Annotated in this window: 50 protein-coding genes (1 of these 50 running past the window's edge); 20 read left to right on the forward strand and 30 right to left on the reverse strand. The window is 72.4% G+C overall.

The annotated features are described in order from the left end of the window. Positions 1–105: 105 nt before the first annotated feature. Positions 106–780, reverse strand: coding sequence for a histidine phosphatase family protein (locus D1648_RS01525; protein ID WP_122939057.1), 675 nt, complete (start codon positions 778–780; stop codon positions 106–108). A gap of 271 nt (positions 781–1,051) precedes the next feature. On the opposite strand from D1648_RS01525, the gene D1648_RS01530 reads away from it, so the two are divergent. After that, positions 1,052–2,194: a 3,4-dioxygenase subunit beta gene (locus D1648_RS01530; protein ID WP_122939058.1), complete on the forward strand. Its 1,143-nt coding sequence runs from the start codon at positions 1,052–1,054 to the stop codon at positions 2,192–2,194. Positions 2,195–2,313: 119 nt separating this feature from the next. Here the strand turns inward: D1648_RS01530 and D1648_RS01535 are convergent, their stop codons facing one another. Then, positions 2,314–2,772: a DUF3592 domain-containing protein gene (locus D1648_RS01535; RefSeq protein ID WP_122939059.1), complete on the reverse strand. Its 459-nt coding sequence runs from the start codon at positions 2,770–2,772 to the stop codon at positions 2,314–2,316. A 131-nt stretch (positions 2,773–2,903) separates the two neighbouring features. Here D1648_RS01535 and D1648_RS01540 point away from each other — a divergent pair, with 131 nt between their 5' ends. From D1648_RS01540 to D1648_RS01550, 3 genes are all read left to right on the forward strand, one after another. Further along, the gene (locus D1648_RS01540) at positions 2,904–3,902 is read left to right on the forward strand and encodes a dihydroxyacetone kinase subunit DhaK (protein WP_122939060.1); all 999 of its coding nucleotides are present in this window, start codon (positions 2,904–2,906) and stop codon (positions 3,900–3,902) included. Positions 3,903–3,913: 11 nt separating this feature from the next. Then, positions 3,914–4,600 carry a dihydroxyacetone kinase subunit DhaL gene (gene dhaL / locus D1648_RS01545; RefSeq protein ID WP_122939061.1) on the forward strand — a complete coding sequence of 229 codons (687 nt, stop codon included), beginning with the start codon at positions 3,914–3,916 and terminating at the stop codon, positions 4,598–4,600. A gap of 109 nt (positions 4,601–4,709) precedes the next feature. Next, complete coding sequence (locus tag D1648_RS01550) at positions 4,710–5,540, forward strand: sulfite exporter TauE/SafE family protein (RefSeq protein ID WP_122939062.1); 831 nt, start codon at positions 4,710–4,712, stop codon at positions 5,538–5,540. 9 nt (positions 5,541–5,549) lie between these two features. Here the strand turns inward: D1648_RS01550 and D1648_RS01555 are convergent, their stop codons facing one another. Beyond that, positions 5,550–6,503, reverse strand: coding sequence for a YafY family protein (locus D1648_RS01555; protein ID WP_122939063.1), 954 nt, complete (start codon positions 6,501–6,503; stop codon positions 5,550–5,552). Between the two features lie 147 nt (positions 6,504–6,650). Between D1648_RS01555 and D1648_RS01560 the strand changes: the two genes are divergently transcribed. The 3 genes from D1648_RS01560 to D1648_RS01570 all read left to right on the forward strand — a co-directional run bounded on the left by D1648_RS01560 (position 6,651) and on the right by D1648_RS01570 (position 9,702). After that, complete coding sequence (locus D1648_RS01560; RefSeq protein WP_122939064.1) at positions 6,651–7,226, forward strand: DUF664 domain-containing protein; 576 nt, start codon at positions 6,651–6,653, stop codon at positions 7,224–7,226. A 60-nt stretch (positions 7,227–7,286) separates the two neighbouring features. Beyond that, entirely contained in the window at positions 7,287–8,966 is a 1,680-nt protein-coding gene (locus D1648_RS01565; protein ID WP_122939065.1) for an AarF/ABC1/UbiB kinase family protein, read from the forward strand. A 94-nt stretch (positions 8,967–9,060) separates the two neighbouring features. Continuing rightward, complete coding sequence (locus D1648_RS01570) at positions 9,061–9,702, forward strand: DinB family protein (RefSeq protein WP_122939066.1); 642 nt, start codon at positions 9,061–9,063, stop codon at positions 9,700–9,702. On the opposite strand, the gene D1648_RS01575 is transcribed toward D1648_RS01570, so the two are convergent. After that, positions 9,644–10,939: an MFS transporter gene (locus D1648_RS01575; protein WP_122939067.1), complete on the reverse strand. Its 1,296-nt coding sequence runs from the start codon at positions 10,937–10,939 to the stop codon at positions 9,644–9,646. The two genes, D1648_RS01570 and D1648_RS01575, sit on opposite strands and share 59 nt — an antisense overlap. A gap of 75 nt (positions 10,940–11,014) precedes the next feature. Here D1648_RS01575 and D1648_RS01580 point away from each other — a divergent pair, with 75 nt between their 5' ends. The 3 genes from D1648_RS01580 to D1648_RS01590 all read left to right on the forward strand — a co-directional run bounded on the left by D1648_RS01580 (position 11,015) and on the right by D1648_RS01590 (position 13,644). Continuing rightward, on the forward strand, positions 11,015–12,292 hold the full coding sequence (locus tag D1648_RS01580) for an MFS transporter (RefSeq protein ID WP_370239739.1): 1,278 nt from the start codon (positions 11,015–11,017) through the stop codon (positions 12,290–12,292). Between the two features lie 59 nt (positions 12,293–12,351). Continuing rightward, positions 12,352–13,047 carry a hypothetical protein gene (locus tag D1648_RS01585; RefSeq protein ID WP_122939069.1) on the forward strand — a complete coding sequence of 232 codons (696 nt, stop codon included), beginning with the start codon at positions 12,352–12,354 and terminating at the stop codon, positions 13,045–13,047. Positions 13,048–13,134: 87 nt separating this feature from the next. Further along, positions 13,135–13,644: an SRPBCC domain-containing protein gene (locus D1648_RS01590; protein WP_122939070.1), complete on the forward strand. Its 510-nt coding sequence runs from the start codon at positions 13,135–13,137 to the stop codon at positions 13,642–13,644. 13 nt (positions 13,645–13,657) lie between these two features. Here the strand turns inward: D1648_RS01590 and D1648_RS01595 are convergent, their stop codons facing one another. Then, positions 13,658–14,398, reverse strand: a complete 741-nt coding sequence (locus D1648_RS01595) for a sulfite exporter TauE/SafE family protein (RefSeq protein ID WP_122939350.1) — start codon at positions 14,396–14,398, stop codon at positions 13,658–13,660. 61 nt (positions 14,399–14,459) lie between these two features. Between D1648_RS01595 and mgtE the strand changes: the two genes are divergently transcribed. Further along, positions 14,460–15,815: a magnesium transporter gene (gene mgtE, locus D1648_RS01600; RefSeq protein WP_122939071.1), complete on the forward strand. Its 1,356-nt coding sequence runs from the start codon at positions 14,460–14,462 to the stop codon at positions 15,813–15,815. Positions 15,816–15,830: 15 nt separating this feature from the next. Here mgtE and D1648_RS01605 read toward each other — a convergent pair whose 3' ends face one another. After that, positions 15,831–16,628 (reverse strand): IclR family transcriptional regulator, encoded by a 798-nt coding sequence (locus D1648_RS01605; protein ID WP_122939072.1) that lies wholly within the window; start codon positions 16,626–16,628, stop codon positions 15,831–15,833. Between the two features lie 209 nt (positions 16,629–16,837). On the opposite strand from D1648_RS01605, the gene D1648_RS01610 reads away from it, so the two are divergent. From D1648_RS01610 to D1648_RS18350, 3 genes are all read left to right on the forward strand, one after another. Further along, positions 16,838–18,256 (forward strand): MFS transporter, encoded by a 1,419-nt coding sequence (locus D1648_RS01610; protein WP_122939073.1) that lies wholly within the window; start codon positions 16,838–16,840, stop codon positions 18,254–18,256. A gap of 35 nt (positions 18,257–18,291) precedes the next feature. Further along, on the forward strand, positions 18,292–19,530 hold the full coding sequence (gene manD / locus D1648_RS01615; protein WP_122939074.1) for a D-mannonate dehydratase ManD: 1,239 nt from the start codon (positions 18,292–18,294) through the stop codon (positions 19,528–19,530). A gap of 91 nt (positions 19,531–19,621) precedes the next feature. Further along, positions 19,622–21,379: an aryl-sulfate sulfotransferase gene (locus D1648_RS18350; protein ID WP_122939075.1), complete on the forward strand. Its 1,758-nt coding sequence runs from the start codon at positions 19,622–19,624 to the stop codon at positions 21,377–21,379. Positions 21,380–21,418: 39 nt separating this feature from the next. Here the strand turns inward: D1648_RS18350 and D1648_RS01625 are convergent, their stop codons facing one another. The 6 genes from D1648_RS01625 to D1648_RS01650 all read right to left on the reverse strand — a co-directional run bounded on the left by D1648_RS01625 (position 21,419) and on the right by D1648_RS01650 (position 27,064). After that, entirely contained in the window at positions 21,419–22,384 is a 966-nt protein-coding gene (locus tag D1648_RS01625; protein WP_122939076.1) for a sugar kinase, read from the reverse strand. After that, entirely contained in the window at positions 22,381–23,034 is a 654-nt protein-coding gene (locus tag D1648_RS01630; protein ID WP_122939077.1) for a bifunctional 4-hydroxy-2-oxoglutarate aldolase/2-dehydro-3-deoxy-phosphogluconate aldolase, read from the reverse strand. The genes D1648_RS01625 and D1648_RS01630 overlap by 4 nt, the downstream gene beginning before the upstream one ends. A gap of 39 nt (positions 23,035–23,073) precedes the next feature. Next, positions 23,074–24,078, reverse strand: coding sequence for a zinc-binding dehydrogenase (locus tag D1648_RS01635; protein ID WP_122939078.1), 1,005 nt, complete (start codon positions 24,076–24,078; stop codon positions 23,074–23,076). Beyond that, the gene (locus D1648_RS01640) at positions 24,078–25,601 is read right to left on the reverse strand and encodes a mannitol dehydrogenase family protein (protein ID WP_206424758.1); all 1,524 of its coding nucleotides are present in this window, start codon (positions 25,599–25,601) and stop codon (positions 24,078–24,080) included. Before D1648_RS01640 ends, D1648_RS01635 begins: the two co-directional genes overlap by 1 nt. A gap of 174 nt (positions 25,602–25,775) precedes the next feature. Next, on the reverse strand, positions 25,776–26,126 hold the full coding sequence (locus D1648_RS01645; protein ID WP_122939079.1) for a hypothetical protein: 351 nt from the start codon (positions 26,124–26,126) through the stop codon (positions 25,776–25,778). Next, positions 26,123–27,064 carry an alpha/beta fold hydrolase gene (locus tag D1648_RS01650; RefSeq protein WP_122939080.1) on the reverse strand — a complete coding sequence of 314 codons (942 nt, stop codon included), beginning with the start codon at positions 27,062–27,064 and terminating at the stop codon, positions 26,123–26,125. Before D1648_RS01650 ends, D1648_RS01645 begins: the two co-directional genes overlap by 4 nt. A 96-nt stretch (positions 27,065–27,160) precedes the next feature. Between D1648_RS01650 and D1648_RS01655 the strand changes: the two genes are divergently transcribed. After that, positions 27,161–27,778 (forward strand): TetR/AcrR family transcriptional regulator, encoded by a 618-nt coding sequence (locus tag D1648_RS01655; RefSeq protein ID WP_122939081.1) that lies wholly within the window; start codon positions 27,161–27,163, stop codon positions 27,776–27,778. Here D1648_RS01655 and D1648_RS01660 read toward each other — a convergent pair whose 3' ends face one another. Then, positions 27,779–29,098, reverse strand: a complete 1,320-nt coding sequence (locus D1648_RS01660; RefSeq protein ID WP_122939082.1) for an MFS transporter — start codon at positions 29,096–29,098, stop codon at positions 27,779–27,781. It lies immediately after the preceding gene. 75 nt (positions 29,099–29,173) lie between these two features. Then, positions 29,174–29,686 carry a MarR family winged helix-turn-helix transcriptional regulator gene (locus D1648_RS01665; protein ID WP_122939083.1) on the reverse strand — a complete coding sequence of 171 codons (513 nt, stop codon included), beginning with the start codon at positions 29,684–29,686 and terminating at the stop codon, positions 29,174–29,176. Positions 29,687–29,921: 235 nt separating this feature from the next. On the opposite strand from D1648_RS01665, the gene D1648_RS01670 reads away from it, so the two are divergent. Continuing rightward, on the forward strand, positions 29,922–31,415 hold the full coding sequence (locus D1648_RS01670; protein WP_164518538.1) for an HNH endonuclease signature motif containing protein: 1,494 nt from the start codon (positions 29,922–29,924) through the stop codon (positions 31,413–31,415). A 54-nt stretch (positions 31,416–31,469) separates the two neighbouring features. Here the strand turns inward: D1648_RS01670 and D1648_RS01675 are convergent, their stop codons facing one another. After that, positions 31,470–32,552, reverse strand: a complete 1,083-nt coding sequence (locus tag D1648_RS01675; RefSeq protein WP_122939085.1) for a Gfo/Idh/MocA family protein — start codon at positions 32,550–32,552, stop codon at positions 31,470–31,472. A 388-nt stretch (positions 32,553–32,940) separates the two neighbouring features. On the opposite strand from D1648_RS01675, the gene D1648_RS01680 reads away from it, so the two are divergent. Together D1648_RS01680 and D1648_RS01685 are read left to right on the forward strand one after the other, a co-directional pair. Continuing rightward, positions 32,941–34,512 carry an aspartate:alanine exchanger family transporter gene (locus D1648_RS01680; RefSeq protein ID WP_122939086.1) on the forward strand — a complete coding sequence of 524 codons (1,572 nt, stop codon included), beginning with the start codon at positions 32,941–32,943 and terminating at the stop codon, positions 34,510–34,512. Positions 34,513–34,549: 37 nt separating this feature from the next. Next, on the forward strand, positions 34,550–35,224 hold the full coding sequence (locus D1648_RS01685; protein ID WP_122939087.1) for a maleylpyruvate isomerase N-terminal domain-containing protein: 675 nt from the start codon (positions 34,550–34,552) through the stop codon (positions 35,222–35,224). A 10-nt stretch (positions 35,225–35,234) separates the two neighbouring features. Here D1648_RS01685 and D1648_RS01690 read toward each other — a convergent pair whose 3' ends face one another. The 6 genes from D1648_RS01690 to D1648_RS01715 are packed head-to-tail and all read right to left on the reverse strand — an operon-like array spanning position 35,235 to position 41,461. Continuing rightward, a complete protein-coding gene (locus tag D1648_RS01690; protein WP_122939088.1) occupies positions 35,235–36,323 on the reverse strand; it encodes a Gfo/Idh/MocA family protein in 1,089 nt (362 codons plus the stop codon). Next, complete coding sequence (locus tag D1648_RS01695) at positions 36,320–37,099, reverse strand: ThuA domain-containing protein (RefSeq protein ID WP_122939089.1); 780 nt, start codon at positions 37,097–37,099, stop codon at positions 36,320–36,322. The genes D1648_RS01690 and D1648_RS01695 overlap by 4 nt, the downstream gene beginning before the upstream one ends. Next, a complete protein-coding gene (locus D1648_RS01700) occupies positions 37,096–38,310 on the reverse strand; it encodes a Gfo/Idh/MocA family protein (protein WP_122939090.1) in 1,215 nt (404 codons plus the stop codon). The genes D1648_RS01695 and D1648_RS01700 overlap by 4 nt, the downstream gene beginning before the upstream one ends. Before the next feature lie 28 nt (positions 38,311–38,338). Continuing rightward, on the reverse strand, positions 38,339–39,151 hold the full coding sequence (locus D1648_RS01705; RefSeq protein WP_122939091.1) for a carbohydrate ABC transporter permease: 813 nt from the start codon (positions 39,149–39,151) through the stop codon (positions 38,339–38,341). A 1-nt stretch (position 39,152) separates the two neighbouring features. Then, entirely contained in the window at positions 39,153–40,136 is a 984-nt protein-coding gene (locus tag D1648_RS01710; RefSeq protein WP_122939092.1) for a carbohydrate ABC transporter permease, read from the reverse strand. A 2-nt stretch (positions 40,137–40,138) separates the two neighbouring features. Next, a complete protein-coding gene (locus D1648_RS01715) occupies positions 40,139–41,461 on the reverse strand; it encodes an extracellular solute-binding protein (protein WP_122939093.1) in 1,323 nt (440 codons plus the stop codon). A gap of 301 nt (positions 41,462–41,762) precedes the next feature. Between D1648_RS01715 and D1648_RS01720 the strand changes: the two genes are divergently transcribed. Next, on the forward strand, positions 41,763–42,794 hold the full coding sequence (locus D1648_RS01720) for a LacI family DNA-binding transcriptional regulator (protein ID WP_122939094.1): 1,032 nt from the start codon (positions 41,763–41,765) through the stop codon (positions 42,792–42,794). Between the two features lie 24 nt (positions 42,795–42,818). Here the strand turns inward: D1648_RS01720 and D1648_RS01725 are convergent, their stop codons facing one another. From D1648_RS01725 to D1648_RS01755, 7 genes are all read right to left on the reverse strand, one after another. Beyond that, entirely contained in the window at positions 42,819–43,661 is an 843-nt protein-coding gene (locus tag D1648_RS01725; protein ID WP_122939095.1) for a LacI family DNA-binding transcriptional regulator, read from the reverse strand. A gap of 17 nt (positions 43,662–43,678) precedes the next feature. Then, positions 43,679–46,216 (reverse strand): glycoside hydrolase family 2 protein, encoded by a 2,538-nt coding sequence (locus D1648_RS01730; protein ID WP_122939096.1) that lies wholly within the window; start codon positions 46,214–46,216, stop codon positions 43,679–43,681. Beyond that, positions 46,213–47,073: an ABC transporter ATP-binding protein gene (locus tag D1648_RS01735; protein WP_122939097.1), complete on the reverse strand. Its 861-nt coding sequence runs from the start codon at positions 47,071–47,073 to the stop codon at positions 46,213–46,215. The genes D1648_RS01730 and D1648_RS01735 overlap by 4 nt, the downstream gene beginning before the upstream one ends. Then, positions 47,070–47,990 carry an ABC transporter ATP-binding protein gene (locus D1648_RS01740; RefSeq protein ID WP_122939098.1) on the reverse strand — a complete coding sequence of 307 codons (921 nt, stop codon included), beginning with the start codon at positions 47,988–47,990 and terminating at the stop codon, positions 47,070–47,072. The genes D1648_RS01735 and D1648_RS01740 overlap by 4 nt, the downstream gene beginning before the upstream one ends. Next, complete coding sequence (locus D1648_RS01745; protein ID WP_122939099.1) at positions 47,987–48,916, reverse strand: ABC transporter permease; 930 nt, start codon at positions 48,914–48,916, stop codon at positions 47,987–47,989. The genes D1648_RS01740 and D1648_RS01745 overlap by 4 nt, the downstream gene beginning before the upstream one ends. A 10-nt stretch (positions 48,917–48,926) precedes the next feature. After that, on the reverse strand, positions 48,927–49,913 hold the full coding sequence (locus D1648_RS01750; RefSeq protein WP_122939100.1) for an ABC transporter permease: 987 nt from the start codon (positions 49,911–49,913) through the stop codon (positions 48,927–48,929). A gap of 65 nt (positions 49,914–49,978) precedes the next feature. Beyond that, positions 49,979–51,670, reverse strand: a complete 1,692-nt coding sequence (locus D1648_RS01755) for an ABC transporter substrate-binding protein (RefSeq protein ID WP_122939101.1) — start codon at positions 51,668–51,670, stop codon at positions 49,979–49,981. 230 nt (positions 51,671–51,900) lie between these two features. Here D1648_RS01755 and D1648_RS01760 point away from each other — a divergent pair, with 230 nt between their 5' ends. Further along, positions 51,901–52,965, forward strand: a complete 1,065-nt coding sequence (locus D1648_RS01760; RefSeq protein WP_122939102.1) for a winged helix-turn-helix transcriptional regulator — start codon at positions 51,901–51,903, stop codon at positions 52,963–52,965. Positions 52,966–53,027: 62 nt separating this feature from the next. Here D1648_RS01760 and D1648_RS01765 read toward each other — a convergent pair whose 3' ends face one another. Both D1648_RS01765 and yicI read right to left on the reverse strand, forming a co-directional pair. After that, positions 53,028–55,073, reverse strand: a complete 2,046-nt coding sequence (locus D1648_RS01765; protein ID WP_122939103.1) for a beta-galactosidase — start codon at positions 55,071–55,073, stop codon at positions 53,028–53,030. Next, positions 55,070–56,249, reverse strand: the 3' portion of a protein-coding gene (gene yicI / locus D1648_RS01770) for an alpha-xylosidase (protein WP_122939104.1). The gene runs 875 nt beyond the window's last position; 1,180 of the gene's 2,055 nt are visible here — the last part of the coding sequence; its start codon lies beyond the right edge, outside the window; the stop codon is at positions 55,070–55,072. The genes D1648_RS01765 and yicI overlap by 4 nt, the downstream gene beginning before the upstream one ends.

Here is a 56,249-nt window from a genome sequence, read left to right on the forward strand (position 1 = left end):
CCGAGTACGGGGACGCCCCCTACGAGGGCCCGGACACGCCCCGCCTGGAGTGGCCGACCGCACGGTGAGCAGCGGGCTGCCGGGCCCGGACGCGACGGCCTCGGCTCAGGCCTTCGCCTCGGCGTCGTCGTCGGCCGTGACGTCGTGCGCGGCGCCGCGCAGCAGGTGCTCCCCGCCGACGGGGCTGCTCACCCAGTCCTCGAGGTGCCAGCCTGCTCCCGGGCCGCCGACCAGGGTGACGAGCCCCGTGTTGAACAGCGGTCGGTCGGACAGCGAGGCGGCGCCGAGCCCGGCGACGACCGAGGCGAACACGCGGATCGCGGCGCCGTGGCTGACCACGACCACGTTCGCGTCCTCGGCGTGCTGGGCCGCGATGCGGGCGAGCGCCGCGTTCCAGCGGGCCCAGAACTCCTCGGCGCTCTCCCCGCCGGGCACGCCTGCATCCAGCTCGCCCGCGCTCCAGCGATGGTGCATGTCCTGATACGCCTCGACCGCCTCCGCGTCCTGCCGGCCCTGCAGGTCGCCGGCGCGGATCTCCTCGATCCCCTCGGTCAGGCGTGGGCTGAGCCCGCGGGCGGCCGCGAGCGGGGCGGCGGTCTCGTGGGTGCGCAGCAGGCGCGAGACGTGGATCCCGGCGATGTCCTCGCTCGCGAGCGCGGCCGGGACCGCGGCCGCCTGGGCGCGGCCCAGCGTGGTCAGGCCCGGTCCGGGATAGGCGGCGTCGAGGACCCCCTCGACGTTGGAAGGCGTCTGACCATGGCGGAGGAGGAGAAGTCGCATGCTCCGCACCGTACGAGATCCGCCGGGACCGTGCACCACCGCTCAGCCGACGGCGGCGTGCGTCACACGTCCTCCCGAGCGATCCGTTCCGCCCGGCACCGACGAGAGCGACGGACGCGCAGGTCAGCGAGGTGACGCCCCGACATCTCCCGGTGCAGTTCCCAGGGGGCTCCCGGCTGTCCTCCCGGAAGGTCACGGAAGGGTAACAGCAGCCCCACAGCCTGTGGTTCTACGTTTCCTGCTCCACCCCAGGAGACCGAGAGGATCTGTCATGGACACCACCGACCCCCGCCCCGTCGGCCGCCCCTATCCCGAGGCGCACGAGCATGCCGGCGAGGCGCCCGCGCAGCCCGCGACCTTCGAGGGGCGTACGCTGCACCACCCGGCCGAGGACGTCGAGGACCAGGGCCTCGCCTTCGACGTCGCCACCCTCGTCTCCCGCCGCGGCGCCCTCGGCGTGCTCGGTGCCGGGAGCGTCGCCGCCGTGCTCGCCGCCTGCAGCAGCGGCTCCGCGGGAACCTCCGGCACCACCGCGAGCGACGGGGGAGGGGCGAGCGACGGCGGCGGCACCGCCTCCGAGCTCACCGAGATGCCGGGCGAGACCGCCGGTCCCTACCCGGGCGACGGCTCCAACGGCGCCGACGTGCTCGAGACCAGCGGTGTGGAGCGCTCCGACATCCGCGCCTCCATCGACGCAGGCACCACCGCCGAGGGCGTGCCCCTCGACATCACCATGAACATCATCGACATGGCCGGCGGCGACGTGCCGATGGAGGGCGCGGCCGTGTACCTGTGGCAGTGCGATGCCGCCGGCCGGTACTCGATGTACTCCGAGGGCGTGGAGGAGGAGACCTTCCTGCGCGGTGTGCAGATCACCGACGCGCAGGGCAAGGTCACCTTCACCTCGATCTTCCCCGGCTGCTACGCCGGCCGCTGGCCGCACCTGCACTTCGAGGTGTTCCCCGACGCGGAGTCCATCGTCGACGCGGGCAACGCGATCCTCACCTCGCAGATCGCGATGCCCGAGGCAGAGGCGAACGACGTCTACGAGCAGGGCGAGTACGACGGCAGCGCCGAGAACCTCTCCCAGATCACCCTCGAGACCGACAACGTCTTCTCCGACGGCTACGACCAGCAGCTCGCGAGCCTCTCCGGCGATCTCGATTCCGGCTACGCCTTCTCGATCGACGTCCCGATCGACACCACCACCGAACCCGAGGCCGGCGGCATGGGCGGCGACATGGGCGGCGGCGAGCCCCCGTCGGACGGCGAGGGCGGCCCCGGCGGTGAGGGCGGCCCCGGCGGCGAGGGCGGCCCCGGCGGTGAGGGCGGCACTCCGCCCGAGGGGGCGCCCGGCGAGGGCGGGCCGGCCGATGCGCCGTCCGACGGCGGCGGGGACACCGAGCAGAGCTGAGGCGGGACCTGCAGAAAGGGGCGTCCAGCGGCACGTGCTGGAGCTGAGCGTCCCGCCGGGCCGCCTGGCGCCCCTTTCTGCAGACGGCGGGCGGCGGTGCGCCCGCCCCCGCCGCCCGCTCAGACCAGCACGGCGAGGAACAGCGCCGGGCCGAGGATGAACCCGCCGGTGACCAGCACGCCCACCACCGCGACGACCACCTTGATCAGCGGACCCGTCCGGGAGACGCGCTCGCCGTTCTCCGGGGCGACGAACACCTCCGGCTGGTCGGGATCGAAGATCACCGGCACGGTCATCCCGCTGCGGTCCACCCTCCCGGTGTCGTTCAACGACGGGATCCCGCGCACGGTCCGCCCGTCGGCGACGAACTCGATCGTCTCCACGAGCCGGGAGGAGCGGTTCTCCCCCGTGCCGCTGTGGTGGAGCTTCGAGGAGATCACCCGTCCCTCGGTGCGCCGGCCGCGGGCCTCGAGCTGGGCGCCGCGGCGCATCTCGCGCAGGCCCACGATTCCCAGCACCACCATCACGAGCATGAGGAACGCCGGCACCAGCACCTTCATCAACATCCCGGATCCCATGACCACCCCTCGTCCCGGTCGCCGGCCCCCGCCGACGACCTCCCGTCGCGGCCGAGCCTATCGGCCTCGGCCCGATCGAGACGGTGCGGGTTAGGGTCGAGGCGGAGCATCCGCCCGTCGGAAGGACCGCCATGCGGCGCAGCATCGTCAACGACCCCGACCAGCTGGTCCCCGAGGCGCTCGAGGGCTTCGTCCTCAGCCATCCGGGCCGGCTCGCCCTGGACGCCGAGCACCGCTTCGTGCGCCGGGCCGAACCCGCGAGGGACAAGGTGGGCCTGGTCTCCGGCGGCGGCTCCGGCCATGAGCCGCTGCACGCCGGCTTCGTCGGGCCCGGGATGCTCGACGTCGCGGTCGCCGGGGCCGTCTTCGCCAGCCCCACCGCGCTGCAGGTCCTCGAGGCGACGAAGGCCGCGGATTCCGGCCGCGGCGTGGTCCAGATCGTCAAGAACTACACCGGCGACGTGCTGAACTTCCGCATCGCCGGGGAGATCAGCGGCGACGACGAGGTGGAGACCGAGATCGTGCTGGTCGACGACGACCTCGCCACCGACACGGCCGACGGCGGCGGGCCGGGCCGTCGCGGCACCGCCGCCACCGTGATCGTCGAGAAGATCTGCGGGGCCGCGGCCGAGGAGGGCCAGGACCTCGCCGCGGTCGCGGACCTCGGCCGACGCGTCGCCGCCTCCGCCCGCACCATGAGCCTGGCGCTGGCCGCCGGCACCCACCCCGGCGACGAGGAGCCCCAGTTCAGCCTCGGCGACGACGAGGTCGAGCTCGGCGTGGGCATCCACGGGGAGCGCGCCGCCCGCCGCGTCCCCTTCACCACCGCCGACGGCCTCACCGACCTGCTGCTGGACCCGCTGCTGGAGGAGCTGGACCTCTCCCGCGGCGACGAGCTGCTCGCGATCGTCAACGGCCTGGGCGGCACCTACCCGCTCGAGCTGAACCTCGTCGCCCGCCGCCTCCACCGCCGACTGGCCGACGCGGGCATGAGCGTCGGCCGCAGCCTCGTCGGCTCCTACGTGACCAGCCTGGACATGCACGGCGTCTCGCTCACGCTGATGCCGCTGGACGCGGAACTGACCCGCCTGTGGGACGCCCCCGTCGCCACCCCTGCCCTTTCCTGGTGAGGAGACCCGAGATGACGCGCAGCCCCAGCACCGACACCACCCTTCCCGACGACCTCGGCCCGGCATTCGTCACCGCCCTGCAGGGCGCGCTCGAGGACGCCGCCCCCGCCCTCGGCGACCTCGACCGCCGCGCCGGGGACGGTGACTTCGGCGACAACGTCCGCACCGCCATGAAGAACCTCGCTCGCGAGCTCGAGAGCGCCGAGCCCGAGGACTACCGCGGCTGGGTCACCGCGATGTCCCGCGCCTGGCTGGGCGTGGGTGGCACCTCCGGGCCCCTGTTCGGCATGTTCTACCGCGACCTCGCCAAGGCCGCCGGCGACGGCGAGGCCCCGGACCTCGGCGCGCTCGCCGAGGCGCTCGAGGCCGGGCAGGCCGTGATCCAGAAGTACGGCGAGGCCGAGGTGGGGGACCGCACCATGGTCGACGCGCTCGCCCCGGCCGTCGTCGCGCTGCGCGAGGCGGCGCAGGCCGGGAAGGCCCCGGCCGAGGCGCTCGCCGCCGCGGAGCAGGCCGCGATCGAGGCCGCCCGTGGCACCGCCGAGCTCACCGCCCGTCGCGGCCGCGCCAGCTACGTCGGCGAGACCGCCAAGGGCGTCATGGACCCCGGCGCCTGCGCGATGGGGCTGGTCGTCGGCGCGCTGCGCGTCGCGGTCGAGGCCGACGGGGGAGAGGTCGCGGCCGACTGGATCGAGTGAGCCCGGCGAGCGGCTCGAGTCGTCGAGCCGTCGAGTTCTGAGGTCGGAGCGGAGCCGCCCTCGGACGTTCCCGACGTGAAGCGTCCACCCGCTGATAGGTTCGCTGATCGTGTCCGACCTCGCCGCGCTGCTCCCCGACCTCAGCACCTCCTCCTGGCTGCTGGTGGTGCTGGGAGCGCTGATCGTCGGCTTCTCCAAGACCGCGCTGCCCGGCGCCGGGACCCTCGCCGCGGGCGCGTTCGCGCTGGCCATGCCCGCGAAGGAGTCCACCGCCGCGCTCCTGCTGCTGCTCATCCTCGGCGACATGACCGCGCTGTGGGTCTACCGGCGCGAGCCCGACTGGCGCACCCTGGTGCGCCTGCTGCCCAGCGCCATGGTCGGCGTGCTCCTCGGGGTGTTCTTCTTCGCCGCGGTCGACGACACCACCGTGCGCGTCACGATCGGCGTGATCCTGCTGGTGCTCGTCGCGCTGACCGTCGCGCGCCGGCTCCGCGCCCAGCGCCGCACCGCCGCGGAGGCCGCAGCGCCGGGCGGCGGCACCGATGCCCGCGACGGCGGGGAGGGCGGCAGCCGCAGGGGCGCCGCCGCGACCGCGCAGGGCGTCGGCTACGGGCTGCTCGGCGGCTTCACGACCATGGTCGCCAATGCCGCGGGGCCCGTGATGTCGCTGTACCTGCTGATGATGCGCATGCCGGTGATGACCTTCCTGGGCACCTCCGCGTGGTTCTTCGCGGTGATCAACCTGTTCAAGCTGCCCTTCTCCGCAGGGCTCGGCCTGTTCACGCGCGAGACCCTCGCGATGGACGCGCTGCTCGTGCCCGTCGTGCTCCTGGCCGCCTTCGCGGGCGCGAAGGTCGCCCGACGCATCCCGCAGTCCGTCTTCGACAAGCTCGTCCTCGCCCTGACCGTCCTCGCCGCGATCGGCTTGCTCATCCCCTGATCGCGTGCCTCAGCCCGCCCGGCGCACCCCCGCGGCCCACCGCCCGAGCGCCTCGATCTCCTCGAGCAGCTCGGGCGGGTCGATGACCTCCACGGGCAGGCCCATCCCGGCCAGGTGCACGGCCACCCAGCGCAGCTGATCGGCGCCGGCGCGCAGCACGCAGGCCTCCTCCCCGTCGGCCTCGAGCGTCCCCGTGCGGGCCGAGATCATGGGGGCGACCTGCGCGTACGGCGCCAGGATCCGCACCGTGCAGGCGGCCCGATAGCCGGCCACCGTGATCGACTCCCGCACGGCGTGCTCGATGTCCGGGGTCTCCCGTGCGGCGAAGGTGAAGGTCGAGGGGTGCACCGCGTGCATGCGGTCCAGGCGGAAGGTGCGCCAGTCCTCGCGGTCCAGGTCCCAGGCGAACAGATACCAGCGCCCCTCGACGGACAGCACCCGGTAGGGCTCGATCCGACGCTCGAACCGCTCCCCGTCGGCCCGCTCGTAGTCCAGGCGCACCCGCACCCCGTCCCGCACCGCGGTCGCCAGCGCCATGAGCACCTCGGAGCGGGTCCCGGGCCCGTCGCGCGAGATCACCCCCATCGCGGCGGAGACCGCGCCGACCTCGGCGCGCACGCTCGCGGGCAGGATCCTGTCCAGCGCCGCGAGGGCCCGCAGCGCCTCCTCGTCCAGACCCTCGAGCCCGGAGGCGGCCGCGAGACGGAGCCCGACGGCGACCGCCGCCGCCTCCGTCGAGCTCAGCAGCAGCGGCGGCAGGGCGCGTCCCGCGCCGAGCTGGTAGCCGCCGCCGTGCCCGGCCGAGGTGAGCACCGGATAGCCCATCTGCCGCAGCCTGTCCACGTCCCGCCGCACGGTCCGCGTCGTCACGCCCATCTCGTGCGCGAGCTCCGGACCGGTCCACACCGTCCGCGCCTGCAGCAGCGCCAGCAGCCGCAGCGCCCTCGAGGTCACATCGCTCATGGGGCCTCCTCCCCGTCGGCCTCCAGTGTGCCCTCCTTCGAGGACAGGAACTGTCCTCCCACGGGTCGAAGGTGGTGCTGTTCCTGCGGGAGCGGTCGCATCCTTCGCGACCCGGACCGCCCCACCGCCCTCACCGAGGAGAGCCCCATGCCGTTCCTGACCGCTGAGACCACCGACGAGCGCGACAGCCTCGCCACCTTCTCCCAGCAGCAGATCGACCAGGTCGCCACCGCCCTCCACGGCCTGGACCGCGAGCAGCTCGCCCAGGCCCCGAGCGCCTCCGCGATGAGCCTCGGCGCGCTCGCTCGGCACGTGCTGCTCATCGCGAGCGGCGCGGAGCAGGCCATCAACGCCGCCCCAGACGCTCCTGCCCCGCCGGACCGCAGCGAGGACCAGCTCATGGCCGAGGGCACGATCGCCCCGGAGGCCCTGCGCGCCGAGGACACCGCGGAGATGCTCATCGCGCAGCTGCACCGGGCGGGGGAGCAGCTCGCCGCCGCGATCCGCGCGGCCGACCTCGATGCCCTCGCCCCCGTGCCCGACCAGCCCTGGTTCGAGGGCCGCACCCGCTGGACCCTGCGCTGGTACGCGCTGCACCAGATCGAGGAGCATGCGCGTCACGCAGGCCATGCCGACATCCTTCGCGAGAGCATCGACGGGAAGGGCGCCTACGAGCTGAACGCCCTCGCCGCCGGCCAGGAGTGGCCGCCCGAGGGCTGGTGAGCCGGTGACCGTGCGCCCGCCTCGCGGGCGACGCGGAGGAGGCGTGGCTACGATGCGACCATGGCTGACGACTCCCCGCGGTACCGACGCATCGCCGAGGTCCTGGCCCGCAACGGGCTCGCCGCGGTCGCCGCGCAGATCGGTCTGGGCGAGCACCTGCCGCAGGCGGTGCGCCGGCACCTGCCCGCGATCGAGCGAACCGGCGGGCCCGCGCGGCTGCGGCACGCGCTCGAGGAGCTCGGCCCCACCTTCGTCAAGCTCGGCCAGATGCTGTCCACCCGGAAGGACCTGCTGCCCGCGGAGTACACCGAGGAGCTGCGCCGCCTGCGAGACGACACCGTCACCGTCCCCTTCGCCCAGGTCTCCGCTGTCATCGAACGGGAGCTCGGCGCGGGGCCGCAGGAGCTGTTCGCCCATTTCGACGAGACACCGCTGGCCTCCGCCTCGATCGGCCAGGCGCACCTGGGCCGGCTCCGCGACGGACGGGAGGTGGTGGTCAAGATCCGCAAGCCCGGCGTGAGCGACGTGGTCCTCGCCGACCTCGAGCTGATGCGGGTCCTCGCCGCCGCGGCCGCGCGGGAGTGGGAGACGGCTCGGGACATCGACGTGGTCTCCCTGGTCGCCGGCTTCGACCGCACCATGCGCGCCGAGCTCGACTATCGCAGCGAGGCCGCGCACGCAGCCCGGATGCGGGAGAACCTCGCCGATGATGCGTCCGTGCGGATCCCTGCCGTCCTCGAGGAGCTCACCACCGCGGAGGTGCTCACCGAGGCGCGGGTGACGGGGATGCGGATCGACGACATCCATGCCCTCGACGCGGCCGGGATCGACCGGCCCGCCCTCGCGTCCCGCGCGACCTCCACGCTGGTGCGCATGGTGCTGGTGGACGGGTTCTTCCACGCCGACCCCCATCCCGGGAACATGTTCGTCGGCGAGGACGGCGTCATCACCCTGATCGACTTCGGGATGGTGGGCCGGCTCGGCGAGAGCGTCCGCGAGAACCTGCTGCGTCTCATGTTCGCGCTCACCCATGACGACCACGAGGCCGCCGTCTCCGCGCTGGTGCGGCTCGCCCCGCCGCAGGGGCCGCTGGACCGCCGCCGCCTGACGCGGGACGTCGGGGCTCTGCTCGAGAGCCTCTCCGCCCAGCCGCTCGGCGAGATGTCGATCGCCGCCATCGTCGAACGCCTCACCGGACTGCTGCGGCACCACCATCTCCAGCTCCCCGCCGACGTCTCCACCCTGCTGCGGGTGCTGGTGCTCACCGAGTCCGTCGCGGTGGTCCTCGACCCCGCCTTCTCACTCACCGCCGTGCTCGCGAAGGTGGCGCCGGTGGCGATGGCGGAGCTGCTCAGCCCGGAGGCGCTCGCCCGGCGCGCCCGAGACACGGGGGTGAACGCTCTGCGCCTCGGCAGCGACCTGCCCGATCGCGCCTCGCGGATGCTGGACGACTACGAGGCGCGCGGACTGCCCGTGCGCCTCCACCCCGAGGATCTCGACCGCGCGGTCGAGCGTCTCGAGGGCACCGTCGACCGGCTCATCGTGGGCATGACCATGAGCGCGCTGCTCGTCTCCATCGGCACCGTCCTGGCCGCGCAGCCCGGGCGCGCGCGTCTGCGCGACCCGCTCATGATCGCCTCCGGCGGCGCGACCGCGCTGCTGGGCACCTATCTCGCCGCCGGAGCCGGCCCCGCACGGCGGTTGGGGCGGATGGTGCGACGGGGGATCGTCGGGCGGTGACCGGAGGGCACGACCGCCTCTTCGCGGACAGCTGCTGTCCGCGTGCCGCCGGAGACTGGGGCCCTCGCGAGCACCACGTCCCCAAGGAGGAGCCATGACCGTCCACGAATCCCCGACCGACCGCACTCCCGAGGAGGGCGGCCCCACCCGTCCCCGCGGACGCGACGGCGATCTGCCCACCGTGCTGATCGACCAGATCGAGTTCCACATGCGCGAGTTCATGCGGCCGCGCCTGGAGGGCCTGACCGACGAGGAGTACTTCTTCGATCCCAGCGGTGACGGCGACATCTGGACCGTCCATCGGCGCACACCGGACGGCGAGACCCCGCCGACCTCGATCCAGGGCGGATCGGGGGAGATGGTCATCGACTTCGAGGTCCCCGAGCCCGACCCGGCCCCGCTCACCACGATCGCCTGGCGGCTCGGGCACGTCATCGTGGGCGTGCTCGCCCTGCGCAGCCACTCCCACTTCGGCGGCCCGCCCGCGGACTACATGAGCTGGGACTACGCCGCGACCGCCGAGGAGGCCCTGGCCCAGTTCGATCGCGAGTACGCACGCTGGATCGAGGGCGTGCGCGCGTGGGGCGAGGAGGACCTGCAGGTCGCCGTCGGCGAGGCCGAGGGGCCCTGGGCCGAGCATTCCCGGGCCACGCTCGTCGCGCACATCCACCGCGAGCTCATCCATCACCTCGCCGAGATCGCGCTGCTGCGCGACCTGTGGGCGCATCGGGGGTGAGGCGGGAGGCGCTCGCGACCAGCAGATGCAGCGGGATCGTCAGCGCGAGCACCCCGGCGGCGACCAGCGGCAGCTGGGCAGGGGCGGCGCCGGCGGTCAGCACCAACCCGCCCAGCCCGCCTCCGAGCGCGCTGCCCAGGGAGACCGCGCTGGCGTTCAGCGCCATCACCACCGGCACGGAGGCCGGGGCCATCGCCGCGAGCCGCGCCTGCTGCGGCACCGCGTGCCCGCCGTTGCCGATCCCCGCCACCAGGAACCACACCAGGCTCAGCATCGCGAGCGCCGCCGGGGCGGCCAGGGCCAGGGCGAGCGCGCCGAACAGCGCGTCGGCCAGCAGCAGCGCGAGGATCACGGTCAGCACCCGCACGGGCGAGAACCGGTCCGCGAGGCGGCCGGTCACAGCGTTGCCCGCCATGCTCGCCACCCCGTAGGCGCACATGATCACGATGATCATCCAGCTCGCCAGATGGGACGGGGAGAGGATCAGCACCGCATAGGTGAAGCAGGTGTAGCTCGCGCAGAGCACCCCGGTCGAGACCAGCAGCCCGCCCACCAGGCGCGGCTGGGCGAGCGGCCGGAGGCGCTCGGCGAGCGTGGCGGCGGGATGGCGCAGTCGGGGCAGGCGTCGCGCGATCCCCACCAGCGCCACGAGGCCGACGGCGGAGACCATCAGCAGCGGGAACCGCCAGCTCGACTGCCCCAGGATCAGGCCGACGGGGACGCCGAGCGCGGTCGCCGTCATCCACCCGCCGAGCACGATGGAGAGCGCGCGGCCGCGATGCTGCGGCCCCACCAGATGCACCGCGTACCCGGTGACGGCGGCCCCCAGCAGGCAGCCGCCGAGCGCCGCGACCACGCGGCCGCCCATCGCGAACGCATACGTCGGAGCCAGGGCGTTCAGCAGATTGCCGAGCACGAAGGTCGCCAGCGCCGCGAGGATCGTGCCGCGCTGCTCCCAGCCGCTGGTGGCCGCGCCGAGCAGCGGGCCCGCGAGCGCGGAGGTCAGGGCGAAGACCGCCACGAGCTGCCCGGCCGCAGCGGCGCTGACCTCGAGGTCAGCGGCGATGTCCGGCAGCAGCCCGGCCAGCACGTAGCCGTCGATCCCCGTCGTGAACGTCGCGACGGCGAGCCAGAGCAGGGTGCGGTACGGGACGCCGTCGGGTCGCGAAGCAACCCCTCTCGCCTTGCCCGGTGCGCCCTCCGCGGGCGTGCCGGGTTCGGGGGATGTCGAGGTCATCGGCGGATCACGTGCGCCATGGGCACCCTTCGGACGGTCCTGTCCCGCGTCGGAAAGCGCTCATAGGATGTCATGGTGACCAGCGCTGCGGCGGGCCGACCCGCGACCTCCTCCTCGCCCAGGCGGCGCACGGCCGGAGCCCGCATCACCCTCACTCTCGCCGCGCTCGGCATGCTCGGCCCCTTCACGATCAACACCGTCTTCCCCGCCTTTCCGCAGATCGGCGAGGAGTTCGGCGCCTCCGACGTGGTCCTGCAGCAGCTGATCAGCGTCTACCTCGCCTCCTTCGCCGTGATGAGCGTGTTCCACGGCCCGCTCTCGGACGCCCTGGGCCGCAAGCGGGTGATGCTCACCGGCCTGGCGATCTATGTCATCGCGATGCTCGGTGCGACGCTCGCCACCGGCATGGGGGCGCTCATCGCGCTGCGGGTGCTGCAGGGCGTGAGCGCGGGCGCCGCCACGATCGTCTCCCGCGTGGTGGTGCGCGATCTGTTCTCCGGCGCGGAGGCGCAGCGGCTCATGGCGCGGGTGATGATGATCTTCGCCCTCGCGCCCGTGATCGCGCCGGTGCTCGGCGGCTGGCTGCTGCTGCTCGGGGACTGGCGCTGGGTGTTCGCGGGCGTGGGCCTGTACGGGGTCCTCGTGATGGTGCTGACCGCGCTGATGCCCGAGTCGCTGCCGCGCGAGGCCCGGATCCCGCTGCGTCTCGGCGCCGTGCTCGGCTCGCTGTGGGAGGTGGGGCGCTCGCCGATGATGCTGCGGATCGCGCTCGCGACCGCCTTCGGCTTCGCCGCCCACTTCGTGTTCGTCGCCGCCGCGCCGATCATCGTGGTGCGCCTGCTGGGGCTCGGCGAGCAGGACTTCTGGGTGCTCTTCGGACCGCTGATCATCGGGATGATGGCCGGCTCCCTCGTGGTGGGCCGCGCGGCCGACGTCATGGACCGCAGCCGCCTGATCACGATCGGGTACCTCGGCACCCTCGCCACCTGCGTGCTGAACCTCGTCCTGGTCCTGCTGGCCCCGGATCCCGTCGGCGGCCTCGACGTGACCCTGCTGCCGGTGCTGATCGGGCCGGCGCTGATGTCCTTCACCGCCTCGCTGTTCTTCGCGCCGATGCAGCTGGAGATCCTCGACCTGTTCCCGCACCACCGCGGTGCCGCCGCATCCATGGGCACCTTCTTCACCCTCGTGATGAACGCGCTGCTCTCGGGGGTGATCGCTCCGCTGATCACCGGCAGCCTCGCCGTGGTCGCCGTCGCCGCCCTCGGCTACGTGATCGTCGGCGCGCTGCTGTGGGCCTGGCACCTGGCCGACCGCCGACGGCGCCAGCGGCTCGAAGCGCTGCCCGTCTGAGCGCGGCCCGGTTCGCGGACCTCCTCCCCTCAGGGCGCTCGGCGGGGGACGATGGGGCCATGTCCTTCGACCTCGATCCTCTCGAGCTGCTCGTCGCGGCGCTGACGGCACTGCTGCTCGCCCTGTCCCTCGCCTTCCCGCTCGCGGCCGCGGCGATCGTCGGCCCCCGAAAGGACTGGAACCGGGCCGGGCTGGCGATGGGGCTCGGACTGCTCCTCGGCGTGATCGGCGCCGGAGCCGTCGTGGTGACCGGGGCCGACGGGGCACCGGCGACGGCCTCCCTCCTCGGCCTGCTGCTGGGACTGGCCTGCGCCTTCGTCGCCGCGGTGCTCGTGGTCGCCCTCGAGGACGACACCGGCTGGGCGGCCGCGATCGGCGTCGTCGGCTGCCTGCTCATCGGCCTCGCCGCGCCGCTGCAGGCCGTCCCCGTCCTCGAGGCGCTGAGCAGCTCGATGCTCCCCGTGCTCGCCGGCACCGTGCTCGAGGCGGTCGCCCTGGTGCTGGTGGTCGCCTTCCTCGTCGCGGGCTCCGCCCGTGCCCGGGCGCTGCAGATCGGCATCTCGTTCGCAGGGGCCGCCGGCGCGGTCCTCGTCGGAGCCGGAGCCGTCGGCCCCGGGGCGGCGGCCGCCGCGGGACTCACGCCGCGCACCACGCTGATCGGCGTGCTCGTCGCGCTGGTGATCGGCAGCCTCGTCGGGGGCGTGCTCGAGACGGTCCGGGCCCGGCGCCGGTCCCGACGCCCGGTCGACGGCTGAGGACGCACGTCGACCCCGTGCTCGGGCCGGGCTACGGTGGTGCCGCCCACCGCGCCGGCCCCGCCGCGACCGACCCTGGGAGTGCCCATGACGATCACCGGTTCCCTCGACGGCTCCGACCTCGTGCTGCGCCGCACCGTCCCCGCCTCGCGGGCACGGATCTGGCGGTACCTCGCCGAGCCCGACCGCCTCGCGACCTGGTACGGCACCTACGACGGCGACCCCGCCACCGGGGTGGTCGAGGTGACCATGACCGCCGAACCGGGAGAGCCGGCCACCTCGCCGTTCGCGATCCACGCCTGTGAGCCCGAGCGCCTGCTGACCGTCAGCTCGTCCGTCGGCGAGCAGGTCTGGAAGCTCTCGATCGAGCTCGAAGGAGGCTCCGACGGGGCCGGCGGCGCCGCCGGCGACGTCACCCACCTCGCGCTGCGCCACCACGACCTGCCCGCCGACATGCTCGAGCACGTCGGCCCCGGCTGGGAGTGGTACCTCGACCGGCTCGTCGGCGCCGTGACCGGCATGGGCGTGCCCGGCATGGACGTCTGGGACGCGCAGTACATGAGCCGCGCCCCCGAGTACGCGGCCCTCGGCCGCTGAGGCCCGATCCGGCTCACGCCAGCAGCACGAGCCCTCGCCCGAGCGCGAGAAGCGAGCCCGCGATCGCGAGCACCATCACGAGCTGCATCGCCCGCTCCGGCGGGATCCTCGGCCCCAGCCACGATCCTGCGATCGTGCCGGTGAGCAGGGCGAGGATCAGCACCGCCCAGCTCATCGGCGGCAGCGTGGGCAGGGACCGCTTCGCGATCAGCGAGACGATGCTCAGCACCAGGAACTGCAGCTGCGCCGTCGCCGCGAACTGCCGGTGGGGCCACCCCGTCGCCCGCGCATAGATCACCACCCCGGGACCGCCCACCCCGGCGGTCACGTTCATGAACCCGGAGGCCAGGCCGCCTGCCGCGCCGAGCGCCCGCGACCGCGGCAGGGTCCGGCCGCGCAGCAGCAGCGTCAGCGCCAGACCCGTGATCACCACGGCGCTGACCGCGACCATCAGCGGCGCCTCGGGGATCAGCGTCACCGCGATCGCGCCCGGGACCACCCCCACCACGCCCATCGGCACGAGCACCGCCGCGCGCGGCCAGTCCACGTCGTACCGCTGCGCGTAGAGGTTCAGCGCCGAGGACAGCGCCCCGCACAGGTTCGTCACCAGGATCCCCTCGAAGGGGCCGAGCACCAGCACCAGGAACGGCGCGGACAGCAGCGCGAAGCCCATCCCCGTGGACCGCTGCGCGAGCGCCCCGACCAGCACCGTCGCCGCGAGGCCGAGCAGGGGCAGCAGGACGGGGGCGGACATGCCCACCAGGCTACGTGCCCGTCGGCCCGCGCTCCGTCCTCCTCTCCGCCACAATGGACAGGTGACCTCCACCGCCTCCCTCGACGCCGTCCTCGCGCTGCTGCGCACCGACCCGCAGAGCGAGGCGGAGCTCGAGCACCTCGCGCTCGAGGCGCACGCACTGCCCGCCGGCGAGCTGGTCTATCTGGTCGGGACCCGCCCCGCGACCGAGGCCGCGCTGCTGTTCCGGGTGCTCGACAAGGAGCGGGCCCTCGCCGTCTTCGAGGCGCTCGCTCCCGAGCACCAGGCAGAGCTGATCACCGCGCTGCGCACCCCGCAGGTCGCCGAGATCATCGGCGACCTCGACCCCGACGACCGCGCCTCGCTGTTCGACGAGCTGCCCGCCTCCGTCGCCGAGCGTCTCCTGCACGGCCTGGACGCCGACGAGCGGGCCATGACCACCGCGGTGCTCGGCTACCCGCGCCACGCGATCGGCCGCTACATGTCCCCGGAGGTGCTCGCGCTGCACCCCGAGCAGACCGTCGCCGAGGCCCTCGAGCTCGTGCGCGAGCGCGGCGCGGACGCGGAGACCGTGTACCTCCTGCCCGTCGTCGACGCGTCCCGCATCCTGCTGGGCGTCGTCGGCCTGCGCCGCCTGCTGCTGACCGAGCCGGACGCGCGCGTGGGCGACATCGCCCACGAGGCCGTCCGCTCCCTCGCGACCGACGACCGCGAGCACGCCGCCCGACGGTTCTTCGCGGCGAAGCTGCTGGCCATGCCGATCGTGGATGGGGAGGAGCGGCTGGTGGGCATCCTCACCGTCGACGACGCGGTGGACATCATCGAGCAGGAGAACGCCGAGGACTCCGCCCGCACCAGCGGCTCCGAGCCCCTGTCCCGCTCCTATCTGGCCACGCCGATCCTGCGCGTGGTGCGCAGCCGCATCGTGTGGCTGCTGGTCCTGGCGATCTCCGCGATCCTCACCGTGCAGGTGCTCGAGATCTTCGAGGACCGGCTCGATCAGGTCGTGGTGCTCGCCCTGTTCATCCCGCTGCTGACCGGCACCGGCGGGAACACCGGCAACCAGGCCGCGACCACGGTCACGCGCGCGCTCGCCGTGGGGGAGGTGCGCGTGCGGGACCTTCCGCGCGTGGTGTGGAAGGAGCTGCGCGTCGGCGCCGTGCTCGGGGCGGTGCTCGGCACGCTCGGCTTCGTGGTCTCCGGCCTCGTCTACGGCGTGTCGATCGGGCTCGTGATGGGCCTGACGCTGCTGTCGATCTGCATCATGGCCGCGATCGTCGGCGGGCTCATGCCGCTGCTGGCCAAGCGGATCGGCGCCGACCCGGCCGTGTTCTCCAACCCCTTCATCTCGACGTTCTGCGACGCGACGGGCCTGATCATCTACTTCACGATCGCGACCGTGGTGCTGGGGCTGTGAGGCGGGGCAGGAGCGTCAGGCCGAGGGTGCGACTGTGAACCCCGCCGGCGCGAGCGCCGCGAGCTTCTCCCGCAGCAGCTCGCCGACCTCCCCGCGCCGCTGCACGTCCATCCGCTCGACCGGGCCGGTGACGCTCACCGCGAGCGAGCGCCCGCCGGGGCGCACGAGGGCGACGCCGACGCAGGCGATGCCCGCCTCGTTCTCCTCGACCTCCGAGGCCCAGCCCCGCTGCTCCGCCTCGGTGACGACCTCGGCCAGGTGCGCGGCGCTCACTGCGAGGGCGGGGTCCTGGTCGGGGTCCTCGCTCGCCCGTGCGTAGGCGGCGAGCCCGTCCCCGCGCACCCCGTCGGCCGTGAGGATCGCGCGCCCCATCGCGGTGCGGGCGGCCGGTGCCCGGCTGCCCACTCGCGACCAGACGCGCAGCGCCCGCTCGGGTTCGACCTTGTCGAGATAGAGCACGAAGGGGCCGTCGAGCCGGCCCAGGTGCACCAGCTCCTGCACCTCGTGCGAGATCGCCGCGAGCGCCGGCGCCATGAGGACGGGCAGGTTCTCCTCGCGCTCGAAGCGGCCGGCGAGCAGGGGCAGTGCGGCGCCCAGCCGGTAGGTCTGGTCCTCGGCGGCCTGCTCGGCGAAGCCGCGATGCATCAGCGCGCGCAGCAGCCGGTGGGCCGAGGCCTTGTTCAGCCCGCTCTGGGCAGAGATGTCGCGCAGCGTCATCCCGTCCGGTCCCGCCTCGGCGAGCACCTCGAGCAGGGACAGCGCTTTGTCGACGCTGCCGACAGGGGAGGGGCTGGAGGGAGGCGTCGTCGTCATGGGGTCCATTCTCTCCGGAGCCGAGCGGGGCGGGGTACGGCGACGGAGCTGGGTCCGTAGTGCGGCGATCGTTGCCGACGGGGTCCGCGAGGTCTATGATCTGTCGCGCATCACGAAACTAGCGTTTCACAAGACGGAACACAAGGGGTGTTGCCACGCACGACACGACCGGCGGATCCGACGTTCCGCCGCCCGCGCAAAGGAGCACGATGAACACCTCGCCGACCCACGTCGCCTCGACCGGGAGCCCGGGACGCCCCGAACCCTCCCCGCAGCAGCCCGCCCGTTCCGTCGGCGATCTCGTCCGCGCGGCAGTCTCCGGCTGGCTCGGCACGGCGCTGGAGTTCATGGACTTCCAGCTCTACTCGCTCGCCGCGGCGCTCGTGTTCAGCCAGCTCTTCTTCGCCGCGGACGATGCCGGCATGGCCGTGATCGGTGCGATGGCCACCTACGGCGTCGGCTACGTGGCGCGGCCCGTCGGCGCCTGGTTCTTCGGCCGCATGGGCGACAGGATCGGACGGAAGAAGGTCCTCTTCTACACCATCGTGCTGATGGGCCTCGCGACCACCCTGATCGGCGTGCTCCCCACCTACGAGACCGCCGGCCTGCTCGCCCCCGCCCTGCTCGTCGCCCTGCGGCTCCTCCAGGGCCTCGGCGCGGGCGCGGAGATCTCGGGCGCCGGGGTGATGCTCGCCGAGTACGCGCCGACGAGGCGCCGCGGACTGATCGCCTCCCTGGTGGCGCTCGGCACCAACTGCGGCACCCTCTTCGCCTCCGCGATCTGGGCGCTGCTGCTGGTCGTGGTGACCGAGCAGCAGCTGCTGGACTGGGCCTGGCGCGTCCCCTTCATCGCCTCGGCGATCGTGATGGTCTTCGCCGTCTGGGTCCGCTTCAACCTCAAGGAGTCCCCGGTCTTCGAGGCCCGCGGGGACGTGGTCGACGGCGAGGCTGTGTCCGCCGGGGAGATCGAGGACCACGACGCGCAGCAGGCGGAGGAGGTCGCGGAGTTCCGCCAGGCGCGCCCGCTCACCGTCAAGTCGGTCGCGGTCGCCTTCCTGCTCCGGTTCGGACAGGCCGGGAACTCCGGCATGATCCAGACCTACCTGATCTCCTTCATGACCGTCTTCCTGATGCTGGACAAGCAGCTGAGCACCGAGGTGGTCATCTTCTCCTCGCTCGCAGCGTTCGTCACCGTGCCCGTCGTAGGCCTGCTCGGCGACCGCTTCGGCCGCAAGACCATGTACACGATCATGAGCGCGATCGCCCTCGTGGTCGCGATCCCCTGCATACTGCTCATCGTCTCGGGCGTGACCTGGCAGGTCATCCTCGGCTACGTCGTCCTGCACAACCTCGCGGTGATGTCGCTGGCCTCGATGGAGAACCTGGCGCTGCCGGAGATCTTCGGCGCGCGCAACCGCTACCAGGCGACCGCCGTCGTGCGGGAGATCGCCGCGATCGTCGCCACCGGTGCGGCCCCCGTCATCGCGGCGGCCGTCGTCGCTGCCACGGGCAGCTGGATGCCCGTCGCCGTGCTCATCATGTTCTTCAGCGCCTGCGCGCTCTTCGCCGCCGTCTGGATGAAGGAGGTCGCCGGTCGCGACCTCACCGATCCGAACCCGGCGATGTGACCGCCCCGCCTCTCGACCCGCACTGGAGGATCTCCATGACCATCGAACGCATCGACGTCGACGTCACCAGCCCCGGACGCAACTTCGTCACCGCCGTCGTCACCACCGGCGACGGGGTCGTCGGCCTCGGCGACGGCACCCTGAACGGGCGCGAGTTCGCCGTCGTCTCCTACCTGCGCGACCACGTCGCGCCGACCCTGATCGGCCGGGACGAGTCCCAGATCGAGTCGATCTGGCAGTACCTCTACCGCAGCCCGTACTGGCGCCGCGGACCGGTCACCATGGCCGCGGTCGCCGCCATCGACATGGCCCTGTGGGACATCGCCGCGAAGAAGGCCGGGGTCCCGCTGTACAAGCTGCTCGGCGGCGCCTCCCGCACGGGCCTGCTCAGCTACGCCCACGCCTCCGGCACCACGATCGAGAAGCTCAACGAGGCGATCCACGGCTACGTCGAGCAGGGCTTCCGCGCCGTGCGGATCCAGTCCGGGGTGCCCGGCCTCGACCAGATCTACGGCGTTCACGACTCGGCCCCCGGCGGGAAGTACGAGTACGAGCCCGCCGGGCGCACGGAAACCGGCGCGGCGATGCGTCCGGCCGAGGAGACCTGGGACACCGCCGCCTACCTGCGGCATCTGCCCTCCGTCTTCGCCGCGGTGCGGGAGGAGTTCGGCGGCGACCTGCGCATCCTCCACGACGGGCACCACCGGATGAGCCCGATCGAGGCCGCGCGCCTGGCGAAGGACATCGAGCCCTACGCCCCGTTCTGGCTCGAGGACTGCACCCCGGGGGAGGACCAGACCGCGCTGCGCCTGGTGCGCCACCACTCCACCACCCCGCTCGCGATCGGAGAGGTGTTCAACTCGGTGCACGACTACCAGACGCTGATCACCGAGCGGCTCATCGACTACGTGCGCTCCTCCGCCACCCACGCCGGCGGCATCACCGGACTGCGCCAGATCATGACCTTCGCGGGCATCTACGGCATCCGCTCCGGCTTCCACGGCCCCACCGACGTCTCCCCGGTGGGCATGGCCGCGAACCTCCACCTCGGCCTCGCGCTCCACAACTTCGGCATCCAGGAGTACATGCCGCACTCGGAGACCACCCTGTCCGTGTTCAGGACCAGCTACCGCTTCGAGGACGGACTGCTCCACCCGGGCGAGACCCCCGGCCTCGGCGTCGGGCTCGACCGCGAGGCGGCCTCGCGCTACGAGTACCAGCCGGCCTATCTCCCCGTGAACCGGCTGCGGGACGGCTCCGTGCACGACTGGTGAGGCACGACCGGCCGCCCCCCCGCCGCCCCGACGGACACGCGGCGGGGGAGGGTGCGGGGAGGCCCGGCCCCCGGATGCCTAGGGTGAGGTCATGTCGAACACCGCGACCGCACCTCCCGCGCCGCGCGGGACCGTCCGACGGCGCACCCTGATGACCGGTGCCGCGGGCGCATCCCTGGCCCTGCTTGGGCTCAGCGCCTGCACCGACGAGGACCCCGTGGCCGGCGCCGGCCCGCAGGAGCCCGACGAGGAGGCGGCCCGGGACCTCACCGTCGTCTACCGCGAGGATCCGGCCTCGCGCGGGGACTGGACGGTGTGGTCGGTCGGCTACGACCTGGGCGAGGAAGAGGAGGCGCCCGCCCTGTACGACGCCTCGACCCAGCAGGCCCGGCACGAGGCGCTCGCGGAGAAGAAGGCCGAGAAGACGTGGACGGCCGCGGACCCGCTGCTCGTGCTCGACCCCTACGGCAGCACGCTGACCGGACTGTACGTCTACTTCGAGGACGAGGCCACCGGGAGCCTCGACGTGCTCGCCCGCGCCGCCTCGACCGCCGACTTCGCCCACACCGCCGCCAACCATGCCTCCTCCGGCGGCTTCGAGGGGCTGGTGATCGGGCTGATCCCCGGCGCGCACACGGACCTGACCCTCACCTGGCGCCCCGAGGGCGGCGAGGAGGGCGCGGGCACCGTGAAGGTCAAGGCACCCGCCACCGCCTCCGGCTACGGGACCGCCGTCGCCGCCGAGATCCACGACGACGATGCCCTCACGCCGGGGCTGTTCGCGCTGAACGGCGTCACGGGGCTGAGCAACAACACCTATCTCCTCGACAACACCGGCATCATGCGTGCCGAGATCCACGCCGAGGACACCGCCGCCCACCGCTTCCTGTCCGCAGACGGCCGCATCGTCACCACCACCGGGTCGCGGCAGCTCGGCGTGCTCGATCCCCTCGGCCACGCCTCCACCCTCGTCGACCTCGGCGAGCACAGCGTCCACCACGACCTCGCCGTCGTCGGCGACCTCGCCTACCTGCTCACCTCCAACTCCTCCTCCGAGCGGGTCGAGGACCGCGTGCTGCGCGTGGACCTCGCAAGCGGCGCGGTGGACCAGGTCGTCGATCTCCAGCAGCTGCTGCCGGACTACGAGAGCCTCGCCCACGCCCAGGAGGGCGAGGCCGGCGGGTCCGTGGTCCAGGGCAAGGACTGGATCCACATCAACTCCCTCGACATCACCGACGGCGTCATGATCCTCTCCGCCCGGGAGACCTCCACGATCATCGCCCTCGACGACGCGCTCGAGCCCGGCGGCGAGCCCTCCGTGCGCTGGATGATCGGGGTGCCGGAGCTGTGGGAGGGCACCGGCTACGAGGAGCACTTCCTGGCCCCCGAGGGCGAGGTGCTCGGCAACGCCGGACAGCACAGCGTGCACCGCATCGACGACGACGCGCTCCCGGAGGGCCAGTACTACCTGGAGATGTTCAACAACAACTACTGGCGCGTGAGCACGCGCGAGGACGCCGACTGGCAGGACGTCGGCCCCGCGAACGCCACCACCGACGAGCACGACGGGGTCAGCCACGCCCTGCGCTACCTGGTCGACGAGACCGCCGGCACCTACTCGCAGGACGCGGCGGTCGAGCTGCCCTACTCCTCGGTGGTCTCCAACGTGCTCCGCCTCGGCGACGGCGGGACCGACCAGAACATGGTCACCAACTCCGGGCGGTCCAACGAGTTCAGCGAGCGCACGGCCGACGGGGAGGTGCTGGCCTCCTACCGCTACGACTCCGCCAGCCACGGCTATCGCGTCTACAAGGACACCTTCGAGGGCTTCTGGTTCGCCGCGCCGTGATCTCGAGGCGTGGGGCCGACGGGGACGCGGCGAGCCGCGTCAGCGGCTGACGGGGTCCGAGGCACCGCCGGCGAGCAGCGCCGCGAGCTCCTCCCGCCGAGGCGCGCCCTCCCAGTCCCCGGGCGTGGTGCAGGCGAGCGCCCCGCACGCGTTCCCGCGAGCCAGGCGCGCCGGCACGTCCTCGCCGTCCAGCAGGGCGCTGAGATACCCGGCGACGAACGCATCGCCCGCCCCGACGGTGTCGACCGCGTCGACCCGGTGACCGGCCGCCTCATGCAGCTCGCCGTCCACGAGCGCCGCTGCGCCGTCGGGGCCGAGCTTCGCGACGACCTGCAGGCCGGGCCGGGCCAGCGCCTGCAGGAGCGCGCGGGGGTCGGAGTCGTCGGCCCCCGGGGCGAGCAGCGCGAGCTCCTCCGTCCCGCCGAAGAGCACGTCCACGTGCTCGAGGAACTCGCCGAGCAGCGCGGCGAGGTGCTCGCCGGTGCCCAGTCGCGAGCGGTGGTTCACGTCGAGGCTCACCGCCGTGCCCGCGACGACCGCGCGCTCGACCGCGGTGAGCACGGCGGCATGCGCGGAGGGCGACAGCAGCGAGGTGATGCCGCTGAGGTGCAGGACCTCCGCCTGCTCGATCAGGTCCTCGGGCAGGTCCGCGGGGGAGAGGGCGGAGGCGGCGGAGCCGGCGCGGTAGTAGTCCACCCGGGTGCTGGTCCCCGTCGGCCGGGACTTCAGCATCAGCCCCGTCGGCCGCTCCTCATCGACCGCGCACCGCACCTCGACCCCCTCGGCGCGGATCTCGCGCATCACGCGGGTGCCCAGCGGGTCCGCGCCCACCCGGCTGATCCAGGCCGTGTCCACGCCGAGGCGCTGCAGGCCGATCGCGAGGTTCGACTCCGCCCCGCCGAGCGAGATGTCCACCGAGGGCAGGTGGGCGAGCGAGCCGATCATGCCGCTGCGCATCATCGCCATCGTCTCGCCGAGGGTGACGACGCGGGCGGCCGCCCTCATGCCCCGGCCTCGCGCGTGGTGACCGCGACGAACTGCGCCGCCCGCTCCGCGAGCGCCTCGAGGCTCCCGCCGGAGAGAGCATCGCCCAGCAGCGGGCCGCCGACGGAGACCGCGTCCGCACCGGCGCGCAGCCACGCGCCGGCCGCCTCGAGGTCCACGCCGCCGGAGGGCACCACGCGGATCCCCGGGAAGGGGCCGCGCAGGTCCTTCACGTAGCCCGGCCCCACCACGGAGGCGGGGAACACCTTCACCGCCGCGGCACCCGCCGCCCAGCCCGCGTGCAGCTCGCTGGGGGTGAGCCCGCCGGGCACGATCGAGATCCCGGCCTCGGCCGCGGCCTGGAGCAGGTCCGCCCGCGTGATCGGGGTGACGATGTAGTGGGCACCGCGCTCGGCGGCCGTGCGCAGGTCAGCGGGGTCGGTGACGGTGCCGATGCCGATGTCCAGCCGATCCCCGAACCGCTCCAGCAGCGCCGGCAGCTCCTCGAGCGTGCCGGGCGTGGACAGCGTCAGCTCGACCGAGCGGATCCCGGCGCCGGCGAGGGTCTCGAGTACCGGGGCGTACTGGTCCGCGCGCTTCCCGCGGATCACGACGATCAGGCGGGCGGCGGCGGTGCGCTCGGGCAGCGAGGGGCGGTCGGGGACGGACATGGCGGGACTCCTGGATGGGGCGGGCGGGGGCCGGGCGGATCAGAGCTCGAGCAGGACCTTCGCGGAGCGGGAGGCGTCCTTCGCGGTGGCGAAGGCGGTCTCCGCCTCGGCCACGGGCACCACCTGGGTGACCACCGCGTCGAAGCGCGCGTCCTGCGCGAGCAGCTCGATCGCCTCGTCGATCTCGGTGTCGAAGCGCTGGGTGCCGCGCAGCTGGACCTCCTTGGCCACGAGCGAGGCGAGGTTCACGGGGATCTCCTGGTTCGGCAGGATCGCGACCTGCACGATGATCCCCGCCGGCCGCACGGCCTGCACCGCGGAGGACAGCGAGACGGGAGCGCCGGAGCACTCCAGCACCACGTCATAGGCGTTGTCCGCGGGCGCCTCCTCGGGGACGCGGAGGGTGCGCTGCGCGCCGAGGGCCGCGGCGCGCTCGAGCGGCTCCGGCCGCACATCGGTCACGTGCACGGAGGCCGCGCCCCGGTGCAGCAGCGCCGCCACGGCGAGCAGACCGATGGGACCCGCGCCGAGCACCAGGCAGTCCTTGCCCGCCACGTCCCCGGCGATCGTCACCGCGTGCAGGGAGACGGCCAGCGGCTCGGCCAGCGCCCCGCGGCGCAGCGGCAGCGACTCCGGCAGCACCCGGATGTTCTCCCGGTCCATGATGAGATGCTCGACGGCCGCGCCCTGGCGGTGCGGGATGACCGAGGCGCTGCCGAGATAGTCACCGCCCGGCCACAGGTGGGGCCGGTCCTCGATCCCCGGCGCGCTGGTGCCGTAGCGGGCAGGGTGCACGGTCACCGGGGTGCCGGGGGCGAGCTCGCCGCTGGGGTCGAGGTCCACCACGGCGGAGAGCTCGTGGCCCGGGATCAGCGGCTCGGTGATGACGAAGGCGCCGTTCGCGCCGTTGTAGTAGTAGTGCAGGTCGGAGCCGCAGATGCCGACGTACGCGACCTTCAGGCGCACCTGGCCCTCGCCGGGCTCGACCTCGGGGACGTCCTCGAGGCGCATGTCGCCTGCGGCGTGGATGGACAGGGCCTTCATCAGCGGTTCTCCTTCATCGATGCGTCCAGCGCCTCGGCGGCCGCGGCGCGCGGCCCTGAGGTGACGAGAGCGGTGAGCAGCGCGGCGACGAGCTCGGTGAACTCCTCGTGCTCGGCGAGCTCCTCGGTGAGGCAGCCGCTCCCGAGCAGGATCCTCGCATGCTCCGCCGGGCTCGTGGCGCGGGCGGCGGCCTCCTGCAGGCGGCGCTGCGCCGGGTCGGTCATCGCCCGGGCCTGCTCGCCGGGGTCGAACCCGCGCGGCGGGACGACGCAGGCGAACCACGCCGCGACGGTCAGGGCGAGCAGCGCCGGCGTGCGCCCCGCCGCGAGATGGGTCAGGGCGGGGACGGGGATCCGCTGCGGCAGCCGCATCGACCCGTCGGACCCCACCTGGCGGGTGCGGTGGCCCAGGTCGTGGTTGTGCCAGCGGTGGGAGAGGTCCTCGAGATAGGCGTCGGGATCGAAGCCGGAGGGCAGATCGATCGTGGGGAGCATCTCCTCGCGGATCAGGCGCATCGTCGCCTCCGCGATCCAGTCCTGGTCGAAGGCCTCGGGGATCGTCACCCGGCCGTCGAGAGCGCCGAGATAGGCGATCAGCGAGTGGGGGCCGTTGAGCAGGCGCAGCTTGACCTGCTCGTAGCGCTCGACCTCGCCCGCGTCGGGCGTGAGGATCGCGCCGCCCTTCTCCCAGGCGGGCCGGCCCGCGGCGAAGTCGTCCTCGATCACCCACATCGAGAACCGCTCGGCCCGCACCGGCGCCTCGTCGCGCACCCCCAGCAGCGCCGCGACCTCGTCGCTCGTCGCCGTCGTGGTGGCCGGGACGATCCGGTCCACCATCGCGTCGGGGAAGGAGACGTGATCGCGCACGTAGGCGAGCACGTCGTCGTCGGCGCCGGAGAGCTCGAGGAACTCGGTGAGCATCCGGCGCGCGGTGCGTCCTGCGGCGGAGACGTTGTCGCAGGGCAGGACCGTGAACGGCTCCCCGCCCTCGGCGCGCTGGGTGAGGCCGCGGGCGAGCAGGCCGATCACGGTGCGGGGATCGCCCGCGCCCTCGAGGTCCGCGCGCAGCTGCGGGTCATCGACGTCGAGGCGGCCCGTGCGCGGGGAGACGTGATAGCCGCCCTCGGAGACGGTGAGGGTGAGCAGACGGCGTCGCGGATCCGCGATCTCGCGCACCACCCGTCCCGGCTCCTCGGTCATGATGCCGGTGCCGCGGTGCACGTCCACCAGGTCGGCGCGGACCCCCTCGTCGGAGAGCTCGAGGACGGAGTAGATCCCGTCCTGCCGGGCCATCGGCTCGACGACGCCGCGCGAGCGGTTCGCGAAGCCGATGATGCCCCATTCCCCGCCCTCCGCGGCGAGCGCCCGGGCGGTGTGCACGGCGGCGTGCGCGCGGTGGAAGGCACCGAGGCCCAGGTGGATGATGCCGGCGCGCGCCGGGTCCAGCGGGGCGGAGGCCCCGAGCTGCGGCAGGGAGCCGAGGCGGGATCGGTCGAGCCGGGGAGCGAGGGCGGCGTCCTGCACGGGACCTCCTGGTCGATGCGTGGTCGCGGGGGCGCCGCGAGGCGATGGGTCGGGACGGCGACGGCCACCCGGGCGACATACCGTTTTGTACGCCGGAATGGACGTTTTGGAACTCGCAACACCTTATCAAGCCGCGACGGGGCGGGAAAGAGCGAGACGCGGTCTCAGGGGTGCTCAGGCGGGCGTGGGTGCGCTGCGCCGGACCCGGCGTCGCTCCCGGAGCGTCGAGACACCCAGGGTGATGCCGACCCCGACCAGCACCACCAGCAGGTTGACCAGGCCGTACGCCCAGATCTCGCCCTCGTCGAGGATCAGGGGGAGGCCGGTGGGCACCGGCCCGAAGGTGCCGTTCTCGGTCGCGCCGCCGAAGCCTCCCTCGCCCGACATCCAGGCGAGGAGCACGACGAGGGTCTGGAAGGTGAACAGGATGGCCTCGATGCCGAGGTAGAGCGCCACCGCTGTGGCGCGGGGGCGGACGAATGCGCCGAGGAGGATCGCAGCGACAGGGGTGAGCAGGATGTTCATGATCGTGCCTTGCTGGGAGAGGAGGAGTCGGGATGGGCCGTGAGGAGGAAGTCCAGGCTCCGTGCGAGGACCTCCGCCCCGGCCTCGTCGACGAGGAAATGGCCGGCACCGGGGATCGTCTCGGTGTGCAGCTCCGTCGTGCGCCCCGGGAACCGTCGCATCCGCAGCAGCAGCGCGACCGGGTCCTCGGCGCCCACCAGCTGGAGGGTCGGCACCTCCAGGCGGAGCCGGCGATAGCGGCCGACGAACAGCCCCAGCAGGGTCGGCATGACCGTGGTGCGGTAGAGCCGGCACAGGTCCCGGGCGCGCGCCGGATCGCGCAGCAGCTCGCGATCGACCCGCGCGAAGGGCAGCGGCCCGGTGGCGGCCGAGCTGGTCAGGGACTGCATGTGCCGCAGCAGGCGCTGGCGTCCGCCACGCACCGCGAGCGGACCGATCAGCGGCAGGCACAGTGCCAGCTGGAACCAGCCGGAAGCCATGAGCCGCAGGGCCCGCACGTCGGGCCGCACGAAGAGGTCGGGGACGGACAGGGTCACCAGGCGCTCCACGCGCCGGGGCTCCTGCATCGCCAGCAGCAGCGCGATGATCGCGCTCCAGTCGTGGGCGACGATCCGCACCCGCTCGATCCCCTGCGCATCGAGCAGGGCGCGCAGATCCTCGATCAGCGAGGACGGGGTGTAGCCGCGGCCCGGCGCCTCGGTCCAGCCGGCCCCGCGCAGATCCGGGCACAGCACGCGGAAGTGCTCGGCGTACCGCGGCAGCAGCTCGGACCACAGCAGATGGCACTGCGGCGCGCCGTGCAGGAGCAGCAGCGGCGGTCCCTGGCCCGCCTCGACCAGGTGCATGCGCAGTGCGGGGGAGCCCGGGCAGGCGGGGAGGTCGAGCAGCTCGTCGGTCGTGCCGGGCAGGAGCGGGGGATCCATGGTGCGGTGCGTCATCGCGACTCCTCGAGGAGGGATCCGCTGTGTGGATGCCCCACGATACTACGGATGTAGTGGAAAAGCACTATGGAGGTAGTGCCTTACAGTGGCCGGATGGAGCGACCGATTCCACCGGAGCCCGACGGCGGGGCCGACGAGCGGCGCCGTCCCGGTGCGGAGCACCGCTCGCCCCGCGAGCGCGTGCTCGACGCGGCCCTCGCCGTCCTCGGCCAGCAGGGCCTGCGCGCCCTGACCCATGCCCGCGTCGACGAGGCGGCCGGGCTGCCCCGCGGCTCCGCCTCGAACTACTTCCGCACGCGGCGCGCCCTGCTGGACGGGATGGTCGAGCACCTCGCCCGTCTCGAGCAGGCCGACTTCGCCGGCACCGCCCCGGTGCGGCGGCGCGAGGATGCGATCTCGGCCTTCGTCGGGATGCTCGAGGCGCAGGCAGGACCGTTCCGTCATCGCACGCTCGCCCGCTACTCGCTGTTCGTCGACGCCGCGCACGACGCCGAGCTGCTGGCCCCGCTGCTGGAGAATCGTCGGGCCTTCGAGGGGTGGACCGCCGCGACGCTCGCGACGCTCGGGGCCCAGGACCCGCTCGAGGGGACGAGGTTCCTCATGGCTGCGCTCGACGGGATCCTCCTGCACCGGGTGACCGTCGATCCCGAGGTGCCCTTCGCGCCGCACGTGGCCCGTGCGCTCGAGGCCTGCCTCGGGCCGGCCGCCTGATCAGACCTCGTCCCCGGCGGTGATCGCCTCGGCCTCCTCGGTCGCGCTGAGGTGGTGCTGCCGGCCCACGGCCGACAGGTGCCGTCGTCCGATCGCCAGCATCGCCATGCTGAGCACGAGCGTGAGCGCCGCGAGCAGGTACGGGGCGCCGGCGGTGGTCGCCGCGGCGAGCGGGCCGGCGAGGGCCGGGGCGATCGCGCCGCCCAGGAAGCGCACGCCCGAGTAGGCCGAGCTCGCCACGCCGCGCGGCAGATCCGTCGCCTCCATGACCGTCTCCGTCAGAGCCGTGTTCATGATCCCCAGCAGCAGGCCGCCGACGACGATCAGGGTGATCATCGCGGCCATCGAGGTGTGCACGAGCGCGAGCGCCAGCATCAGCACGGCGAGCAGGCCCAGCGTGGTGAGCAGCGTCGGGATCAGGCCCAGGCGTCGCGTGAGCACGGGGGCGACGAACACCGAGGTGATCGCCAGCGCCACGCCCCAGCCGAAGAACACCCCGCCGATGCCCATCGCGCCGAACTCGCCGCCGCGCGCGGCCGCGGCAGCCTCGAGCGGGAAGGGGGAGTAGGCCAGCAGCGTGAAGAAGCCGAAGTTGTAGAAGATCGCGGTCAGCGCCAGGGTGCGCAGGGCCGGATTGCCCAGCGCCTTCAGGGCCGCGAGCGGGGAGACGTGCGCGGGCTTCGCCTCACGCTGCAGCAGCAGCGCGATCGCGAGCAGGCCGATGCCCATGAGCACCGCGGTCCCGGCGAAGGGGGCGCGCCAGGAGATGGAGCCGAGCAGGCCGCCGAGCAGCGGGCCGAGCGCCATGCCGATCCCGAGCGCGGTCTCGTACAGGATGATCGCGCCGCCGCTCGGGCCCGCAGTCGCGCCGACGATGGCGGCGAGCGCGGTGGAGATGAACAGGGCGTTGCCGAGGCCCCAGCCTGCGCGCAGGCCGATGATCTCGTTCACCGAGCCGGCCCCGGAGGCCAGCGCCGCGAACAGCACCACCAGCGCGAGCCCGATCAGGAGGGTGCGCTTGACGCCGACGGCGGAGGCGAACCAGCTGGTGAAGAACATCGCGATCGCCGTGATGAACAGGTAGCTGGTGAACAGCAGCATCGCCTGCGAGGGGGAGGCGTCCAGCTGCTCGGAGATCGCGGGGAGGATCGGGTCCACCAGGCCGATGCCCATGAACGACACCGTCGCGGCGAAGGCGATCGCCCACACCGCGCGCGGCTGACGGAAGGCGTCGCGCAGGGTCGGGGCCGAGGAGGAGGTCGCGGCGGCGGTGGCCGCGGAGGTGCTGGACGCGGCGGCGTCCGTGGAGGTCGAGGTCATGCGGTGCTTCTTCCGGGGGTCTGCGGGGCGGTCGGGGCGGGGATGGTGCGGGTGGGCGTGGCCGGCCCGGAGGGGTCAGCGGTCGTGGGACTCGAGGAGCCCCCCGAGGATCTCGGAGGCGCGGGAGAGGGTCTCGAGGTCCTCGCTCGGCAGCGTCTGCAGCAGGGAGCCGACGCCCTCGGCGAGCTGGGCGCGCCAGGCGGCCAGCTGCGCGGAGCCCGCCTCGGTGGTGCTGACGAGGGAGGAGCGGGAGTCGGTCGGGTCGCTCTCGCGCCGGACCAGGCCCTCCTCCTCGAGTCGCTTGATCACGGTGGTGGCCGTGGGGCGGGAGACGCGCTCCCGCTCGGCGATCTCGCTCAGGCGCAGCGGCCCGAGCCGCTCGATCGTGGCCACGACCCGCCACGACACCGAGCCGACGCCGACGTCCGAGCGGCGTGCGGCGAGCCGGGCGAACTGGCTGCACACCAGTGCGAGGTGGTGGGGGAGGGGGTCAGGGGCGGCGGGCCCATGAGTGGCGGCACGGAGCTCCTCGGCCTGCGCGTCGCGCGCCGGGGGCGGGGTCGGGGCGGGCTGCGGAGTTCTGGTCACGTCGACCGATAGTAGTTCGGAATGCTAACTACCGCAAGCCTCTCCTCCACAACGGCACGTCCTCCACAGAACCGGTCCGAGGGGTGCGGCGGGCGCCGCGAGCGGCTGGACTGGAGGCCACATCCACGTCCACGCCAGACGGTCGGAGGCCGCCATGCCCCTCATCGCCCCGCCACCCGGTCCCGGTGTCGATCTGCCGGGGCCCGTCTCGGCCCCGCACGCTCAGCTCGAACCGGTGCCCGGACCCTCGGCCGACTCCGCGTCACCGCCCGTGCTCGACCGTGCTGAGGCCGAGGAGCTCGGCCGGCGCATCCAGCAGCAAGCCGCGCTCATCGCCCAGGCCACCTGCGAGTTCCTGCTCCTGCTCGCGGACTTCGATCGACGCGAGGGATCCCGCTGGTACGTCGGCCTCAAGTCGACCGCGCACTGGCTCGGCTGGGCCTGCTCCATGGCCGCGGGCACCGCCCGCGAGCACCTGCGGGTCGCCCGGGCGCTTCCCGAGCTGCCGCTGACCGTCGCCGAGTTCCGTGCCGGGAGACTCTCCTACTCCAAGGTCCGTGAGATCACCCGGGTCGCCGACCGCGTCGACGAGGAGGTCCTGGTCGAGATGGCGCGCGCGATGACCGCCTCCCAGCTCGCCCGCACCATCTCCTCCTTCCGAGCCGTCGACGGGACACGCCTGGACCAGGACTCGCGGCGCGAGGCGCGCTGGCGCACCAGGGAGGACGGCATGGTCGAGATCCGTGCGGTCCTGCCCGCCGAGACCGGCGCCGAGCTCGTCACGGCGCTCGAGCTCGCGCTGGACCGTGACGGCAGCGAGCCGCCGAGCACGGCCGGACGGAACGGTGCCGCGCCCGTGCACGGGGCCTCCGCGGATCCCGACGTCGTCCGCGACGCAGAGATCACCACGGAGGCGACCCTCGACCAGCGTCGCGCCGACGCTCTGCACGATCTCGCCCGCAGCTATCTCTCCCACGAGCCCGCCGACCGCTCCGGTGAGGACCGTCATCTCGTGATCGTCCAGGTCAGTGCCGACGCGTTGCGCCGAGACGTTCCCGCGGGAACGTCTCGGAACGACGAGTCGCCTCGGCGCGGCGACTCCCCGCGCTGCGGGATCCTCGACGGCGGGCCGCTCGAGCCCGCCACCGCGGAGCGCCTCGCCTGCACCGGCAAGGTCTCGCTCGCCATCGCGGACGCGGACGGGGAGATCCTCCACCTGGGACGCTCACGGCGCCTCGCCTCCCGTGCCCAGCGCCGCGCGCTGCGCCTGCGGGACGGAACCTGCAACTTCCCCGGCTGTCACCAGCGCAAGCACCTCGACGCCCACCACCTCGCGCCCTGGTCCGAGGGCGGGCCGACCGATCTCGACCAGCTCGCGCTGCTGTGCCGTCGCCACCATGTGATGGTCCACGAAGGCGGACTGCGGCTGCTCCGCGCCGCTCCGGTCCCGACGGGCGCCGCCGGTGGCATCGGTGCCCGCTTCCAGGTCCTGGACGCCGACGGTCACCCGGTCCAGGCGCGCTGGCCCGCGATGTTCGAGCGCCTGATCCTCCGCCCCGATCCGGGTGCCCACCCGCCCGAGCCGGTCGTGCACGGCGCGTCGGACGGGTGCGCGGAGTCGGAGGACCTGGATCCGGAGCGGATCGCGGCCACCACGGGCGGGGCAGGGTTCCGCCTCGCCGACTGCGTGCAGGTGCTGTGCGAGAACATCCTGATCCGCGCGGCATGATCGCGCGACAGGGGCCCGACACGCCTGCGCGCATCGGGCCCCGACCCCCCCGGCTCAGCGCCCGGTGAGCTCCCGCGCCTGCTCCTGCGCCTTCAGCGCGAGCTCGACCGCCTTGAAGGCGTGCTCCTGGGTCATCGCGTTCTCGGTGCGGTGCAGCACGTCCAGCACCAGCTCGCCGAAGAAGGGATAGCCCACCTTCCCGTCGGCCTCCAGGCGGTGCTCGCCCTCGGCGTCCACGAGGATGACCTGGTTCGGGCCGTTGTCCGTGGTGACGTCGACGTACTTGCGCAGCTCGAGATACCCCTCGGTGCCGACCACGAAGGTGCGGCCGTCGCCCCAGGTGCGCAGGCCCGACGGCGTGAACCAGTCCACGCGCACGAAGCCCGTCGCCCCCGAGGACAGCGCGATGTGCGCATCGCCGAAGTCGTCCAGCTCGGGATGCTCCGGATTGCCGAAGTTGCCGATCGAGGAGGAGAGGATCTCCGCGTCCTCCGAGCCGGTGAAGGTGAGCATCTGCTCGAAGTTGTGCGAGCCGATGTCGGTGAGGATGCCGCCGTAGCGGGCACGCTCGAAGAACCAGTCGGGCCGGGTCGAGGGATCACCCATGCGATGCGGACCCATGCCCGTGACCTGCAGGACCTTCCCGATCGCGCCCTTCTGGATGAGCTGCGTGGCCAGCACCGCGGCCTCGACGTGGATCCGCTCGGAGTAGTAGACCATGTACTTCTTCCCGGTCCGCTCCACCGCCGCCTTCGCCTCGGCGAGCTGCTCGAGCGAGATCAGCGGGGTCTTGTCGGTGAAGTAGTCCTTCCCCGCCTCCATCACACGGATGCCCAGCGGCGCCCGGTCCACCGGCACCGCGGCCGCGGCGACCAGGTGCACCTCCGGATCGGCGAGCACCTCCTCCTCGCTCGAGGCGATGGTGACCTCGGGGAACTTCTCCTTGAAGGCGGCCGCGCGCTCGGGCTGCGGGTCGTACACCCACTTCAGCGTGCCGCCCGCACCGAGCAGGCCCTGGGTCATGCCGCCGATGTGGCCGTGGTCGAGATGCATCGCGGCGAACACGAACTCGCCGGGTTCGACCACCGGCTTCGGCATCGCGGCGGGGGCGTAGTCGGCGCCTTCGGAGACGGCCATGGGAGGTCCTTTCGACGAACTGTGCAGGGGCGGACGGCAACTTCTGAGCAGCCGCGGCGCGGCCGATGAGTCGGCGCGGGGCCGACGGGACGCGCCGGGGCGGACGACGGCCGCGGACTGCGACCTCGCAGACGCTCCCGACGCGGGAAGCGGTTCCCCCCGAGTGTCGTGCACCACCGTACCGATCACCGCGTCGTGCCGGAGGTTGCCAGCCCGACGGCGGGCCCGGCCGTGCCCCGCGAACCGCTGTCCACCCGCGGCGTGACCTCGGACAACTCCGCCCCGCAGTGCGGCACCGCCGGGCCTATCGTGGTCCCGAACGCCACACAGCGGTGCCCGCGCACGAGCGCGCTCCGCCCGCTCGCCGACGGGCACGGGAAGGACCCCCGTGATCGACGCCCTCGCGAGCAGCCCCCTGCTCACGCTGTTCCTGGTCGTCGCGACCGGGGCGGTGCTCGGCGCGATCCCCTTCGGCAGGGTACGCTTCGGGGCCGCCGGCGCGCTGTTCACAGGGCTGGCCCTGTCCGCCCTCGCCCCGCAGCTCGGCTCCGGGATGGAGATCGTGCAGACGCTGGGGCTGGCGCTGTTCGTCTACACCGTCGGCATCTCCGCCGGCGCCGCGTTCTTCTCCACCCTGAACCGGCAGCTGCCGCTGCTGCTGGCGGCGACCGCGGCCACCGTCGTCGCCGCGATCGCGACGATCCTGCTCGGGCATGCCCTCGGCCTCGAGAAGGACCTGGGCCTCGGCCTGTTCACCGGCGCGCTCACCGCCGCCCCGGCCCTGGACGCCGCCTCGCGCCTGACCGGCACCGCGGGCCCGTCGGTCGGCTACTCCTTCGGCTACCCGATCGGCGTGATCGTCGGGATCGTGCTGGTCTCCACCGTCGTCACCCGCGCCTGGCCCGGCCGGCGCGACACCCCGGCGCTCGCCGGGACGAGCCTGCGCTCGACCACCGTGCTCGTGCACCGCCGGGTGAACCTGCGCGACGTCCCCCAGTGGTACGAGCAGCGGGTGCGCTTCTCCTACCTGCGCCGGGACGGGACGGTGCGGGTGATCGTGCCCGGCGAGGACCTCCTGGCCGGGGACGAGGTGGTCGCGGTCGGCATGCCGGATGCGGTCGAGGAGGTCGTCGCCGAGCTCGGGGAGAGCTCCCCGCGGCACATCGCCCACGACCGCTCCCTGGTCGAGTTCACGCGGCTGACCGTCTCGAACCCGGACCTCGCCTCGCGCTCGATCGCCGAGCTGAACCTGCCCGTGCGCTTCGGGGCCGTGGTCACCCGGGTGCGACGCGGCGACCTCGAGCTGCTCGCCCGCGACGACCTCGTGCTCGAGCCCGGCGACCGCATCGCCGTGGTCGTGGACCGGGCCGAGCTCGACGCGGTGCACACCTTCCTCGGCGACTCCGACCGCAAGGCGAGCGAGCTGGACGTGCTCTCCCTCGGCCTCGGCCTCGTGCTCGGCGTGCTCCTGGGCCTGGTCACGGTGCCGTTCCCCGGCGGAGGCTCCTTCGCCCTCGGCCCCGCGGCAGGGCCGCTGATCGTCGGCATGGCGCTGGGGGCGCTGCGCCGCACCGGACCGATCGTGTGGTCCCTCCCGGGCGGCGCGAACACCACCGTGCGCCAGCTCGGCCTGCTGCTCTTCCTCGCCGCGCTCGGCCTCACCGCCGGGCCCGAGATCGCCGCCGTGCTCGCCTCCCCGACCGCCTGGCGTGCCGCCCTGCTCTCCGCCGTGGTCGCGCTGCTGGGCTGCGTGGTGCTGCTGATCGGCGCGCGCTGGGTCCTGGACCTGTCGGCGCCGCGCGCGGCCGGCGCGGTCGCCGGCTTCCTCGGCCAGCCCGCGGTGCTCGACGCCGCGAACTCGAAGAAGGCCGACGAGCGGATCGAGACCGCCTACGCGACGCTCTTCGCCTTCTCGATCGTGGTGAAGATCGTGCTGGTCCCGGTGATCTGGAACCTCTGACGGGGCTGAAGCCGGGCGGGGGCGCTACCGTCGGACCATGGAGCTGTTCACCCAGGCCTGGTCCGCGCTGCGCGAGGCCGTCGCGGCTCTGCCGGATCGCGCCTTCGCAGCCCCCTCGGGCTGCGCCGGCTGGACCGTGCGCGACCTCGTCGGCCACCTGGTCATCGACGCGCAGGACGTGCTGATCACCCTCGCGACCCCCGCGGAGGACGCGCCGACCGCCGACGCGCTGAGCTACTGGACCCCGACGCCCACCCCGCCGGGCGGCACGTCCCCGCACGACCGCCTCACCGTCCGCCTCGCCGCCGCCTACGAGGACCCTGGCCTGCTGCGCGACCATCTCGAGGACCTCGGCGCTGCCGCCGGACGCGCCGCGCTCCTCGCCCCGGCGGACCTGCCCGTCGCCACGCAGGGCATGAGCCTCACCGTGCGCGACTACCTGCACGCCTACGTGCTCGAGTGGACGCTCCACCACCTCGACCTGATCGCCCATCTCGACCCCGCAGACGCCCCGGCGGGACCGCCCGCCGAGGGGCTCGCTGAGGCGCGGGACATGGTGGAGCGCCGCCTGCGCCTGCGCCTGCCCAAGGGGTGGGCCGACGCCGACGCGCTGCGACTCGCCACCGGGCGACGCACCCCCACCGACGACGAGCGGGCCGAGCTCGAGGAGCTCGGCCCGCGCGCGGCGATGCTGCCGCTGTCGCTGGGGTGACCGGTCCGCCTCAGCCGGTGACCGCCGCCGCGTCACGAGCCGTCAGCGGCACCGCCGCCGGCCGCTCGACGGTGCTGGCGATCTCCACGCGACTCCCGCCGTGCGCGGCCTCGAGCACCCCGTTCATCACCTCGAGCACGTGCTGGCCGAGCTCGCCGGAGGCCCGCAGGCCCTCGCCGCGCACCGCCATGTCCTGCAGCCCGATCCCGCGCCCGGCCTGCTCGTAGCCGCCGGTCACCGGCAGGGTCTCCCAGCCCTCGCCGCCGAGCGCGTGCAGCTGCACGTCCCCGTCGAAGCGGTTCGGGTCCGGGACGGCGAGGGTGCCGGCGGTGCCGTGGACCTCGATCGGATGCGCCGAGGTCGCGACCGCGTCGAAGCTCATCACGAGCGTGGACAGCACCCCCGACTCGTGCACCAGCACGCCCGTGACGTGCGTGTCCGTGGTGACGGGGATCGTCTCGCCCTCCCGCGGCCCGGAGCCGATCGTCCGCTCGGTGCGCAGCCGGCTCGCCGCCCCGATCACCGCTTCGACCGGGCCGAGCAGCGTGACCAGGGCGTGGATGTAGTACGGGCCCATGTCCAGCAGCGGACCGCCGCCGGGGACGTAGTAGAAGTCCGGCTGGGGATGCCAGCGCTCATGGCCCGGGGTGACCATGGTGGCCGTCGCCGCGATGGGGGTGCCGATCACTCCGTCGTCGATCACCGCGCGCGCCGTCTGCGTGCCGGTGCCGAGCACGGTGTCCGGGGCGGAGCCGGTGAGCACCCCCGCCTCCGCCGCCGCGGCGAGCACGCGCGCCCCCTCCTCGGTGGTGACCGCGAAGGGCTTCTCGGAGTAGACGTTCTTGCCCGCGGCGATCGCGCGCAGATCCACCTCGGCGTGCGCCGCGGGGATCGTGAGGTTCAGGACTGTGTCCACCTCCGCATCGTCGATCAGCTCGTCGACGGTGAGCACCCGCACCCCCTCGCGCCCCTCGGCCGCGGCCTCGGCGCGGGCGCGGTCGAGGTCCGCGACGGCGACCAGGTGCACGTCGGGCAGCTGGTCGAAGCTCTCCAGGTACTGCCGCGAGATGACCCCGCAGCCGATCATGCCGACCTTCATCGGGTCGCCTCCTTCCGGCTGGTCGCGGGGGTGCGGCCGTGCTCGCCGTAGGGCATCTCGCTGCCGCGGGCGGCCCAGAGCAGGCCGCGCTCGATGATCGTGCGGACGTTCGGGTCCTCGAGCACCTCGACGCGGTGGCCGGGGGTGGTGACGAAGATGCGCCCCTCGCCCCACAGGCGGGTCCAGAGCGCCGGGGAGGTGATCTCACGGTGCCAGGGATCCCAGGAGCGGACCTTCTGGGTGGTGGTGGCGAGCACGTCGCAGTAGTCGTCGGCCAGGACCCAGTACTGCTCGGTGACCAGGTCGAAGTCGCTGATCCCGGCGGTGATGGGGTGGTCCGCGGCCTCGGGGAGCATGTTGACGGTGTAGGGGACGTAGTTGTCGGCCTGCTCTCCCCTGCGCTCGTCGGGGTGCTTGCCGGGGTGGCAGCCGAACTGTCCCCCGATGAGGGTGAGGTAGTCGGACTCGTTGCGGTAGGAGTCGGCGATCCCGCCGTGCCAGCCGGCCATCCCGGTGCCGGCCTCGATCGCGGCGCGCAGCCCCTCGAACTGGGGCCGCTCGATGGTGTTCATGGTGTTGCACTGGAGGATCAGGTCGACGGTGGCCATGTACTCGGCGTCGGCGTAGATCGCGGGGGAGTCCTCGATGCGGACGTCGAATCCGTTCTCCTCGAGGAAGGGGATGAACAGGTTCGTCGCCTCGACGGGCTGGTGGCCGTCCCAGCCGCCGCGGACGACGAGCGCGGTCCGGCGAGTTCCGGGGGTGGGGGTGGTCATGCGGTGGTCTCCTCGGTGGTGGGGGTCTGGGGGTCGACGGGGGTCCAGCGGGAGCCGTCGGCGTCGCTGGCCTCGACGGCGGCGAGGACGCGCTGGACGTGCAGCGCCTCGGCGAAGGAGGGGGAGGGGTCGGTGCCCTCGCCGATCGCGCGGACCAGGTCGGCGATCTCGTGGGTGAAGGTGTGCTCGTAGCCGAGGCCGTGGCCGGTGGGCCACCAGGCCGCGGCGTAGGGGTGCTCCGGCTCGGTGGCCAGCACGCGGGTGAAGCCCTGCCGGCCGGCGGGCACGGTCGCGTCGTAGATCTCCAGCTCGTTCATCCGCTCGAAGTCGAAGGCGATCGAGCCCTTCGCGCCGTTGATCTCGACGCGCATCGCGTTCTTGCGTCCCTGCGCCATTCGGGTCGCCTCGAACGCGCCGAGCACCCCGCCGGGGAAGCGGGCGGAGAACAGGGCGGTGTCGTCGACGGTGACCTGCTGGCGCTCGCCGGTGGTGTCGCCCTTCCCTCCGAGGCCCTGCGCGGTGCCGGCCGCGGGGCGGGTGGGGACGACGGTCTCGAGGGTGCCGGAGACCTGCTGGATCGGGGTGCCGGTCAGCCACTGGGTCAGGTCGATGACGTGCGCGCCGATGTCGCCGAGCGCCCCGGAGCCGGCCTTGTCTTTGTCCAGCCGCCAGGTCATGGGGGCGTCGGCGTCGGAGAGCCAGTCCTGGAGGTACTGGGCGCGGACCTGGCGGATCTCGCCCACGAACCCCTCGGCGATCAGCTGGCGCGCGTAGGCGAGGGCGGGGGTGCGGCGGTAGGAGAAGCCGCAGAGCGAACGCACGCCGCGGTCGGCGGCGTCGGCGGCAGCGGCGGCCATCTCCTCCGACTCCGCCACCGAGTTCGCCAGCGGCTTCTCGCACAGCACGTGCTTGCCGGCCGCGAGCGCGGCGAGGGCGATCTCGTGATGGGTGTCGCCCGGGGTGCAGATGTCGACGACGTCGATGCCGGGATCCTCGATCAGGTCCTGCCAGCGAGTGGTGTGGGAGGCGAAACCGTACCGTTCGGCGGCGTCGGCGACCGCGGACTCGGTGCGGCCCGCGATCGTGTGCAGCACCGGGGCGGCCGGCAGATCGAAGAAGCGATGCGCGGTGCGCCAGGCATGGGAGTGGGCGGCGCCCATGAAGCCGTAGCCGATCAGGCCGATGTTCAGTGCAGTGGGTGTCGAGGTCACGACGGGGACGTCTCCTTCGAGGTCGGGGTCACTTGCCGGAGCCGGCGGTCATGCCGCTGACCAGGTAGCGGCGGCCGAAGGCGTACAGGATCACGATCGGGATCGAGGACAGCACCACGGCGGCCATCACGACCGGCACGTTGGTGGCGTACTCGCCCTGGAAGCTCCACAGTGCCAGGGGCAGGGTGCGCTTGTCCGGGCTCTGCGTGAGGATCAGCGGGAACAGGAAGCCGTTCCAGGACATGAGCGCCTGGTACACCGCGACCGTCACGAGCGCGGGGCGCACGATCGGGAAGGCGAGGCGCCACATCTTCTGCCACTCGGTCGAGCCGTCGATGTCCATCGCCTCGAACAGCTCCCTCGGCACGTCGCGCAGGGAGTTCGAGATGATCAGGATGCTCAGCGGCAGACCGAAGGCGATCGCGGGGATCATCAGCGCGACCAGAGAGTCGTACATGTGCATCCGGATGATCATCAGGTAGATCGGCACGATCGTGGCCTGCACCGGGATCGCGAGCCCCAGCAGGAACAGGCTCCGCACGGGGCCGAACACCCGCCGTGTCCCGCGCACGATCGAGTACGAGGCCATGAACGCCATGAGCACCAGCGGCACCACGGTGCCGACCGCGACGAGGACGCTGTTGAGCAGGTACTGGGTGAAGTCCGCCTCGAGCACTGCGGTGACGTTCTCGACCGCGAGGGGCAGCGAGGGCAGCACGGGGTTCGAGCCGAAGTAGGTGGAGATCGACTTCAGGCTCGTGATGAGCACGAAGTACAGGGGCAGCAGCACGACGACGAGCCACAGCCAGCCGAAGGTGCCGCCGATCCAGTTGCGCCGCATGTCAGGCTCCTTCCATCTGGCTCGCGGAGGCATCCTTGCCGCCGAGCCGCTGCACGCCGAGCGCGAGGCCCAGCCCGATCACCACCAGCATCACCGCGAGGGCGCTGGCCACGCCCATCTCGTTGCCGCGGAAACCGGTGAGGTACATGTCCAGCGGCAGGATCCGGGTCGCGACGCCCGGTCCGCCCTGGGTGAGGACGAAGATGATGTCGAAGTAGGTCAGCGCTCCGACCACCATCAGCGTCGAGCTGGTGATGAGGGTGTACTTCAGCTGCGGCAGGGTGATCGAGAAGAACTGCCGCACGCGGCCGGCGCCGTCGATCTGCGCCGCCTCGTACATCGACTGCGGGATCTGGCTGACCGCGCCCTGGTAGATGAGGGTGTGGAAGGGGATGAACTGCCAGGCGATGATGAACAGCAGCACGCCCCACACCAGCACCGGGTCGCCGAGCCAGTTCTGCTTGAGCAGCGGCATGTCCAGCCCGGTGGCGAGCCCGAAGTTCGGGTCCAGCAGCGACTTGAAGGTGATCGCGATCGCCGCGGAGGAGAGCAGCAGCGGAAGGAAGTACAGCACCGCGAGCACGTTGCGGTATCGCTGCTGCCCGGCGAGGAAGGTGCCCAGCAGGATGCTCAGCGGCGTCTGCAGCAGCCAGGTCGCCACGATCATGATCAGCACCAGGCCCAGGCCCTGCCAGGTGGTGGAACGGGTCAGCGTCTCCGCCCAGCTGGTCAGGCCCGTGAACTGGATCGCGCCGATGCCGTTCCAGCTCGTGAAGGACAGCACCACCACCCCCAGCAGCGGCAGCAGGGCGAAGATCGCGAAGAACGCCAGCGCCGGCAGGGCGAAGAGGACATGGGAGATGTGCACCCGCTCGCCGCGCGGGCGGCGGGAGTCGGCGGCCGACGGGGCCCGCTGCACGGGTGCGGCCTCGGCCTCGGCGCCGGTGACGGCGAGCTGCGGCGTCGCGGGGGAGAGCGCCGTCATCGTCAGGCCCCCTTGCCGGCGGCCATGTTCTCGGCGAACTGCTCGGCCGTGAGCGTCCCGAGGAAGAGCTGCTCGATGTTGACCAGCAGGTTCTCCGCTTCCGTGGGCTGGAGCGCCTGGTCCCAGGACTGGGTGAAGGCCGGCGCCTCCTGGAGCGAGGAGTAGACCCACTGGAGGTACTCGGCGTCCTCGCTCGCCGCGAGCGCATCGTCCTGGCCCATGATCACCGGGACGGAGCCGGAGGCGATGAGGTCGGCGGCGACCTGGTCGCTCATCGCACCCTCCTTGAGGAACGCCTTGGCGACCTCCTTCTCCTCGTCGCTCGCGGCGGAGGAGAGGGAGAGGTAGTTGCAGGGGTTGCCCACGAGGTTCGTTAGCTCGCCCTTGCCGCCCTCGATGGTGGGGAAGGGGCCGAAGCCGAGCCGTCCGGACTGGACGAAGTCACCGCCGCTGGCCTTCATGCTGCCGAAGGTCCAGCCGCCGTGGAGCATGAGCGCGGCCTGGTCGGTCCACATCAGGGCCTGGTCGGTGTTGGAGTCCGCGGCCATCGACTCGAAGCCGTCGACGAAGGCGCTCGCCTCCAGCAGCTCCTCCACCTTCTCGCCCATCGCGATCACGGAGTCGTCCAGCCATGCCTCGGAGTCGCCGGCCGCGATGCGGGCGAAGACGTCTGGACCGCCGACGCGGTCCAGCAGGTACTCGAGCCACATCATGGAGGTCCAGCGGGACTGGCCGGCCAGGGAGATCGGGGCGACCCCGGCGGAGTTCGCCTTCTCGATCACGTCCAGCAGCTCGTCCCAGGTCTCCGGCGCCTCGGCGCCGATGTCCTCGAGCACGGTCTTGTTGTGGAAGAGGATGATCGGCTGCGTCGCACCCTGGGGGAGGGCGTAGATCTTCTCGTCCACGGTCGCGGCGTCCCACACGGACTCCACGAAGCGGTTCTTGTAGTCCGCCTCCTCCTCGAGCCAGGCGGTGACGTCCTCGACCTGGGACTCCTCGGCGTAGGTGCGCAGACCGCCGCCGCCCCAGCCGTAGATGATCGTCGGCGCCTCGCCCGCACCGATCGCCGTGCGGATCTTCTGCTTGTACGCGTCGTTCTGGAAGAAGGTCAGCTCGATCTGGCCCTGGTCGCCCTCGTTGAAGGCGTCGACGGAATCCTCGTAGATGGTCTCGTTGGGTTCGCCGGAGAGCGACCAGTAGCTCGCGGACCCGCCGTCGCCGCTGCTCGAGCCGGGGCCGGCGGTGCCGCAGGCGCCGAGGGTGAGGGCGGAGAGCCCGGCGGTGGCGCCGAGCATCCCCCGACGAGTGAGTGAAAAGTTTCGCATGACGTGCTCCTGGTGTCGACGTTGACGGGGCTGTCGTCGGCGTCGTCCTGGAGGTGACGCCGGTAAGTAAGCGCAATTTACCAACAGGGCGGGTGGGGGTCAACAACGTGGCCGGATCGAGACCTTTCGCGAACATTGACCGTTGTGACCTGGCAGTACGTCGATGTGCGCGGGTGGGAGGGGTGGCTTCGGCCCGGGTGTCGCTCCAGCTGCGACGCGTGGCGGGGCATGGTGGCCGAGCGGCCGGCTCGATGGCGCCGACGTACAGAAAGTTTCTCTCGCGAGCGGTAGGATGTGTGTCATGGTGACGACGCGGAGAGCGAGAGGGAAGGTCACTCTCGCGCAGGTGGCGGAGGTGGCGGGGGTGTCCCTCGCGACCGCCTCCAAGGCGATGAACGGCCGGGCAGCGGTGAGTGCGAGCACGGGGGAACGGGTCGCGGAGGCGGCGCAGTCCCTCGGCTACGAGGCCCGTCCGCGCCGCTCGCACGGCCGACGCCGTATCGCCCTGCACCTCGAGGTGGCCGACAGTCCGTACGTCATGGGCGTCCTGGCCGGTGCGGAGGCCGCGGCGCGCGGCGCCGGAGCGGATCTGCTCGTGGTCAGCTCCGAGGGGCGCGGCATCTCACGAGCCTGGATGGCGGAGACGGCGGGCGCCGGGGTCGACGGCGTCGTCGCGCTCACCGCCCCGATCGACTCCCGGCACGTGCGCTGGAGCCGCAGCCTGAACCTCCCGCTCATCGTGATCGACCCGATCCTGCGCGAGGGTGAGGTCGAGGGGCTCCTCGCCGTCTCCGCGACGAACTGGGAGGGCGGGCGCAGCGCCGTGCGCCACCTGCTCGACCTCGGCCATCGCCGTATCGGACTGCTCAACGGCCCCGACGGCTCCGTCCCCGGTCAGCAGCGCACCGAGGGCTACCGCAGCGCGCTCGCCGCAGAGGGCATCCCCCTCGACGAGGAGCTGATCCACGGCGGTGACTTCAGCGCCGAGGTGGGGGAGGAGGGCGCCGCGCGGATGCTCGCGCTCGACGACCCGCCGACGGCGCTCTTCGCCGCCTCCGACAACCTCGCCCACGGCGCCATGCGTGCCGCCCGTGCCCGCGGGCTCGAGATCCCCGAGCAGCTCAGCGTCGTCGGCTTCGACGACACGATGATCACCCGCTGGACCCAGCCCCAGCTCACCGCGGTCAGCCAGCCGCTGTTCGAGATGGGGCAGGTCGCGGTCGAGCGGCTCCTCGCACTGCTCGACGACCCGAGCCGTTTCGCCCATCCCTTCGAGCTGCGGACGAAGCTGGTGCTGCGGGAGTCGACGGCGCCGCCGACCGATCGAGAGTGAAGCCCCCGGCGCGCAGGGTGAGCCTCAGGGCAGCCCCCGGAGCGTCCCGCGGTGCAGGATCACCGGCGTCGGACGCTGGATCCTCTCCCGCCGCGGCGGGCGGTCGACCAGGGCGCAGAGCGCACGGCCCACGAGCGCCCCGGTCATCCGCAGCGAATGCCCGAGCACCGCGACCGGCGGGTCGTGGAGCTGGCAGGACATCGAGTCCTCCCAGCCGATGATCGAGAGCTGCTCGGGCACTCTCGCGCCGAGCGCGGGCGCGGCCTCCAGGGCCCCGATCGCCATGGCGTCGTTGTCGCACACGAGGGCGGTCGGAGGAGCTGTCCCGCCGGACCCGGCCAGCAGGGTCTCGAGGGCGAGGGCGCCGCTGCGCTCGGAGTAGTCGCCCTGCGCGGTGAGCGGCGCATCTCCGTGGCGCGCGACATCCTCGACGTAGGCCTCGCGGCGCAGGCGGGAATGCAGGAGGTCGGCGGGACCGCCCAGATGTGCGATCCGTGCATGGCCCAGGGCGCGCAGCTCGGCGAGGACCGCGCGCATCGATGCCGCGTTGTCGACCAGGACGGCAGGCTCCTCCCCTTCCTGGGTGACGTCCCCGAGCATCACGTATCCGATGCCCAGCTCCTCCAGCAGTCCCGGGCGAGGATCCTCCGCCCGGAGGTCCCGGAGCACGACGGCGTCCACCGTGCCGGACTCCGCCCAGCGCCGGTAGAACGCCATCTCCTCGACGGGGGAGCGGGCGGCGAGGGTCAGCACGGTGTGCCCGTCGAGCGCGACCTCGTCCTCGACCCCGGCCAGCACCTGGCTGAAGAACATCTCCGAGCGGGCGTCCCACAGGTCCTGTGGGGCGAGGAAACCGAATGTGCTCATGAGGACATGGTCCCCCGTCAGCGCCGTGCCCGCGCCACCAGCTCGTTGACGCTGCGCACCACGCCGTCGGCGAGGAAGTCGGCGGGGTCCAGCACCGCTCCGGGACCGGCCGTGACCGATACGGTCGCACGCTCCCCGGGCAGCAGGTCCAGCATCTGACGGTCCGCTGACGCGCTGGGGTGGACGCGGTCGGCGACCACCACGACGTCGCGTACCAGCGAGCGCGCACGCAGAACCACCTGCACGGCGCCCTCGATGTCCGGATCCGCGCTCGCCTCCACCTCGAGGGCCGACGGATCGAGATCGAGGTCCTTGTCCTCTGCGTACCAGTGCACGGCCCGCATCCCGGGCGCCACCAGCAGCAGCGCCTCACGGCTCGGATCCTCCGGGGACGCGACCGATTCCGGCAGCGGGATCAGCGAGGTGCTGCGCGGCGCAACCTGCACGGTCAGGTGCTCCTCCGCGAGGGTCTCGCCGTCGCGGTGCACCCGGCGCAGGTACAGGATGCCGTCGAGCGCTTCGTCGGTGTCGTTGCCGAGCACGGCGACGGGGCCGCCTCGGCGCGGCTCGACGGTGAGCAGGCGTGGGGCGTAGAGGTCCCTCATCGCGTACCAGAGCAGCTTCCGGCGGCCGTCCCCGTCGACCGCCGCCCACGAGGTCACGGGCCAGCAGTCGTTGAGCTGCCAGATGATCGTGCCCGTGCAGTGCGGCCACAGGGAGCGGTAGTGCCCGATCCCCACCCGCAGCGCCCGTGCCTGGTTCAGCGCAGTGGTGAGGTGGAAGTCCGCGAAGCTCGCGGGGTCCGGGTCGGGGAAGTGCGGCCGGTACCCGGCCACGAGCTTCTCCTGCCCGCGCACCGCCTTCTGGTGCGAGAGCATCGTGGGGGAGTCGGCGCGCAGCGGGCGCTCCGAGATCGCGCGCTCCACCGTCGCCCATGTAGCGGGGCCCTGGAAGCCGAACTCGGCCGCGAAGCGGGGGTCGGTGTCGCGGTAGTGGACGTAGTCGTTGTCCTCCTCGCTCGCCCACACCACCCAGTTGTGCACCGTGCCGTGATCAGGGTGCCGGGGCTGTTCGAGGACTCCGCGGGAATAGGGGCTCGACGGCGTGTAGGAGCGGGTGGGGTCGAGCTCCGAGAGGATCGCCGGAAAGATCTCCGTGTAGTAGCGGTTCCCCCAGCCCACGCCCTCCTCGATCACGTCCTTCCAGCCCCAGTGGAAGTATCCCTCCACGTTCTCGTTCGAGCCGTTCCAGTGCACGAGAGAGGGATGCCAGGCCAGGCGCACCGCGTGCTCCCGCAGCTCCTCCTCGATCTCGCCGCGCAGCGGCTCCTCCTCGCTGTACGCGGCGCAGGCCATCGCGACGTCCTGCCAGACCATCACACCCAGCTCATCGCACAGGTCGTACAGCTCCTCGGCGGCGTAGAGCCCGCCGCCCCAGATCCGCAGCATGTTCATCCCGGCGTCGACGACATGGCCCACGCCGCGGGCGTAATCCTCCGCGGTCAGGCGAGTCGGGAAGCAGTCGTCGGGGATCCAGTTCGCGCCCTTGACCAGTACGGGGCGGTCGTTGACCACCACGGTGAAGGAGGTGCCCACCTCGTCGGGCTCCTCGACGACGCCCGCGGTGCGGAAGGCGATCCGGTGGGAGACCGCGTCCAGCGGCGCTGCGGCCGACGGGTCGCCCCCGCCCGCCGCGTCCTCGAGCACCACCCGTGCCGTGTACAGCGGCTGCTCCCCGTGGCCGCGCGGCCACCAGAGCTCCACGCTCTCCAGGTGCAGCGAGACCTCCGCCTGCGAGGCGCCGGCCGGGACCACGGCCTCGGCCGTACCGGCGAGGTCGCCGCCCGGTCCCGTCACCTCCAGCCGGAGGTGCAGCGGCCCGTCGGCCCCGTGCTCGCGTTCGACCGGCACGGTCAGTGCGACCGTGCCGCCAGGCCCGTCGGCGTCGGGGACGACCAGGGGCCTCACTCGGTCCAGCCGCGCGCCCGACCAGCTCTCCAGCGCGATCGGACCGGCGATGCCGCTGGTCACGAGGACCGGACCCCAGTCCCAGCCGAAGTTGCACGCCATCTTCCGGATCGCGTTGTACGGCAGGTCGTTGCCGACGACGGGGAGATCCCCCTGCGCGGCGGCGTTCTCCCGGGCGGTGCGCAGCGGGGAGGCGAAGCGGATCTCGAGGGTGTTCGCCCCGGTGCGCAGCAGCGACTCGACGGGGAACCGCCAGGAGCGGTGCTGGTTCTGCACGGTCGCCACCTCGGCGCCGTTCAGCATCACGGTCGCCGCGGTGTCCAGGCTCCCCGCCACCAGATCGGTGCGCCCCGAGGGCAGCTCGTCGATCTGGAACACGGTGCGATAGAGCAGGTCGCACTCTCCGCTCCACGCCAGCTCGTGCTCGTTGCGGTCCAGGTACGGGTCGGGGATCAGCCCGGCGTCCAGCAGATCGGTGAGGAAGGTGCCCGGCACCGTCGCCGGGAGGTCTCGCACCGGGAAGGGGATCGGCCCGTCGGTGACGGTGAGGGTCCAGCCCTCGTGCAGCTCACGGCGCGAGACGGTCATCCGAGGTCCTCCTGATGGGCGAGATGGTCGGGCATCGGCACGCCCCGACGCTGTGCTTCGGCGAGGAAGCGCTGGTTGGTGGCGGGCTCGGGGGCGGCGGCGAGGAGCCGACGCGTGAACTCCTCGCGCGGGGAGAGGATGACCTCGTCAGCCGGACCGTGCTCGATGACCCGACCCCGGAGCATCACCATGATCTCGTCGGAGAAGTGCCGGGCCGTGGCCAGGTCGTGGGTAATGTAGAGCATCGCCAGGTCCTCCTCCTGCTGGAGCCGGGCCAGCAGGTTCAGCACCCCCAGGCGCACCGAGACGTCCAGCATCGAGACGGGCTCGTCGGCCACGAGCACGCTCGGCCCGGGGGCGAGGGCGCGGGCGATCGCGACGCGCTGGCGCTGCCCGCCGGACAGCTCGTGAGGTCGCCGCTCCATGAACGCGTCGTCGGCCGGGAGGTTAACCCGCTCCAGCAGCTCCTTCGCTGCCCCGGGGGCTGTGCGTGCCGTGGCCCGGCCGTGCAGCAGCAGGGGCCGGAGGAGGTGGTGGCCGATCGAGTGGTACGGGTTCAGCGAGGCGAAGGGATCCTGGAACACCATCTGCACCTCGTGGCGGTAGTCCGCCAGCGCGCGGCCCCGTCGGCCGATGGGCGCCCCGTCCAGCAGCAGGGTCCCCGAGGTGGGGCGCTCCAGCTGCATCAGCAGCTTCGCGATGGTGGATTTGCCGGAGCCGGACTGGCCCACCAGCGCCAGCGTGCGGCCCGGCGACAGCTCGAAGGACACCTCCTGCACCGCCTGCAGGCGGGAGAAGCGCAGACCGCTCCGCAGCAGGTAGGTCTTCGAGAGGTCCGTGGCGGTCAAGGTGGTCATCGGGTCTCCTCCGGGGAGTAGCCGGCGCGGACGAAGTCTCCGGTCGAGCCGGTCAGCGAGGGGAAGGAGCCCAGCAGGCGGCGGGTGTACGGGTGCTTCGGCGCGAAGTACAGGTTCTCCGCGGTGTCCAGCTCCACGATCTCGCCCTGTCTCATCACCGCGATGCGGTCGGAGATCTCCAGCAGCATCGGCAGGTCGTGGGTGATGAACACGACCGCGAAGCCCAGCTCCTGGCGCAGGCGCAGGATCTCCTGCAGGATCTCCCGCTGCACCACCACGTCCAGGGCGGTCGTGGGTTCGTCCATGATCATCAGCTCGGGGTCCAGGGCCAGCGCCATCGCGATCATCACGCGCTGGCGCATGCCGCCGGAGAGCTCGTGGGCGAAGGCGGTGATGCGGGAGGGGTCCACCCCCACCAGGCGCAGGAGCTCCTCGCTGCGGTGGCGTCGCTCGGCCGCGTCCATCTGGGGTCGATGCGTCGTGAACACGTCCTCCAGCTGCGCCTTCACCGAGATCACGGGGTTCAGGGAGTTCATCGCGCCCTGGAAGACCATCGCGATCCTCGACCAGCGGAAGGTGCGCAGCGACTCGCCCTCGAGGGCGAGCACGTCGACGTCCCCGTCGGACTGTCCATGGAAGGTGACGCTGCCGCCGATGATCCGTGCGGGCGGCCGGTGCAGCTGGTTCAGGCCGTAGGCGAGGGTGGTCTTGCCGCTGCCGGACTCTCCGGCCAGGCCCAGGATCTCCCCGCGGTGCAGGGTGAGACTCGCCCGCCGCACCGCGTGCACGGGCTCGGCGACCTCGTAGACGATGTCCAGGTCCCGCACGGTCAGCACCGGCTCGGGCGAGGCGGCGGCGCCGAACCCGGAGCGGACCGACTCGAGGTCCGTGACGATCTGCTCTGCGGACTTGCTCATGCCCCCGCCTCCTTCTCGGCCTTCTGCACGCGGCGGACGTTCGCCGGCGCGTTGCGCAGGCGCGGGTTGATGATCGCGTCGATCGAGAAGTTGATCAGCGACAGGCCGCCGCCGAGCACGGCGATCATGAAGCCCGGCGGGACGAACCACCACCAGCCGCCGAGGGTCAGGGCCTGGCCGTTCTGGGCGTAGAACAGCATCGATCCCCAGGTCTGGGTGCCCACCACGCCGAGCCCGATGAAGCTCAGCCCCGCCTCGCCGAGGATCGCGGTGATCAGGGCGAACACGAAGCCGCTGGACATCACCGGGAGCAGGTTGGGCAGGATCTCGACGGAGATGATCCGCCACGGCTTCTCGCCGGCGATCCGGGCGGCGTGGACGTAGTCGCGGCTGCGGATCGAGAGGGTCTGCGAGCGCAGCACCCGGGCGGAGGCCGCCCAGGAGGTGATCGCGAGGACGAAGGCGATCAGCAGCAGGCCCCGCTGCTCCACGTAGGAGCCGATCACGATCATGAGCGGCAGCCCCGGGAGGATCAGCACCACGTTCGTGAACAGGGAGAACACCTCGTCGAGCCAGCCTCCGAGGTAGCCGCCGAGGATCCCGAAGAACGCGGAGAGGAGCAGGGCCAGCACGGCCACGATCACGCCCACCATCAGAGAGCCGCGGGTGGCGTGGGCGAGCTGTGCGAGGACGTCCTGCCCGGTCTGGGTGGTTCCCAGCAGGTGGGCGGCGCTCGGTCCCTGCATCCCGTCGTTGGAGACCGCGAGCGGATCCTGCGTGAAGAAGGGGGCGACCAGCCCGAACAGGACGATCGCGACGACGATCCCGAGGCCGACGACGAGCGTCGTGGCGGGACGCCGTCTGCGCGGCGCGGTGGTCTTCTCGGTCTCGTCGATCTGGGCCGATTCCTCGGTGATGGTGGTCATGGCCTCCTCCTCAGCCCCGCGCCCTGGTGCGCGGATCGATGACGCCGTACAGCAGGTCGACGGCGAGGTTCGCCGCCAGCACGGAGACCGTGATGATGAGGAACAGCCCCTGCATGAGCGAGTAGTCGTTGTTCTGGACGGACTGGAGCATGGTGAAGCCGATGCCGGGATAGGAGAACACCGACTCCACCACGATCGATCCCGAGACGACGAAGCCGAGCGAGATCGCGAAGCCGGAGACGCTGGGCAGGACGGCGTTCCGGGCGGCGTAGGTGAGCATGATGCGGCGCGGGTGGAGGCCCTTCGCCTCCGCGGTGAGGATGTAGTCCTCGCTCAGCGTCGAGACCATCATGTTGCGCATCCCCAGCAGCCACCCGCCCAGCGAGCTCAGCACGATCGTGAGCGCGGGCAGGAAGGCGTAGTACATCGCGTTCGACACGAACGGGTAGTCCAGCGCCGGGCGCACGAGCGTCACGTCGTAGCCGCCTGAGATCGGGAACAGACCCAGGTTCACGCTGAGCGCGTAGACGAACAGCAGTGCGAGCCAGAAGTAGGGCACGGACTGCATGATCGTGGTGGCGGGGATGAGCGAGTCCAGCCAGGTGCCGCGCTTCCAGCCGGCGAGAGTGCCGAGGGTGATGCCGATGAGGAAGGTGATCACCGTGGAGACGCCCACGAGCACCAGGGTCCAGGGCAGGGACTGGCCGATCACCTGGGAGACCGGGGTCGGGAAGTAGGTCACCGAGATGCCGAGGTCACCGCCCAGCAGGTTCGCGAGGTACTGGACGTACTGCTGCAGGAGGGAGCCCTGGTCATCGGCACCGAGCATCACCTCGATGGCCTCCCGGGTCGCGGGATCCACGGGGCCGCGCAGGGCGAGCTTCGAGAGCACCGCGTCGACCGGGCTTCCCGGCAGCGCGCGGGGGATGAAGAAGTTGAGGGTCACGGCAGCCCAGAGGGCGACCAGGTAGAAGCCGAGCTTCCGGAGAACGTGCACCGCGGTCCTTTCGTCGACGATGGGCGGGGCAGGGGCGCCGCCGACCTCGGCGGCGCCCGGCTCCCTCAGACGGGGACGACGGTCTTGAGGACCTGGGCGTTGTCCGGGGCGGACCAGGACATCGGATAGCAGTACAGGTCCTCCTGCGTGGGCCAGCCGGTCACGCGGGAGTTGTTGTACTCGGTGAGGCTCGAGCCGATCAGCACAGGGATGTAGGGCAGCTGCTCGCTGACGATCTGCTGGATGATCGCGTACTGCTCCTTCTTCACCTCCGGGTCGTCGGTGCCGGCGGCGACGGCGAGAGCGGCGTCGACGTCGGGGTCGGAGAAGCGCGCCGAGTTCTGGTACGGGTCACCGTTCTCGCCGACGGGAACAGTCGACTCGGTGCTGAAGAACGTGTGGTAGAGGTAGTACGGATCCGGTGCCGGACCCTGGCCGAGCGAGTCGATGACCAGCTGGAACGTGCCGGTCGACTTCGCGTCGTTCCACTCGTTCACGGAGACCTGCTGGGGCACCAGCTCGATGCCGACGGACCGGTACTGCTCGGCGAGGGTGTCCAGGGCGGTGACGAAGTCGGACCACCCGGTGGGGCAGCTGACCGTCATCGACAGCCGCTCGCCGTCCTTCGCATAGATCCCGTCGGGGCCCTCCTCGTAGCCGGCCTCCTCGAGCACGGCGCGGGCTGCGTCGACGTCCGCGTTCCACGGGGCGACGTCGATCGAGGGATCGATGAAGTCGGCGTCGCGCTCGGGCAGGGCGAAGGCAGGGGAGATGTCGGTGCCCATGTCGTAGAAGGCGAGCTTCGAGAGCTGCTCGCGATCCATCCCGAGATAGAGGGCGCGCCGCACGGCCGGATCCGTCTGCGGCCCCTCGCAGCCGAGGTCCGGATTGCTCGCGGCGAACAGGGCGCACTGCGAGGTGGGGGAGTTCGTGTAGCTGAGATCGGGATTGTTCGCCACGTGCTCGTCGAGATTCGGCATGGAGGTGGAGGTGTAGTCGATCTCGCCGGCCAGCCACTTGTCGGTGGCGGACTGGTTGCCGGACAGGGACTGCACGCGCACTCCGCCGATCGCGGGCTTCCCCTCCTCCCAGTACTCGCCGTTCGCGTTCAGGAGATAGGACTCCGGGGTGAAGTCGCCGAGGGCGAAGGGGCCGGTTCCGACCGGCTCCTCGTTGGTGTAGGTCGCGAGGTCCTCGACCTCGCCCCAGAGGTGCTCGGGGATGATCCAGGTGCGGCCCAGCGCATTGGGCCCCTCGACGAAGGAGGGCGCCGGGTAGGTGAGCACGACGGTCGTGTCGTCGCTCGCCTCTGCTCCTGGGGCGGTGCCGGCGGGGTTCAGGGTCTCGTTGTCCTTGATCGCGTTGAAGGTGAAGGCGACGTCGCCCGCGGTGAAGGGGGTGCCGTCCGTCCAGCTCACCCCGGAGCGCACGGCCACGGTGAGCACCGTGCCGTCCTCGTTCCACTCGAAGCTCTCGCCGAGCTGGGGCACGGGGTCCACGTCGATCGCGGCGAGCGGGTTGTAGTAGAAGAGCGGCTCGTAGATCAGGCCCTGCACCATGGACAGCACGGTCGGGGAGTGGGGGTTGAAGTTCTTGGTGAAGCCGGCTCCGGCTCCGTTGTAGCAGTTGACGATCGGCAGGTCGGCGCCGTCGCCGCTGCCGTCGTCGAGGTTGGACTGCCCGCCGCAGGCGGCCAGGGCGACGGGGACTGCGGTGGCGAGGGACAGGGTGCCGAAGGTCCGACGGGTGAGGTGCATCGTTGCTCTCCAGGTGACGCGGCGGTGCGTAGGGGCGGTGAGTGCGGAGCGGCGGCCGACTCCGGCCGTCGTGCGGGGGTCACTGCGATGTGACTAACTTCAGTAACTTAATGAAGTGATTGGAGTATGCGACCATCTTCACGTCGCGTCAACACCGAAGCCGCTCCCGCGATCGTCACGAAGACGTCACGATCGGAGCGCACCACCGATCCGCCACAGACAGGGGTCCCATGCCCGCGCTCATCTCCCGCAGCGGCGCCGCGACGGACGCCGCGATCCTCGACGCCATCCGTCGTGAACCCGACACGACCCGCATCGCGATCGCCCGCGCGCTCGGGGTCACGCCCGCGACCGTCACGAACTCGGTGAAGCGGCTGCTCGCCGACGGGCTCGTGGTCGAGAGCGGACGCGCCCGCTCCACCGGCGGGAAGCCCGCCTCCCTCCTGCGGGTCTCCACCACCTCCCGCTGGGCCATCGGCTGCACCGTCGAGAGCGACCGGATCGCACTGGTCGCCATGGGGATCGGCGGGGCCCTGCGCGGGCGGGTCATGATGCCGTTGCGGCCCGCAGCCAGAGCCGAGGAGATCCTCGACGAGCTCGAGCGGGCCCTGCGATCACTGGGTGCGCTCGAGAGGACCGAGCGAGCCGCTTTCCGGGGCATCGGGCTGGCCGATCTCCGTCCCGGGTCCGAGGGGATCTCGGCGCTCATCACGCATCTCGAGGAGCTCACCGATCGCCCCGTCGTGCGCGGCACCCCTGCCGTGTGCGCCGGCCTGGGAAGCGAATGGGTGGGCGAGCAGCCTGGCGGTGAGCCCTGGCTGACGGTCCACCTCGGCCCCACCGTCGGCATCGCGCTGCTGATCGACGGCCGGCCCCTGCTGCCGTGGGGTGGGGCGAGCGGCGAGCTGGCGGTCGACGGCGGCGGCATCGCCGCCGACGTGGACCGGGCGCTCGCCGCCGGGCTCGCCTCCCGGATCCACCTCGACGCCGCCGAGCAACGGGTGATCACCGCCCATGCCCGGCTCACCGAGGCCGCCGCGCACGGGGACTCCGATGCGACGACGATCGTCACCGAGGGGGCGACGTGCATAGCCCGCGCCGTGGCCGGGCTGATCGCGCCGCTCGGGGTGCGTCGGGTGATGGTCAGCGGGACCAGCGTGGCGATGGCCCCGCGGCTCTATCTCGAGGCGATGACGGCCGTGCTGCCCGACGAGACCCGGCTGCGGGTCTCGACCGTGCAGCCCCATCCCTGCGCGGTGGGGGCGGCGGCACTGGCCCTTGCGCACCAGGACTGAGCGACGCCGCGACCGGGCGACACGGGTGAAGGTCCGGAAGGGGCAGGTCGAACTGTGCTGTGTCAGTCCTCCACGAGCTCGACCGGGGCATCCGGAGCGAGGGTCAGCACCGCCGCTCCGCCTTGTGCGAGACGCAGCCCGTCCCGGGCCGAGGCACCGGTGATCAGGTCGTCCCCGACGGCGCGCACCGTGAGCGGGCGCTCTCCGTGATGCAGCAGGAACAGGAAGTCCATACCGTCCCCGCGCCGACGCACAGCCTCCAGCCCGGCCTCCGCAGCGCCGGGCAGGGTCGGACCGATGCCGAGCTCCGCGGCGATCTCTGCGAGACGGCGGTCCCGGGCCTCCTGGGTCCACCCCGCAGAGACGTAGACGGCTCTGCCCTCGCCGCGACGGGCGCGGGTGACGGCGGGCAGCCCGGCGAGGTCGCCGTGGGTGTAGCGCGCGAGCACCTCGGCGTCCTCGACCCCGAGCAGCTCCGTCCATCCCTCGACCTCGCTGCCGTCGGAGAGCGCGACCCGTTCCCCGGCGGGCAGCGGCAGCAGCTCCTGGCCGCGCACCCCGAGCAGGCGCCGCAGCCGGCCCGGGTAGCCGCCGGTCGCGATGCGGAGGTGCTCGTCGGCCAGGCCGCTCAGGTAGGTGACCACGAGCTCCCCGCCGCCCTCGACGTACTCCTCGAACCAGCTCACCTGGTCGTCGCTCAGCGGGTACTGGGCCGGGACCACCAGGAGGCGGTGCGCGGAGAGGTCAGCGAGCGGCCGGACGAAGTCCACCGGGATCCCGGCCCGCCAGAAGGAGCGGTGCGTCGCGCGCACCTCCGCGGAGTAGGTGAGGTGGGAGGAGGGGAGGTCCGGCGTCTCCAGCGCCCACCACCCGTCGGCGTGCCAGAGGATCCCGACCTCCGCCCGCACCAGCGGGCCGTCGGCCGGAAGCGCCGCGACCGGCGCGAGGCGCTCCAGGATCCCGCCGAGCCGCGCGATGGAGGCGAACACCCGCGAGCGACCTCCCGCGTGCGGGACCAGCGCACCGTGCCACTGCTCCGCTCCTCCCGCGCTCTGGCGCCATTGGAAGAACAGCGAGGACTGCGAGCCGCGGGCGATATAGCCCAGGCTGTGCCGGATCATGCGGTCCGCGCCCTTGGCCAGGGTGCGGCCGTCCACGCGGATGCCCGTCGCGTTCTGCTCCATGAGCACCCATGGCCCGCCTGACCAGGAGCGCGCCAGGTCGGAGCCGTAGGCGACGTGCGCCTCCGCATCGGGGCCGGCGGTGTCCAGGTAGTGGTCCAGCGAGACCACGTCCTCCCGCTCGGCCCAGGACCACTGCTCGAGATGGTTCCAGGTGGGCAGCATGAAGTTCGTGGTCACCGGTGCGGTCGACCCTGCGGCGCGGATCTCCTCGCGCTGCTCGACCATCGCCGCGAGCATCTCGTCGGAGCTGAAGCGGCGGAAGTCGATCGCCTGGGAGGGATTGGGCAGGTACTGGGTGGTGCGCGGCGGCGTGATCTCCTCGAAGGAGGCGTAGCCCTGGGACCAGAACGCCGTGCACCAGGCGGCGTTCAGCGCCTCGATCGTGCCGTACCGGTCCTCCAGCCACGCCTGGAAGGCGTGCTCGGCGTGCGGGCCGTGGTCGAGGGTGCCGTACTCGTTGTGCAGGTGCCAGCCGCGCAGCCCCGGATGGTGCCCGTAGCGGTCGGCGAGACGGCGGGTGATCCGTCGGGCGGCCTCCCGGTAGGCGGGGGCGCTGATCGCGTAGGTGTCCCGGGAGCCGTGGGTGAGGCGGACGCCGTCGGGGCGCACCGGCAGCGCATCGGGATGGGCGCGGGTGAACCAGGGCGGCGGCGAGGCGGTGGGGGTGGCCAGGAAGAAGCCGATGCCCGCGTCGGCGAGGCGCTCGAGGATCTCGTCGAGCCAGTCGGTGACGAACGCTCCCTCCGTCGGCTCGAGAGCCGACCAGGAGAACACCCCGAGGGTCACCGTGTTCACCCTCGCCTCCTGCATCAGGGCGAGGTCCTCCTCCCACGTGGCCCGGTCCCACTGCTCCGGGCTCCAGTCCCCGCCGAAGAGGATCTGCCCGGGGGCGAAGCCGCGGCGGTGGGCCTGCTCGACGCTCATGACTCGCCCCTGACCAGACGCAGCGGCGCGGAGCCGGCGCGCGCGAACAGGCCCAGCGAATGCACGTCGTAGCGGCGGCGCAGGAAACGGCCGCCGTCTCCGGTATCGACCTCCTCGCCGTCCAGCAGGTGCACCCAGCGTCCGGCGGGCAGGTACACGTCCACCTCCCCGGTCCCGGTGAAGACCGGGGCGACCAGGAGGTCCTCGCCCAGCATGTACTGGGTGTCCAGGGTGCGGCAGGCGGGATCCTCGGGGAACTGCAGCACCATCGAGCGCATGAGCGGCGCGCCCGTGCGGGTGGTCCGGTCAGCGGTCTCCAGGAGGTAGGGCATGAGCGTCTGCTTGAGCGTGGTGAACTCGCGCATGACCTCGACGGCCTCCTCGTCGAACAGCCACGGCACGCGGTACGAGTTCGAGCCGTGCAGGCGGGAGTGGGAGCTGAGCATCCCGAAGGCGACCCAGCGCTTGAACACCGTCGGGTCCGGGGTGCCCTCGAAGCCGCCGATGTCATGGCTCCAGTAGCCGAATCCGGAGGAGGTCAGCGACAGCCCGCCGCGCAGAGACTGCGCCATCGCCACATAGGTCGACTCGCAGTCCCCGCCCCAGTGGATCGGGAACCGCTGCCCACCGGCCGTGGCCGAGCGGGCGAAGACGACTGCCTCCCCCGTCCCGAAGCGCCGCTCGAGCAGTTCGAACACCGCCTGGTTGAACCGGGAGGTGTAGTAGTTGTGCTCCCGCAACGGGTCCGAGCCGTCGTGCCAGCGCACCCCGTCCACCGGGATGCGTTCGCCGAAGTCGGTCTTGAAGCTGTCCACGCCGTCATCGAGGAGCTTCTCGAGCGCGCTCGTGTACCAGGCGGTGGCCTCGGGGTTCGTGAAGTCGACGAGCGCCATCCCGGCCTGCCACAGGTCGCTCTGCCAGATCGACGGCTCGGGTCCGTCGTCCTTCAGGAGCAGGTAGCCCTTCTCCGCGCCCTCGGCGAACAGGCGGGAGCGCTGCGCGATGTACGGGTTGATCCACACGCTCACGTGCAGGCCGCGATCGTGGAGCTTGCGCAGCAGCCCGCGCGGGTCCGGGAAGGTCGCGGGATCCCAGACGAAGTCGGACCAGTGGAAGCCGCGCATCCAGAAGCAGTCGAAGTGGAACACGCTCAGCGGGATACCGCGCTCGGCCATG

Source organism: Brachybacterium sp. EE-P12, from assembly GCF_003711805.1.
Classification (GTDB): Bacteria; Actinomycetota; Actinomycetes; order Actinomycetales; family Dermabacteraceae; genus Brachybacterium.

Bases quoted from the DNA above. Each gene is read 5' to 3' on its own strand.
- D1648_RS01525 (WP_122939057.1), bottom strand. From the start codon at position 780: ATGCGACTTCTCCTCCTCCGCCATGGTCAGACGCCTTCCAACGTCGAG.
- D1648_RS01530 (WP_122939058.1), top strand. From the start codon at position 1,052: ATGGACACCACCGACCCCCGCCCCGTCGGCCGCCCCTATCCCGAGGCG.
- D1648_RS01535 (WP_122939059.1), bottom strand. From the start codon at position 2,772: ATGGGATCCGGGATGTTGATGAAGGTGCTGGTGCCGGCGTTCCTCATG.
- D1648_RS01540 (WP_122939060.1), top strand. From the start codon at position 2,904: ATGCGGCGCAGCATCGTCAACGACCCCGACCAGCTGGTCCCCGAGGCG.
- dhaL (WP_122939061.1), top strand. From the start codon at position 3,914: ATGACGCGCAGCCCCAGCACCGACACCACCCTTCCCGACGACCTCGGC.
- D1648_RS01555 (WP_122939063.1), bottom strand. From the start codon at position 6,503: ATGAGCGATGTGACCTCGAGGGCGCTGCGGCTGCTGGCGCTGCTGCAG.
- D1648_RS01560 (WP_122939064.1), top strand. From the start codon at position 6,651: ATGCCGTTCCTGACCGCTGAGACCACCGACGAGCGCGACAGCCTCGCC.
- D1648_RS01565 (WP_122939065.1), top strand. From the start codon at position 7,287: ATGGCTGACGACTCCCCGCGGTACCGACGCATCGCCGAGGTCCTGGCC.
- D1648_RS01570 (WP_122939066.1), top strand. From the start codon at position 9,061: ATGACCGTCCACGAATCCCCGACCGACCGCACTCCCGAGGAGGGCGGC.
- D1648_RS01575 (WP_122939067.1), bottom strand. From the start codon at position 10,939: ATGACCTCGACATCCCCCGAACCCGGCACGCCCGCGGAGGGCGCACCG.
- D1648_RS01585 (WP_122939069.1), top strand. From the start codon at position 12,352: ATGTCCTTCGACCTCGATCCTCTCGAGCTGCTCGTCGCGGCGCTGACG.
- D1648_RS01590 (WP_122939070.1), top strand. From the start codon at position 13,135: ATGACGATCACCGGTTCCCTCGACGGCTCCGACCTCGTGCTGCGCCGC.
- D1648_RS01595 (WP_122939350.1), bottom strand. From the start codon at position 14,398: ATGTCCGCCCCCGTCCTGCTGCCCCTGCTCGGCCTCGCGGCGACGGTG.
- D1648_RS01605 (WP_122939072.1), bottom strand. From the start codon at position 16,628: ATGACGACGACGCCTCCCTCCAGCCCCTCCCCTGTCGGCAGCGTCGAC.
- D1648_RS01610 (WP_122939073.1), top strand. From the start codon at position 16,838: ATGAACACCTCGCCGACCCACGTCGCCTCGACCGGGAGCCCGGGACGC.
- manD (WP_122939074.1), top strand. From the start codon at position 18,292: ATGACCATCGAACGCATCGACGTCGACGTCACCAGCCCCGGACGCAAC.
- D1648_RS18350 (WP_122939075.1), top strand. From the start codon at position 19,622: ATGTCGAACACCGCGACCGCACCTCCCGCGCCGCGCGGGACCGTCCGA.
- D1648_RS01625 (WP_122939076.1), bottom strand. From the start codon at position 22,384: ATGAGGGCGGCCGCCCGCGTCGTCACCCTCGGCGAGACGATGGCGATG.
- D1648_RS01630 (WP_122939077.1), bottom strand. From the start codon at position 23,034: ATGTCCGTCCCCGACCGCCCCTCGCTGCCCGAGCGCACCGCCGCCGCC.
- D1648_RS01635 (WP_122939078.1), bottom strand. From the start codon at position 24,078: ATGAAGGCCCTGTCCATCCACGCCGCAGGCGACATGCGCCTCGAGGAC.
- D1648_RS01645 (WP_122939079.1), bottom strand. From the start codon at position 26,126: ATGAACATCCTGCTCACCCCTGTCGCTGCGATCCTCCTCGGCGCATTC.
- D1648_RS01650 (WP_122939080.1), bottom strand. From the start codon at position 27,064: ATGACGCACCGCACCATGGATCCCCCGCTCCTGCCCGGCACGACCGAC.
- D1648_RS01655 (WP_122939081.1), top strand. From the start codon at position 27,161: ATGGAGCGACCGATTCCACCGGAGCCCGACGGCGGGGCCGACGAGCGG.
- D1648_RS01660 (WP_122939082.1), bottom strand. From the start codon at position 29,098: ATGACCTCGACCTCCACGGACGCCGCCGCGTCCAGCACCTCCGCGGCC.
- D1648_RS01675 (WP_122939085.1), bottom strand. From the start codon at position 32,552: ATGGCCGTCTCCGAAGGCGCCGACTACGCCCCCGCCGCGATGCCGAAG.
- D1648_RS01685 (WP_122939087.1), top strand. From the start codon at position 34,550: ATGGAGCTGTTCACCCAGGCCTGGTCCGCGCTGCGCGAGGCCGTCGCG.
- D1648_RS01690 (WP_122939088.1), bottom strand. From the start codon at position 36,323: ATGAAGGTCGGCATGATCGGCTGCGGGGTCATCTCGCGGCAGTACCTG.
- D1648_RS01695 (WP_122939089.1), bottom strand. From the start codon at position 37,099: ATGACCACCCCCACCCCCGGAACTCGCCGGACCGCGCTCGTCGTCCGC.
- D1648_RS01705 (WP_122939091.1), bottom strand. From the start codon at position 39,151: ATGCGGCGCAACTGGATCGGCGGCACCTTCGGCTGGCTGTGGCTCGTC.
- D1648_RS01710 (WP_122939092.1), bottom strand. From the start codon at position 40,136: ATGACGGCGCTCTCCCCCGCGACGCCGCAGCTCGCCGTCACCGGCGCC.
- D1648_RS01715 (WP_122939093.1), bottom strand. From the start codon at position 41,461: ATGCGAAACTTTTCACTCACTCGTCGGGGGATGCTCGGCGCCACCGCC.
- D1648_RS01720 (WP_122939094.1), top strand. From the start codon at position 41,763: ATGGTGACGACGCGGAGAGCGAGAGGGAAGGTCACTCTCGCGCAGGTG.
- D1648_RS01725 (WP_122939095.1), bottom strand. From the start codon at position 43,661: ATGAGCACATTCGGTTTCCTCGCCCCACAGGACCTGTGGGACGCCCGC.
- D1648_RS01730 (WP_122939096.1), bottom strand. From the start codon at position 46,216: ATGACCGTCTCGCGCCGTGAGCTGCACGAGGGCTGGACCCTCACCGTC.
- D1648_RS01735 (WP_122939097.1), bottom strand. From the start codon at position 47,073: ATGACCACCTTGACCGCCACGGACCTCTCGAAGACCTACCTGCTGCGG.
- D1648_RS01740 (WP_122939098.1), bottom strand. From the start codon at position 47,990: ATGAGCAAGTCCGCAGAGCAGATCGTCACGGACCTCGAGTCGGTCCGC.
- D1648_RS01745 (WP_122939099.1), bottom strand. From the start codon at position 48,916: ATGACCACCATCACCGAGGAATCGGCCCAGATCGACGAGACCGAGAAG.
- D1648_RS01755 (WP_122939101.1), bottom strand. From the start codon at position 51,670: ATGCACCTCACCCGTCGGACCTTCGGCACCCTGTCCCTCGCCACCGCA.
- D1648_RS01760 (WP_122939102.1), top strand. From the start codon at position 51,901: ATGCCCGCGCTCATCTCCCGCAGCGGCGCCGCGACGGACGCCGCGATC.
- D1648_RS01765 (WP_122939103.1), bottom strand. From the start codon at position 55,073: ATGAGCGTCGAGCAGGCCCACCGCCGCGGCTTCGCCCCCGGGCAGATC.